Annotated in this window: 56 protein-coding genes, 2 tRNA genes and 2 pseudogenes (1 of these 60 cut by a window edge); 16 read left to right on the top strand and 44 right to left on the bottom strand. The window is 57.8% G+C overall.

The features are described from left to right. The 3 genes from IE061_RS14360 to IE061_RS14350 form a co-directional block, all read left to right on the top strand. A protein-coding gene (locus IE061_RS14360) for a methionine ABC transporter permease (RefSeq protein WP_026001709.1) crosses the window boundary here: on the top strand, positions 1-600 show its 3' portion. 54 nt of this gene lie to the left of the window's left edge; the window shows 600 of its 654 coding nt (coding positions 55-654); its start codon lies off the left edge, out of view; it ends in the stop codon at positions 598-600. A gap of 136 nt (positions 601-736) precedes the next feature. Then, a complete protein-coding gene (locus IE061_RS14355) occupies positions 737-1,531 on the top strand; it encodes a MetQ/NlpA family ABC transporter substrate-binding protein (protein WP_096922882.1) in 795 nt (264 codons plus the stop codon). Positions 1,532-1,626: 95 nt separating this feature from the next. Then, positions 1,627-2,094 (top strand): GAF domain-containing protein, encoded by a 468-nt coding sequence (locus IE061_RS14350; protein WP_193461897.1) that lies wholly within the window; start codon positions 1,627-1,629, stop codon positions 2,092-2,094. Positions 2,095-2,136: 42 nt separating this feature from the next. Here IE061_RS14350 and IE061_RS14345 read toward each other — a convergent pair. Both IE061_RS14345 and IE061_RS14340 read right to left on the bottom strand, forming a co-directional pair. Continuing rightward, positions 2,137-2,213, bottom strand: a tRNA-Val gene (locus tag IE061_RS14345). Positions 2,214-2,233: 20 nt separating this feature from the next. Continuing rightward, positions 2,234-2,310: transfer RNA gene (locus tag IE061_RS14340), tRNA-Val, on the bottom strand. Positions 2,311-2,491: 181 nt separating this feature from the next. Between IE061_RS14340 and IE061_RS14335 the strand changes: the two genes are divergently transcribed. Next, complete coding sequence (locus tag IE061_RS14335) at positions 2,492-3,562, top strand: endonuclease/exonuclease/phosphatase family protein (protein WP_193461896.1); 1,071 nt, start codon at positions 2,492-2,494, stop codon at positions 3,560-3,562. A gap of 37 nt (positions 3,563-3,599) precedes the next feature. On the opposite strand, the gene IE061_RS14330 is transcribed toward IE061_RS14335, so the two are convergent. After that, positions 3,600-4,976, bottom strand: coding sequence for a class II fumarate hydratase (locus IE061_RS14330; RefSeq protein ID WP_193461895.1), 1,377 nt, complete (start codon positions 4,974-4,976; stop codon positions 3,600-3,602). 353 nt (positions 4,977-5,329) lie between these two features. On the opposite strand from IE061_RS14330, the gene IE061_RS14325 reads away from it, so the two are divergent. Beyond that, positions 5,330-5,704: a phasin family protein gene (locus tag IE061_RS14325; protein ID WP_039182247.1), complete on the top strand. Its 375-nt coding sequence runs from the start codon at positions 5,330-5,332 to the stop codon at positions 5,702-5,704. A gap of 100 nt (positions 5,705-5,804) precedes the next feature. On the opposite strand, the gene hda is transcribed toward IE061_RS14325, so the two are convergent. Together hda and IE061_RS14315 are read right to left on the bottom strand one after the other, a co-directional pair. Next, positions 5,805-6,509: a DnaA regulatory inactivator Hda gene (hda, locus tag IE061_RS14320; RefSeq protein ID WP_039182250.1), complete on the bottom strand. Its 705-nt coding sequence runs from the start codon at positions 6,507-6,509 to the stop codon at positions 5,805-5,807. Beyond that, positions 6,506-7,609 carry an AI-2E family transporter gene (locus IE061_RS14315; RefSeq protein ID WP_039182252.1) on the bottom strand — a complete coding sequence of 368 codons (1,104 nt, stop codon included), beginning with the start codon at positions 7,607-7,609 and terminating at the stop codon, positions 6,506-6,508. Before IE061_RS14315 ends, hda begins: the two co-directional genes overlap by 4 nt. A 192-nt stretch (positions 7,610-7,801) precedes the next feature. Here IE061_RS14315 and purM point away from each other — a divergent pair, with 192 nt between their 5' ends. Continuing rightward, positions 7,802-8,881 carry a phosphoribosylformylglycinamidine cyclo-ligase gene (gene purM / locus IE061_RS14310; protein WP_193461894.1) on the top strand — a complete coding sequence of 360 codons (1,080 nt, stop codon included), beginning with the start codon at positions 7,802-7,804 and terminating at the stop codon, positions 8,879-8,881. Then, positions 8,878-9,621: a phosphoribosylglycinamide formyltransferase gene (purN, locus tag IE061_RS14305; RefSeq protein ID WP_193461893.1), complete on the top strand. Its 744-nt coding sequence runs from the start codon at positions 8,878-8,880 to the stop codon at positions 9,619-9,621. The genes purM and purN overlap by 4 nt, the downstream gene beginning before the upstream one ends. Before the next feature lie 100 nt (positions 9,622-9,721). Here purN and dcd read toward each other — a convergent pair whose 3' ends face one another. The 4 genes from dcd to cobA form a co-directional block, all read right to left on the bottom strand. Continuing rightward, on the bottom strand, positions 9,722-10,288 hold the full coding sequence (gene dcd, locus IE061_RS14300; protein WP_039182260.1) for a dCTP deaminase: 567 nt from the start codon (positions 10,286-10,288) through the stop codon (positions 9,722-9,724). A gap of 11 nt (positions 10,289-10,299) precedes the next feature. After that, the gene (apbC, locus tag IE061_RS14295) at positions 10,300-11,100 is read right to left on the bottom strand and encodes an iron-sulfur cluster carrier protein ApbC (protein WP_052196470.1); all 801 of its coding nucleotides are present in this window, start codon (positions 11,098-11,100) and stop codon (positions 10,300-10,302) included. 153 nt (positions 11,101-11,253) lie between these two features. Beyond that, positions 11,254-12,345: a coiled-coil domain-containing protein gene (locus IE061_RS14290; RefSeq protein ID WP_144983264.1), complete on the bottom strand. Its 1,092-nt coding sequence runs from the start codon at positions 12,343-12,345 to the stop codon at positions 11,254-11,256. A 178-nt stretch (positions 12,346-12,523) separates the two neighbouring features. Next, entirely contained in the window at positions 12,524-13,339 is an 816-nt protein-coding gene (gene cobA, locus IE061_RS14285) for a uroporphyrinogen-III C-methyltransferase (protein WP_039182296.1), read from the bottom strand. Between the two features lie 291 nt (positions 13,340-13,630). Between cobA and IE061_RS14280 the strand changes: the two genes are divergently transcribed. From IE061_RS14280 to IE061_RS14265, 4 genes are all read left to right on the top strand, one after another. Beyond that, positions 13,631-14,542 carry a GGDEF domain-containing protein gene (locus IE061_RS14280; protein WP_144983261.1) on the top strand — a complete coding sequence of 304 codons (912 nt, stop codon included), beginning with the start codon at positions 13,631-13,633 and terminating at the stop codon, positions 14,540-14,542. A 30-nt stretch (positions 14,543-14,572) separates the two neighbouring features. Beyond that, entirely contained in the window at positions 14,573-14,911 is a 339-nt protein-coding gene (locus IE061_RS14275) for a 4a-hydroxytetrahydrobiopterin dehydratase (RefSeq protein WP_096922873.1), read from the top strand. Beyond that, complete coding sequence (locus IE061_RS14270; protein ID WP_039182273.1) at positions 14,912-16,102, top strand: amino acid aminotransferase; 1,191 nt, start codon at positions 14,912-14,914, stop codon at positions 16,100-16,102. Between the two features lie 218 nt (positions 16,103-16,320). Continuing rightward, positions 16,321-17,805, top strand: coding sequence for an NCS2 family permease (locus IE061_RS14265; RefSeq protein WP_193461892.1), 1,485 nt, complete (start codon positions 16,321-16,323; stop codon positions 17,803-17,805). 13 nt (positions 17,806-17,818) lie between these two features. Here the strand turns inward: IE061_RS14265 and IE061_RS14260 are convergent, their stop codons facing one another. The 18 genes and pseudogenes from IE061_RS14260 to leuC all read right to left on the bottom strand — a co-directional run bounded on the left by IE061_RS14260 (position 17,819) and on the right by leuC (position 37,695). Continuing rightward, entirely contained in the window at positions 17,819-19,150 is a 1,332-nt protein-coding gene (locus IE061_RS14260) for an MATE family efflux transporter (protein WP_193461916.1), read from the bottom strand. Positions 19,151-19,259: 109 nt separating this feature from the next. Then, positions 19,260-19,844, bottom strand: coding sequence for a YceI family protein (locus IE061_RS14255; RefSeq protein WP_193461891.1), 585 nt, complete (start codon positions 19,842-19,844; stop codon positions 19,260-19,262). Between the two features lie 70 nt (positions 19,845-19,914). Beyond that, positions 19,915-20,489: pseudogene (locus IE061_RS14250) on the bottom strand (cytochrome b). Between the two features lie 221 nt (positions 20,490-20,710). Continuing rightward, the gene (locus IE061_RS14245; protein ID WP_193461890.1) at positions 20,711-21,910 is read right to left on the bottom strand and encodes an O-succinylhomoserine sulfhydrylase; all 1,200 of its coding nucleotides are present in this window, start codon (positions 21,908-21,910) and stop codon (positions 20,711-20,713) included. A gap of 90 nt (positions 21,911-22,000) precedes the next feature. Further along, positions 22,001-23,521, bottom strand: coding sequence for an amidophosphoribosyltransferase (purF, locus tag IE061_RS14240; RefSeq protein WP_096922868.1), 1,521 nt, complete (start codon positions 23,519-23,521; stop codon positions 22,001-22,003). Between the two features lie 104 nt (positions 23,522-23,625). Beyond that, a complete protein-coding gene (locus IE061_RS14235; protein WP_039179928.1) occupies positions 23,626-24,174 on the bottom strand; it encodes a CvpA family protein in 549 nt (182 codons plus the stop codon). 2 nt (positions 24,175-24,176) lie between these two features. After that, positions 24,177-24,860, bottom strand: coding sequence for an SPOR domain-containing protein (locus IE061_RS14230; protein ID WP_096922867.1), 684 nt, complete (start codon positions 24,858-24,860; stop codon positions 24,177-24,179). A 17-nt stretch (positions 24,861-24,877) separates the two neighbouring features. Beyond that, positions 24,878-26,173: a bifunctional tetrahydrofolate synthase/dihydrofolate synthase gene (gene folC / locus IE061_RS14225; protein ID WP_096922866.1), complete on the bottom strand. Its 1,296-nt coding sequence runs from the start codon at positions 26,171-26,173 to the stop codon at positions 24,878-24,880. Continuing rightward, complete coding sequence (gene accD, locus IE061_RS14220) at positions 26,166-27,167, bottom strand: acetyl-CoA carboxylase, carboxyltransferase subunit beta (protein WP_039179919.1); 1,002 nt, start codon at positions 27,165-27,167, stop codon at positions 26,166-26,168. Before accD ends, folC begins: the two co-directional genes overlap by 8 nt. Positions 27,168-27,262: 95 nt before the next feature. Continuing rightward, a complete protein-coding gene (trpA, locus tag IE061_RS14215) occupies positions 27,263-28,066 on the bottom strand; it encodes a tryptophan synthase subunit alpha (RefSeq protein ID WP_039179916.1) in 804 nt (267 codons plus the stop codon). Positions 28,067-28,074: 8 nt separating this feature from the next. After that, positions 28,075-29,313 carry a tryptophan synthase subunit beta gene (gene trpB / locus IE061_RS14210; RefSeq protein ID WP_039179913.1) on the bottom strand — a complete coding sequence of 413 codons (1,239 nt, stop codon included), beginning with the start codon at positions 29,311-29,313 and terminating at the stop codon, positions 28,075-28,077. A 72-nt stretch (positions 29,314-29,385) separates the two neighbouring features. After that, positions 29,386-30,018: a phosphoribosylanthranilate isomerase gene (locus IE061_RS14205; protein WP_193461889.1), complete on the bottom strand. Its 633-nt coding sequence runs from the start codon at positions 30,016-30,018 to the stop codon at positions 29,386-29,388. Then, positions 30,015-30,953: a tRNA pseudouridine(38-40) synthase TruA gene (gene truA, locus IE061_RS14200; RefSeq protein WP_096922864.1), complete on the bottom strand. Its 939-nt coding sequence runs from the start codon at positions 30,951-30,953 to the stop codon at positions 30,015-30,017. The genes IE061_RS14205 and truA overlap by 4 nt, the downstream gene beginning before the upstream one ends. A 9-nt stretch (positions 30,954-30,962) precedes the next feature. Next, a complete protein-coding gene (locus tag IE061_RS14195) occupies positions 30,963-33,008 on the bottom strand; it encodes a FimV/HubP family polar landmark protein (protein WP_193461888.1) in 2,046 nt (681 codons plus the stop codon). A 195-nt stretch (positions 33,009-33,203) separates the two neighbouring features. Then, positions 33,204-34,316: an aspartate-semialdehyde dehydrogenase gene (gene asd / locus IE061_RS14190; protein ID WP_039179900.1), complete on the bottom strand. Its 1,113-nt coding sequence runs from the start codon at positions 34,314-34,316 to the stop codon at positions 33,204-33,206. A gap of 160 nt (positions 34,317-34,476) precedes the next feature. Continuing rightward, on the bottom strand, positions 34,477-35,562 hold the full coding sequence (gene leuB / locus IE061_RS14185) for a 3-isopropylmalate dehydrogenase (protein ID WP_039179899.1): 1,086 nt from the start codon (positions 35,560-35,562) through the stop codon (positions 34,477-34,479). Between the two features lie 30 nt (positions 35,563-35,592). Continuing rightward, positions 35,593-36,240 carry a 3-isopropylmalate dehydratase small subunit gene (gene leuD / locus IE061_RS14180; RefSeq protein WP_096922861.1) on the bottom strand — a complete coding sequence of 216 codons (648 nt, stop codon included), beginning with the start codon at positions 36,238-36,240 and terminating at the stop codon, positions 35,593-35,595. Positions 36,241-36,243: 3 nt separating this feature from the next. Then, positions 36,244-37,695, bottom strand: coding sequence for a 3-isopropylmalate dehydratase large subunit (gene leuC, locus IE061_RS14175; RefSeq protein WP_096922860.1), 1,452 nt, complete (start codon positions 37,693-37,695; stop codon positions 36,244-36,246). Between the two features lie 169 nt (positions 37,696-37,864). Here leuC and IE061_RS14170 point away from each other — a divergent pair, with 169 nt between their 5' ends. After that, on the top strand, positions 37,865-38,749 hold the full coding sequence (locus IE061_RS14170) for a LysR family transcriptional regulator (protein ID WP_096922859.1): 885 nt from the start codon (positions 37,865-37,867) through the stop codon (positions 38,747-38,749). Positions 38,750-38,847: 98 nt separating this feature from the next. On the opposite strand, the gene IE061_RS14165 is transcribed toward IE061_RS14170, so the two are convergent. Then, positions 38,848-39,708: an SDR family oxidoreductase gene (locus IE061_RS14165; RefSeq protein ID WP_193461887.1), complete on the bottom strand. Its 861-nt coding sequence runs from the start codon at positions 39,706-39,708 to the stop codon at positions 38,848-38,850. Positions 39,709-39,799: 91 nt separating this feature from the next. On the opposite strand from IE061_RS14165, the gene IE061_RS14160 reads away from it, so the two are divergent. After that, positions 39,800-40,210, top strand: a complete 411-nt coding sequence (locus tag IE061_RS14160) for a winged helix-turn-helix transcriptional regulator (RefSeq protein WP_144983219.1) — start codon at positions 39,800-39,802, stop codon at positions 40,208-40,210. Here IE061_RS14160 and IE061_RS14155 read toward each other — a convergent pair. After that, positions 40,207-40,890: an NAD(P)H-binding protein gene (locus IE061_RS14155; RefSeq protein ID WP_193461886.1), complete on the bottom strand. Its 684-nt coding sequence runs from the start codon at positions 40,888-40,890 to the stop codon at positions 40,207-40,209. The two genes, IE061_RS14160 and IE061_RS14155, sit on opposite strands and share 4 nt — an antisense overlap. A 107-nt stretch (positions 40,891-40,997) precedes the next feature. Here IE061_RS14155 and IE061_RS14150 point away from each other — a divergent pair, with 107 nt between their 5' ends. Then, the gene (locus IE061_RS14150; protein WP_016914058.1) at positions 40,998-41,219 is read left to right on the top strand and encodes a TA system antitoxin ParD family protein; all 222 of its coding nucleotides are present in this window, start codon (positions 40,998-41,000) and stop codon (positions 41,217-41,219) included. After that, positions 41,212-41,499 carry a type II toxin-antitoxin system RelE/ParE family toxin gene (locus IE061_RS14145; RefSeq protein WP_193461915.1) on the top strand — a complete coding sequence of 96 codons (288 nt, stop codon included), beginning with the start codon at positions 41,212-41,214 and terminating at the stop codon, positions 41,497-41,499. Before IE061_RS14150 ends, IE061_RS14145 begins: the two co-directional genes overlap by 8 nt. 109 nt (positions 41,500-41,608) lie before the next feature. Here the strand turns inward: IE061_RS14145 and IE061_RS14140 are convergent, their stop codons facing one another. From IE061_RS14140 to IE061_RS14130, 3 genes are all read right to left on the bottom strand, one after another. Next, positions 41,609-42,019 (bottom strand): thiol-disulfide oxidoreductase DCC family protein, encoded by a 411-nt coding sequence (locus tag IE061_RS14140; protein WP_193461885.1) that lies wholly within the window; start codon positions 42,017-42,019, stop codon positions 41,609-41,611. A 51-nt stretch (positions 42,020-42,070) separates the two neighbouring features. After that, a complete protein-coding gene (locus tag IE061_RS14135; RefSeq protein WP_193461884.1) occupies positions 42,071-42,592 on the bottom strand; it encodes a GNAT family N-acetyltransferase in 522 nt (173 codons plus the stop codon). Between the two features lie 78 nt (positions 42,593-42,670). After that, positions 42,671-43,192: a DMT family transporter gene (locus IE061_RS14130; RefSeq protein WP_039179868.1), complete on the bottom strand. Its 522-nt coding sequence runs from the start codon at positions 43,190-43,192 to the stop codon at positions 42,671-42,673. 95 nt (positions 43,193-43,287) lie between these two features. On the opposite strand from IE061_RS14130, the gene IE061_RS14125 reads away from it, so the two are divergent. Then, the gene (locus tag IE061_RS14125; protein ID WP_193461883.1) at positions 43,288-44,199 is read left to right on the top strand and encodes a LysR family transcriptional regulator; all 912 of its coding nucleotides are present in this window, start codon (positions 43,288-43,290) and stop codon (positions 44,197-44,199) included. A 159-nt stretch (positions 44,200-44,358) separates the two neighbouring features. Here IE061_RS14125 and IE061_RS14120 read toward each other — a convergent pair whose 3' ends face one another. The 12 genes and pseudogenes from IE061_RS14120 to IE061_RS18125 all read right to left on the bottom strand — a co-directional run bounded on the left by IE061_RS14120 (position 44,359) and on the right by IE061_RS18125 (position 55,915). Further along, complete coding sequence (locus IE061_RS14120; protein WP_230478477.1) at positions 44,359-44,919, bottom strand: GNAT family N-acetyltransferase; 561 nt, start codon at positions 44,917-44,919, stop codon at positions 44,359-44,361. A gap of 175 nt (positions 44,920-45,094) precedes the next feature. Next, positions 45,095-45,868, bottom strand: coding sequence for an aminoglycoside adenylyltransferase family protein (locus tag IE061_RS14115; protein WP_096922851.1), 774 nt, complete (start codon positions 45,866-45,868; stop codon positions 45,095-45,097). Positions 45,869-45,908: 40 nt separating this feature from the next. Next, on the bottom strand, positions 45,909-46,379 hold the full coding sequence (locus tag IE061_RS14110) for a GNAT family N-acetyltransferase (RefSeq protein WP_096922850.1): 471 nt from the start codon (positions 46,377-46,379) through the stop codon (positions 45,909-45,911). Positions 46,380-46,415: 36 nt separating this feature from the next. Beyond that, entirely contained in the window at positions 46,416-47,036 is a 621-nt protein-coding gene (locus IE061_RS14105) for a LysE family translocator (RefSeq protein ID WP_144983204.1), read from the bottom strand. 30 nt (positions 47,037-47,066) lie between these two features. Next, a complete protein-coding gene (locus tag IE061_RS14100) occupies positions 47,067-48,032 on the bottom strand; it encodes a 5'-nucleotidase (RefSeq protein WP_144983201.1) in 966 nt (321 codons plus the stop codon). A gap of 43 nt (positions 48,033-48,075) precedes the next feature. Further along, positions 48,076-48,261 (bottom strand): annotated as a pseudogene (locus IE061_RS18345) (IS1182 family transposase); the annotation flags it as partial. Between the two features lie 220 nt (positions 48,262-48,481). Then, on the bottom strand, positions 48,482-49,531 hold the full coding sequence (locus tag IE061_RS14095; protein ID WP_193461882.1) for a bacteriophage abortive infection AbiH family protein: 1,050 nt from the start codon (positions 49,529-49,531) through the stop codon (positions 48,482-48,484). A gap of 32 nt (positions 49,532-49,563) precedes the next feature. Then, positions 49,564-50,220: an HNH endonuclease gene (locus tag IE061_RS14090; protein ID WP_193461881.1), complete on the bottom strand. Its 657-nt coding sequence runs from the start codon at positions 50,218-50,220 to the stop codon at positions 49,564-49,566. A gap of 120 nt (positions 50,221-50,340) precedes the next feature. Further along, on the bottom strand, positions 50,341-53,607 hold the full coding sequence (locus IE061_RS14085; protein WP_193461880.1) for a hypothetical protein: 3,267 nt from the start codon (positions 53,605-53,607) through the stop codon (positions 50,341-50,343). Positions 53,608-53,737: 130 nt separating this feature from the next. Beyond that, a complete protein-coding gene (locus IE061_RS14080; protein WP_193461879.1) occupies positions 53,738-54,616 on the bottom strand; it encodes a hypothetical protein in 879 nt (292 codons plus the stop codon). Between the two features lie 122 nt (positions 54,617-54,738). Further along, complete coding sequence (locus IE061_RS14075; RefSeq protein WP_193461878.1) at positions 54,739-55,233, bottom strand: gamma-glutamylcyclotransferase family protein; 495 nt, start codon at positions 55,231-55,233, stop codon at positions 54,739-54,741. Between the two features lie 442 nt (positions 55,234-55,675). Further along, positions 55,676-55,915 carry a hypothetical protein gene (locus IE061_RS18125; RefSeq protein ID WP_230478476.1) on the bottom strand — a complete coding sequence of 80 codons (240 nt, stop codon included), beginning with the start codon at positions 55,913-55,915 and terminating at the stop codon, positions 55,676-55,678. Between the last annotated feature and the right edge of the window lie 117 nt (positions 55,916-56,032).

Raw genomic sequence — 56,032 nt, 5'->3', positions numbered from 1 at the left:
ATGGTGGCCGTGTCCGGCGTCATCGCCACACTGCTGGGCCTGCCGCTGGGGGTGCTGCTGTACGTCACGCGGCCCCGGCAGATTCTGGCCATGCCGGTACTCAACCAGGCACTGGGCATCATCACCAACGTAGGCCGTTCGATTCCGTTCATCATTCTGATGGTCGCCATCATTCCTTTCACGCGAATGCTGGTCGGCACCTCCATCGGCATCAATGCCGCCTCGGTTCCTTTGACCATCGCGGCCATCCCCTTCGTCGCCCGTCTGATCGAAGGCGCGCTCAACGAAATTTCGCCCGGCCTGATCGAGTCCGCCCAGTCGATGGGCGCCACGCCCTGGCAAATCATCACCAAGGTGCTGATCCCTGAAGCACGCGGCGGCATCATCACCGGCCTCACCATTACCGTGGTGACCCTGGTGAGCTACTCGGCCATGGCAGGCGCCGTTGGCGGTGGCGGCCTTGGCGATTTGGGCATTCGCTATGGCTACAACCGTTTCAACCCGACCATCATGCTGATCACCGTGGTGATCCTGGTGGTCATGGTGCAAGGCTTCCAAAGCCTGGGCGACTATCTGGTACGCAAAAGCGATCGCAAGTAAGCCACCGACGGCTCAGCGAAATGACATAGCTTTTAGCTTTGATCAGCATAGCCACATATAGCGAAAACGAATTAGACTTGCGTTTCTTATTACCGCATCATTGCAACACGATTCACCACAACACTGGAGCAACGCCATGCAAAAACTCGTTATTGGCAGCCTGACCGCCCTGGCACTGGCCATCAACGTCGCCAACGCCGACACGCGCACCATCAAGATGGGCACGGTCGCTGGCCCGGAAACCGAAGTCATGGAAGTCGCGGCGCGCATTGCCAAGGAAGAGTTCGACCTGAACGTCGAAATCATCGAGTTTACCGATTACGTGACGCCCAACGCGGCACTGGCCGATGGCAGCCTGGATGCCAACGCCTACCAGCACGAGCCCTACATGCAAGCCATGATCAACGACCGTGGCTACGACTTTGCCATCGCCGGCTACACCTTCGTGTACCCCATTGGCGCCTACTCTGAAAAATACAGCAGCATCGATGAGCTGCCGGACGGCGCTCAGATCGCCCTGCCGAACGACCCTTCCAATGAAGGTCGCGCTCTGATCCTGATGCACAACGAAGGTCTGATCACGCTGAACGATCCGACGTTCCTGGAAGCCACCCCCATCGACATCGCTGAAAACCCGCGCGGCTTCCGCTTCCGTGAAATCGAAGCAGCGCAGTTGCCTCGCGTACTGCCCGACGTGGACATGGCCTTCATCAACAACACCTTTGCTCAGCCAGCAGGCCTCAGCCTGGATGACGCACTGATCAAGGAAGGCCCCGAGTCTCCCTACGTCAACCTGATTGCCGTACGTGGCGGTGACGAAGAGCGTGAAGAGATTCGCCAACTGGTCGAAGCCTACCAGCGCGACGAAGTCATCGAGAAAGCCACCGAGCTGTTCAAAGGTGCCGCCGTACCTGGCTGGATCGAAGACTAATCCGCCGAGCAGCACACACGCTTTGCCATCAGGCCAGCCGCGAGGCTGGCCTGATGCGTTTTTATCCGAGACATTGATCCGAACCGGGAAACAACATGACCCCCATCGATTATGACCTGCTCAATCGTCAGCTCGCTGCCCTGCTGGACACACGCGACTGGCTGACCAACAGCGCCCAGACCAGCGCGTTCATCCAGCAATCGCTGGAACAGCTCAACTGGGTAGGCTTTTACCTGCAACGCCAGCCGGAAATATTGACCCTGGGCCCCTTCCAGGGCAAGCCCGCCTGCAACCCGATTCCGTTCAGCAAGGGAGTATGCGGCGCAGCGGCGCGCAGTCGCACCACCCAGCGAGTCGACGATGTACACGCCGTAGCCGACCATATTGCCTGCGATGCGGCCTCCCAGTCCGAACTGGTCGTCCCCATCGTTCAGGATGGCTGGCTATGGGGCGTTCTGGATATCGACAGCCCCCAGCTGGCCCGCTTCAGCGCCCAGGACCAGGCCGGCATCGAGGCGCTGGTCGATACCTTCATTCGCCAGACCGATCTGCCCCGCCCATAACGCAAAAAGCCCCGAGCAGTGCTCGGGGCTTTTTGGAGAATCTGGTAGGACCAGGCGGATTTGAACCGCCGACCTCCACGATGTCAACGTGGCGCTCTAACCAACTGAGCTATGGTCCTGAAACGTGGCTGCACATGATTGGTAGGACCAGGCGGATTTGAACCGCCGACCTCCACGATGTCAACGTGGCGCTCTAACCAACTGAGCTATGGTCCTGCTGTGCAACGGATGCGTATTCTACGGCTTTATAGCTGAATTGCAAGTCATTTTTACGTCTTCTTCTCTGCAAGGCTCTGACAACCGCCTGAGCTGGAAGAATTATATCGACACTTGATAAACGTAACCACTAAGCTGCATCTTCGTTAAATCGCCATATCATGATGCCAGGAGGTATCGCTTGCTCGGTCCATTACTGGGTTGTACCGCTCTGACACTCCTGTTCGCCACGCTGCTGGCCAGAGTCCGCCTACGCTGGTGGTGGATTCGCAGCGTCGAATTTCCACGTTTGCAGCTGGCGACAGCAGCGGCGCTCTGTGCGCTGCTGAGCGGGCTGATACTGCCTGCTGGCAATTGGCAGAACATTGCTCTGGCGGCTTCCCTGGTGAGCCTGCTGCTTCAACTGCGCTACATCATCCCCTGGACCCGCTGCTGGCCAGTCCAGGTCAAGGCCACCCACGCCGACAGCCAGGCCCCGACGCTGACGCTGCTGATCGCCAACGTGCTCACGCCCAACCGCCAGTCAGCGAAACTGCTGGCCATGATCGAGCGCCACCAGCCAGACGTGGTGCTCACTCTCGAATCCGACCAGTGGTGGCAAGAGCAGCTCGATAGCGTTCTCCATGAACGGTGGCCCCACAGCGTCAAGGTGCCGCTGGACAACCTCTATGGCATGCATCTCTATTCGCGCCTGCCGCTGAGCAACCCACAGGTAAAGTGGCTCATTCAGGACGACATCCCTTCCATCCACACGCGCGTCACCCTGGACAACGGCGAACAGATTCGCTTCTACGCCCTGCACCCCAGACCGCCCGCCCCCAGCGAGAGCGAAAAGTCGCTGTGGCGCGACGCCGAGTTGCTATGGGTAGGCCAGGAAGTCCACGAAGAGCCTTTCCCCACCGTCGTGGCGGGCGATCTAAACGATGTGGCCTGGTCGCGCACCACGCGGCTGTTCTGCAGGGTCAGTGGCATGCTCGACCCCCGGCGCGGCCGCGGGCTCTTCAGCACCTTTCACGCCCACTACCCTGTGCTGCGCTGGCCGCTGGATCATGTGTTCGTCAGTGAGGAGTTTACGCTGACCCACATGGAGCGCCTGGAAGCCTTCGGGTCGGATCACTTCCCCATCCTGGCGACGCTCAGCTACCAGCCGGCGCGCCAGGATGAGCACGACACCCCTTCCGCCAGTTCGGAAGAGCGTCAGGAAGCCAGTGCCACCATTGCGCAAGGCAAGAGCGAAGAACAGCAGACCTGACGCCAAACTGGCCTGAACCAGGCCAGAACGCGGCTGTTTACTGAGGAATCCCCCCACGCGTGAGCACCGCCGGGTCCAGCAAGCGCTCCAGGGTCGCGCGGTCCAGGTCGGTTTCTTCCTCGGCCACATCGATGATGGGCCGACCCGCCTGATACGCCTTCTTGGCAATGGCCGCGGCAGCGTTATAGCCAATGACACTGTTCAGCGCCGTGACCAGAATCGGGTTGCGCGCCAGCGGCCCCTGCAAATTGTCCTCGCGCACCTTGAAAGTGGCGATGGCCCGCTCGGCCAGCAGCGTGGCAGTGTTGCTCATCAGCGTAATGGAGGTCAGCAGATTGGCCGCCACCAGCGGTAGCATCACGTTCAGCTGAAAGTTACCGCTCTGCCCGGCCACGGTCACCGCCGTATCCAGACCGATCACCTGAGCCGCCGCCTGTGCCGCGGACTCGGGAATCACCGGATTGACCTTGCCAGGCATGATGGAACTCCCCGGCTGCAGCGCCTCCAGCTCGATCTCACCCAGCCCTGCCAGCGGTCCAGAGTTCATCCAGCGCAGGTCATTGGCAATTTTCATCACCACACAGGCAAAGCCGCGCAGCTGCCCGGACAGCTCGACGGCAGCATCTTGAGAGCCCAGGCTGGCGAAGAAGCTGTCGTTGGGCACCAGAGAAAGCCCTGTTTGTCGACTCAGGTCCTCGGCCACCCGCTCGGCAAACCCTTCAGGCGTATTGATACCCGTGCCCACTGCCGTACCGCCTTGCGCCAATCGGCAAAGCCGCTGCTGAGCGCTGTCAAAACGTTCGATGGCCTGCCCCACCTGGCTGGACCAACCACCCAGTTCCTGGTCCATGCGCAGCGGCATGGCGTCCATCAAATGCGTGCGCCCGGTCTTCACCACGTGGGAAAGCGCTTCGGCACGACGGTCGATGGTCTCTTTCAGCTGCACCAGGGCAGGTCGGAGCTGTTCATGTACCGCAATCGCCGCGGACAGATGAATGGCGGTCGGGATGACATCGTTACTGGACTGCCCCATGTTGACGTGATCATTGGGCGTGACCTCGACCCCTTCACGACTGGCCAGGGTCGCCAGCACCTCATTGACGTTCATGTTGGTGGAGGTGCCCGACCCCGTCTGGAACACATCCACTGGGAAGTGCTCATCGTACTGCCCGTCGATCACCGCCATGGCCGCCTTTTCGATGGCCGCGGCGCGCTGCTCATCCAGCAGCCCCAGCGCCTGATTGCTGCGCGCGGCAGCCAGCTTGATGCGCGCCACGGCGTGAATGAACGCCGCGGGCAGCGGGGTGCCCGACACCGGGAAGTTGTTCACCGCCCGCTGTGTCTGGGCACCGTAAAGGGCTTCTGCGGGCACTTCCAGCTCGCCCATGCTGTCTCGTTCAATCCGCGTGCTCATGGTGCTCTCCTTTTCCAATTGGCTCATCGAGTTCAGTTCGCTCGTCAATGGCTGGCATAGCCAGCACCGACGAGAAAATGATAATGATTATCCATAACTTAAAGTGTAGCGATGTTCCGTGGATCGGTAAACAGCGTCCCCACAGCATGGAGGGCAAGAGGCGATTGCGCCATGTTGCACTGCACAAAAACAGCTGTTATGCTGCAAAGCAAGATGAGGTCAGCAGTTGCAGTAGCGATTTCAGGAACGCGGTTGCTGAGCCTTGAATATTGGATTGCCCTACTCGATCAGCAATCCGTTTGCCTAAGACTTTGCCCAAGACTTTGCCCAAAACAAGGCCAGGAGACATCACCATGCGTACCTTCAACACCAACGAAATGACTCAGCAGTTCGACAACCTGTTCATGGCACCTGCCCGTGCTTACATGACCCTGAGCATCGACTACTCTGAAAAACTGCTGAATGCCCAGCTGGACGCGAACAAAGCGTACGTGGACACCGGCATCGCTCAGGTGCGTCAGCTGATGAGCGTCAAGGATGCCGATGGCCTGCGCAGCTACATGGAAAGCCAGCAAAAAGTGGCCAAGGACCTGGCCGAGCGCGTCAAGGGCGACGCTGACAAGGTGGTATCGCTGCAGCAGGATTTCCTGCAGAAAAGCCAGAAGCTGACCGAAGAAAATGTCAAGCAGGCTCAGGCAGCCGCCAGCAAAATGAGCAAGAGCGCCTGATCAAACGCCAGGCTGGTGGCACGTGAGTGAGGCCAGCCCAACGTAAAAAGCCCCGAGCACGCTGTGCTCGGGGCTTTTTCATGGTACCTGCCAATGATGTCTACCAGTTGAGTGCGCCTTTCACGAAAGGGATGGTCAGCTTGCGCTTGGCCGACAGCGACGCCTGATCCAGGGTCTCCAACGCCCGACACAGCTCGCCAAGCTCTCGGGGGCCGCGATGCAGGATATACCGCCCCACATCGTCGGGTAACTCCATTCCCCTGACCCGAGCCCGCAGCTTCAAGGCGGCCAGGCGCTCCTGGTCATCCAGCGGGTGAAGATGAAACGTCACCCCCCAGGTCAACCGTGAGGCCAGGTCCGGTAGCACGACGTCCAGCCGCCTGGGCGGCGCATTGGCGGCGATCAAGAGCGCTTTGCCAGCATCTCGCAAGCGATTGAACGCATGGAACAGCGCCTCTTCCCAACGCTTGCGCCCAATGACGTATTCGAGGTCGTCGATGGCCACCAGGTCAAGACGCTCGATATCCTCCAGCATCAGCGGTGGGAAATGGCCAAGGTCGGCCAACGGCAGGTAAAGGGCACGCTTGTCCTGATCCGACGCCGCATGGCAGGCCGCCTGCAACAGATGACTACGGCCGCTGCCCGGCGCGCCCCAAAGATAGATGAACGGCTCGGCGTCTGGCGACAGCTGTTGCGTCAGATGCTGCACCAGAGCTGCATTACCGCTCGAGGGATAGTAATTGTTCAGCGTTGCGTCATCACGCAACCCCACCCCGAGCGGTAACTGTGCCGGCAATCGGCTCATGAAGACTCCCTTTTGTCCTGGAGACCCAGTTCGTGCGGCGGTGACGTCGGCTCCAGCGTCTCATCATACAAGGCACTGTTCTGGTAACGCTCTTTGACTTCCTTGAGCAGCACCATGATGACCGAAGCCGCTGGCAAGGCCAGAAGCACCCCGGTCAGGCCAAACAGATTGCCCCCCGCGAGTACCGCAAAAATGACCGCCACCGGGTGCAAGCCAATCTTGTCACCCAGCAATTTGGGCTGCAGCACGACACTTTCGATGACCTGCCCCAGGCTGAATACCCCCAGCACTCCCAACAGCGCCCACCAGCTGTCGAACTGGAACAATGCCACCACCAAGGCACTGCTGAGCCCAACGATGAACCCCAGAAAGGGGACGATGCTCACCAGGCCAGAAATGACACCGATCAACAGGCCAAAATTCAGCCCCATCAGGGTCAGACCCACCGCATAGATAATGCCCAGGCACAGCATGACCAGCAACTGCCCGCGCAGGAAAGCCGCCAACACCTCGTCGCAGCGCTTGGCCAGCCGAGTGGCGTCATCGACCCAGTGACGCGGAATCAAGTCGATCAGATTGTTCAGCAACCGGTTCCAGTCGAGCAACAGGTAAAAGGTGACCACCGGGATCAACGCCACGTAGGTCACCCACGTGGCAAACGCCATGCCCGAACGGCCGATCTGACCAAGCGCCTGGGCCAGGTAGCTACCGGCATCGCGCCAATTTTCAGCCAGGGTCTCCTGAACATTGTCCAGCTCGGAACGCAGGTCATACCCCGTCCACTCCTGCACCTGCGGGGCCAGGTAGTTTTCCACCCAGTCGAACACCCCCGGCACCATCTCCCCAAGCTGCTTGATCTGCTGGATGACCAGCGGAATCAGAATCAACAGACTGATGGCCAGCACCAGCAGTAAAATGAGGAATACGCTACTGACCGCCCACACTCGCTTGAGGCCCAGCCGCTGAAAATAGTTGGTCAACGGGTCTGCCAGGTACGCCAGAATCAGTCCGGCAATGAAGGGCATCAAGACGGCATCCAGCAAATATACAACGCCAACCAGGGCCACCAAAAACAGGATGCCCCACCACGAATGTCGCATTTCACTCTCTCCTTCCTGGATAAACGGTCAGCGTCAGGCAATGAATAGTAACAAAACCTGGCCAGCACGCATCTGATAACGTGTCCATCGGTGCGACTTACGTCGCGCAGTGATACAATCGCAGGCCGTTATCGCTCCGGCACTGGCAATTTGCCAGCACAATCGCTTTGCATAGGCTTCACAGGACCCGTCATGACCGAGACCTCCTCTTCCCAGTCGACTCCCTCTCTCAGCTACAAGGACGCAGGCGTCGATATTGATGCAGGCAATGCCTTGGTGGACCGCATCAAGCATGTGGCCAAGCGCACGTCACGCCCGGAGGTCATGGGCGGCCTCGGCGGTTTCGGCGCCCTGTGCGAGCTGCCTGCGGGTTACCGTCAACCCGTACTGGTCTCTGGTACCGACGGCGTAGGCACCAAGCTGCGTCTGGCCATGGACCTGGGCAAGCATGACACTATTGGGATCGACCTGGTAGCCATGTGCGTCAACGACTTGATCGTGGCCGGTGCCGAGCCGCTGCTGTTTCTCGACTACTATGCCACGGGCAAGCTAGACGTGGATATCGCCGTCGACGTGGTCACCGGCATTGGTGCAGGCTGCGAACTGGCCGGCTGTGCCCTGGTGGGCGGCGAAACCGCCGAGATGCCCGGCATGTACGAAGGCAACGACTACGACCTGGCCGGCTTCTGCGTTGGCGTCGTGGAGAAAGAGGAGATCCTGGACGGCAGCAAGGTTGCCGAAGGCGACGTACTGCTGGGCCTCGCCTCTTCCGGCCCTCACTCCAACGGCTACTCCCTGATTCGCAAGATCCTCGAAGTCAGCCAGGCGTCGCTGGAAGAGCAGGTGGACGGCAAGCCGCTGAGCGAGGCACTGATGGCCCCCACGCGCATCTATGTGAAATCGCTGCTCTCGATGATGCGTGAAACGGAGCTGGCGGTACATGCGCTGTCGCACATCACCGGCGGCGGCCTGTTGGAAAACATTCCCCGCGTGCTGCCCGACCACCTGGCGGCAAAGATCGACCTGACCACCTGGCAGCGCCCGGAAGTATTCAACTGGCTGCAAGCCAAGGGCAACGTCAACGAAACCGAAATGCACCGCGTGCTGAACTGCGGCATCGGCATGGTGGTGGTAGTGCCTGCGAGCCAGGCGGAAGCCGCCAAGGCTCACTTGCAGGCTCAAGGTGAAACCGTGTACCAGATTGGTCACATCGTGGCACGCGAGGACGAGGCCGTGGTGCTGAACAACCTCAAGGCAGGCCCGCAGGCATGAGCAGTACCGAGTACAGCACGGATACCATCAACGACCTGACCCCGGAACCCGTGGGAGCGCGTCGTGTGGTGGTGTTGATCTCCGGCAGCGGCAGCAACCTGCAGGCCTTGATCGATGCCCAGCAGCACGACCGTCTGGGCGGCGAGATCGTCGCGGTCATCTCCAACGAGCCGGACGCTTACGGTCTGAAGCGCGCCCACGAAGCGGGTATCGAAGCGGTGGCTTTGCCCCACCGTGAATACGATAGTCGCGACGCCTACGACGGCGCGCTGATCAAGGTGATCGAACGCCATGAGCCGGATCTCATCGTTCTGGCGGGCTTCATGCGGATTCTGACGCCACGTTTCGTACAGCGCTTCCTGGGCAGAATGCTCAACATTCACCCGTCGCTGCTGCCTGCCTACCAGGGCCTCAACACCCACGCCAGAGCCTTGGCCGATGGCGTTGCCCAGCATGGTTGCAGCGTGCATTTCGTCACCGAAGAGCTGGACGGAGGGCCAGTGGTCTTGCAAGCCGAGCTCGCCGTCACCGCCGAAGACAGCGTCGAGACCCTCAAGGAGAAAGTCCACGCCCGTGAACACCTGATCTTCCCGATTGCCGTTCACTGGTTCCTTGAAGGACGCTTGCAGTACACCGCCGAAGGCGCACGCATGGACGGCCACCTGTTACCGCCCTATGGCATGCGTCTTTCCCATGCGGATGCCGCCGAAGAGCTGGACGAAGAAGCCAACGACGCCTGACCCATCGTTGCGCCCAACCCAAAACGCCCTGATGCATCACTGCATCAGGGCGTTTTTTATCCTGCCATCTGACGATGACTGATCGCTAAGTCCTTCCCCATCACGTTCTGGGCAAGGTCACCCCACGCTGTCCCATGTACTTGCCGCCACGATCCTTGTACGAGGTTTCGCAGACCTCGTCGGATTCGAGGAACAGCATCTGGGCAACGCCTTCATGGGCATAGATCTTGGCAGGCAGGTTGGTCGTGTTGGAAAACTCCAGCGTCACGTGGCCTTCCCACTCCGGCTCCAGTGGCGTCACGTTGACGATGATGCCGCAGCGCGCGTAGGTCGATTTGCCCAGACAAATGGTCAGCACGTTACGCGGAATACGAAAGTACTCCACCGTGCGTGCCAGCGCGAACGAGTTGGGGGGAATGATGCACACGTCCCCTTTCACATCGACGAAGCTCTTGTCATCGAACGACTTGGGATCGACAATCGCCGAGTGGATATTGGTAAACACCTTGAACTCATCGGCACAGCGCACATCGTATCCGTAGCTGGACGTGCCGTAGGAGATCACCCGCTGATCGTTGACGTAGCGCACCTGCTCGGCTTCGAAGGGCTCGATCATGGCATCGCTCTGCGCCATACGGCGGATCCACTTGTCTGATTTAATGCTCATCGGTTACTTCATCACTCGCTAAAGGAAATCGTCGGGCCACCGGATTGATGGGCGTTGACGGACTGCGCCACCTGACGGGCAATCTCGGCAAACGTTTGGCTCACGGAACTCTCCGGCTCGGCAACCACGCTGGGGCGCCCGGAGTCGGCCAATTCACGAATCGACAGGGTCAGCGGCAGCCGACCCAACACCGCCGTATCATACTCTTCGGCAATGCGGTCACCGCCACCGGTGCCAAAGATCGCCGCTTCATGGCCGCACTGCTCACAGTGGTAAAGGCTCATGTTCTCGACTACCCCCAGCACAGGCACATTGACCTTGCGGAACATTTCGATGCCCTTGCGAGCATCCAGCAGCGCGATGTCTTGAGGTGTCGTCACGATCACCGCACCCGACACGGCCACTTTCTGCGCCAGGGTCAACTGAATGTCGCCGGTACCGGGCGGCATGTCGATCAGCAGGAAGTCCAGGTTGTCCCACTGGGTCTGGGTGAGCATCTGCTGGAACGCCCCCACCACCATAGGGCCACGCCATACCATGGCATCACGGGTATTGACCATGAACGCCATCGACATGGCCTGGATGCCGTGTGCTTCCAGGGGCAAAAATGTATTGTTCTCCCCGGCTTGAGGACGCATGCCCTCCTTGACGCCCAGCATCTGGGCCTGGCTGGGTCCATAGATATCGGCGTCCAGCACGCCCACACGGTAGCCCTGAGCCGACAATGCCAGCGCCAGATTCACGGTCACGGTCGACTTGCCGACACCACCCTTGCCCGAGGCCACGGCCACGATATGTTTCACACCATCCATCAATGGCTCTCCCGTTGTTGAATACCTGCATGGTCTGGCGGGAATGATACTCCTCCACCGCCCATTTCTAAACCGACAAAAACAAAAGCGGGCATGGGAAGCCCCGTGCCCGCTCTTGGAAGAACACGATGGCCTCAGCCATCGGAACTCCGTTTACTGCGCTTGCGTATCGTCAGCGTCAGCGTCGTCGCCATCGCTCTCTTGATCACCTGACAGGTCAGGCACCTCATCGTTGGCAGCATCATCCACGTGCAGGCGGTCGCCTAGCGCGGCCAGCTCTTCACGCCACTCGCGCAGTTGGCTCTCCAAGCGTTCCAGCTGCTCTTCGCGAGTCTCGATATCGCTCTCGACATTGGCGACTTCCTCACGGCCAATGTCCAACGCCACCATCAGGTCATCCATTTCACCGCGCACCTGGCTCAGGCTCTCTTCTTCCTCCTCGCGCAGCTGGGTCATGGACTCGATCTCGGACTGCATCGCATCGCGCTCGCTGGTCACGCTATCGCGCTCTTCCTGCAGCGACTCCAGCTCGCTCTGCTGGCTGGCAATCTGCTCTTCCAGCTCGGCCAGGCGCTCATTGGCCTCGTTGACCTGGGATTCCAGCTCACTGAGCTCGTCTTCGGCAGCCGTCTGCTCTTCTACCGCCTGCTGGCGCTGCTCTTCGGCTTCCTGACGAGCCGCTTCAGCCTCCTGACGCGCCTGCTCCGCGCTTTCACGGGCATCTTCGATCTGTTGCAGGCTAGACTCGGCCTCATCACGCTCACTGACGATCTGGTCGCGCGCTTCGCGCAGGCTTTCCATCTCGCTCTCGGCGCCCGCCAGACGCTCTTCCAGTGACGTCACTTCCTGCTCAAGGGCATCCCGCTGCGCTTCCAACTCCTCCAGACGCGACTGCACGGTGCCTACCTCGCCCTGAGCAGACGCCAGCGTTTCAGAAGCTTCTTCCTGCTGCTGCGCCAACAAGGCAATTTCTTCACGCATGGCGGTCAGGTCGGCTTCGGCTTCTTCGACCTCGGCCAGGCGCTGGCTCAACTGGGCATTCTCCTGCTCGACACTGTTGAGCTGGCCTTCCAGCCGCTCGACGCGATCACGATGGGTGCCTGCATTGGACTGCGCCATGATGGCCCATATCACCGCAATGGCCGCGATACCGGCAATCCCCTTGACGCGGTTATCCTGAAACAGCGTCTTCATATCAGGCTTGCCAGCAGGTGTGTGCGGCTCTGGGTGGTTTGCTTCTGACATGCTGCATCCCTCTCTTCGCTTGGCTGCTGGTAATAGCAACGTGAGTGACAAATCGCTCGCTATCGTCAACGATCGTTTCTAAAAGTAGTCCTTACCAGCATACACAGCCACCCGCATATCGCCAGCGCTCAGCAAGATACGGCTTCGAAACCTGCCTCTCTCGAGTGGACAGATGCCATCACGGGCGACGCACTTTGCAAAGATGGCTCTCTTCACCGAAGCCCTGAGCGGCTCCCTGTTCCACCTCGAACCACGAAAGGCGCGCATGCAATGTCACTACGCTTCCCACGATCAACAGCGTAGGCGGCTGGATGGCACCTTGCAGAAAAGCCGTCGGCAGTTGCCGCAGGGTGCCCGTATGGGTCTGCTGCTGGCGCGTGGTTCCCTGCTCGATCAGTGCCAGGGGCGTTTCCGGTGGCAAACCATGGGCCATCAGCCCCTCACAAATGGCCGTCAAATTACTCAGCCCCATGTAAAACACCAGGGTCTGGCCAGGCTGCGCCAGAGTAGGCCAATCGAGGGTAAACTCGCCCTGCTGCAAATGCCCGGTCACGAAACGCACGGATTGCGCATGATCGCGATGGGTCAGCGGTATGCCAGCATAAGCCGCACACCCCGAGGCAGCGGTAATGCCGGGCACGACGTCTACCTCGATACCGGCAGCCACCAAGGTTTCCAGCTCTTCTCCCCCACGCCCAAAAATGAACGGGTCGCCACCTTTCAGACGCACCACCTGCTTGCCCTGCCGAGCCCACTCCACCAATGCCTGATTGATCCCCTCCTGAGGCACACTGTGGGACGAACGCGCCTTGCCGACATAGTAGCGCGCGGCTTCCTGTGGCAGCAGCGCGATGATTTCATCACTCACCAGACGGTCATAAAGCACCACCTCGGCACTTTTGAGCCGACGAAAGGCTTTCAGGGTCAGTAACTCCGGGTCGCCTGGCCCTGCGCCTACCAAACTGACACGGCCAACGCCTGTCTGTGCGCTCATGGTTGCCATTATGGACGTATCCACCTCGTGTGATTGCTGTGCAGCCAAACCCGCCACCAAAGTAATAAGAATAATAATTCATATGCCGAAAAGTAATTTTAAACCGATTGGTGCGCTCTGCACAGGCCATCTCCGCCAAAAACGAGCCATATAGAATTTAAAATCTGCTTTTAATTCCAAAAAATTATTAATAAAAGACAATTTGTCAGCAATGGCTTACATCCCATTTACCTATTTAGGGCTAATCTTCACAGCTAACTTATAATAGGCCTATCGTCTGGAGATTCACGCATGTCCGTGAATGAGGCATCCGTTACTTCCAAGCCTGCCGCCCCGGGCACGGAAGAGTTGATCAGCAGCATCCCAGGGGTCATTTTTCAGTTTTACCGCACGCACGCTGGCCACATGCATTTTCCCTATCTGGAAGGGGGTGGCATGGCACTTGCCTATATCGACAAACACCAGCTCGCCGAAGATGCCCAGCCGCTGCTGGAGCAACTCACTGGCAGCGACTACCCAAAGATCATGTCGGCCATCGAACGCTCAGCACGCTGGATGCTGCCGCTGACCACCCGCTTCCGATTCCCCTTTCCAGAAGAAAACCCTCGCTGGATCGCGGTCAGCGCCAACCCCGAACCTTTCACCAATGGCGTGCGCTGGAGCGGTATCATGATGGACATCACCGACCAGGTGCTGGAAGAGCAGCGCCTGCGTCGGCTTTGCGACACCGACCCGCTGACCGGCCTGGCCAACCGGCGCAAGTTGATGCTGCAACTGACGCATTTGAGCTCCCTGAGCACGCGCCATGGCTCACCACTGTCGGTCATGATGATCGACATCGACCACTTCAAGCAGCTCAATGACGCCTGGGGACATCTGCAGGGCGACAAGGTACTCAAACAGCTCGCCACGTTGACCTGCTCGCTGCTGCGCTGTGAAGACGTGGTTGCCCGCCTGGGAGGTGAAGAGTTCATGGTACTGTTGCCGCTCACCTCGCTGCAGCAATGCCATGCGCTTGCCGACCGCCTGCGCAAAACCATCGCCGAGCACGATTTCGGCATTGGCCAGAGCAGCGTCACGCTGAGCATCGGGGTTGCGGAGTACCGCTGTGGCGAACCCCTGACCAGCCTGATGGAGCGTGCGGATCAGGCGCTCTATCGCGCCAAGGAGGTTGGCCGGGACTGCGTGCGTCTTCTACCCTGACGCTAGTAACGTCGCCTTCGGAGACCCACCATGCAAAGCCTCGCTCGCACTGCCTTCCAGCCCGTGTCGTCAGATGCCATGCCGCTCGCTCATGAGGCATGCCAACCCCATCTGGCCGCACTTCCAGAGTGGCAGATTATCGAACACGATGGCATCATGAAGTTGACGAGACGCTTTGCGTTTCGTGATTTCGCGGATGCGTTGGCATTTACCCAGCGTGTCGGTGAGGTCGCCGAGCAGGCTGGGCATCACCCGGTCATCGTGACCGAGTGGGGGCACACCACCGTGACCTGGTGGACGCATACCCTGCGCGGCCTGCATCTCAATGATTTCATTCTTGCCGCCAGAACCGACGAGGTAGTCGAATAAATGTTTGAGCAAATTGAGCGAGTCCCTGGAGACGCCATTCTCGGGTTGATCGAAGCTTTCAAGAAAGACACCAATCCGCAGAAGGTGGACCTTGGTGTCGGTGTATATCGTGACGCAGCGGGCAATACCCCGGTCATGCGTGCGGTCAAGGAAGCAGAAGCTCGCCTGCTCAAGAATGAAACCACCAAGACCTACATCGGCTCCCATGGCGCGCCTGCTTATGGCGATGCCGTGCTGCCCATGGTACTGGGTGCCGACTCAGCGGTATTGAAAGCCAACCGTGCCAGCGCCACGCAGTCACCGGGCGGCACGGGCGCTCTGCGTCTGGCGGCCGATTTCATTGCCAGCCAGTTGCCCGGCAAAGGCATCTGGGTCAGCGACCCCACTTGGCCCAACCACCACGGCATCTTCACCGCGGCGGGCATTGCGCTGCACAAATACCCCTACGTTGATGCCGAGAACCGTCTGGATTTCGCGGGCATGCTGGCAGCACTCAAGCAGATCCCCGAAGGCGACGTGGTCGTGCTGCATGCCTGCTGCCACAACCCCACCGGCTTCGATCTTTCTCAAGCCCAGTGGCAGGAAGTCATGGCCGTTCTGCAAGAGCGCAAGCTGCTGCCGCTGATCGACTTCGCCTACCAGGGCTTCGGCGAAGGGCTGGAAGAAGATGCCTACGGCGTTCGTCTGCTGGCTGAAAACCTGGATGAGGTGATCATCACTAGCTCCTGCTCCAAGAACTTCGGTATCTACTGCGAGCGCACTGGCTGCCTGATTCTGGTGGCCAAGGACGCCGAGCAGATGGAAAACGTACGCTCTCAGGCGGCCATCGTTGCTCGGGAAAACTACTCCAATCCGCCCGCCCACGGCGGCGCCATCGTCAGTGAAATCCTCCACGATGCCGAGCTGTCCGCCCTGTGGCGTGAAGAGCTGACGGAGATGCGCGACCGTATCAATACCCTGCGTCGCGATTTCGTCGAGGCACTCAAGCCTTACGGTCTGGCGGAAAAGTACGCCTGCGTAGCCGAGCAGCGCGGCATGTTCTCCTACACGGGCCTGACCCCGGAACAGGTAGACCGCCTGCGCGACGATTTCGGCATCTACATGGTGCGCTCGGGCCGGGCCAACGTGGCAGGCTTCTCCCACGAGAACCTTCCCTACCTGGCCAAGGCCATCGCGGCAGTCAACGACTGATCTCGCGCAACGACGTATCACGCCCAGGCTTTGGCCTGGGCGTTTTTGTTTAGAAAGATCAACCTCTTGGGCAATGATGTGTACAATTGCGCCTTCGCCGCCAGAGCCTGGGGCGCCCGCGCGGCGTCCGTGACAACGCAACGCTTGACCGATTAGTCAAATATTCGGCACACTCAGCGTAGCCTTGTATACAACACACCATAACCGAGAGGCACAACATGGCGGCTGCCAGCACTCCCTACCCCTGGTACAAAAAAGAAGATACCGACGCTTTCTTTGCGCTGTTCCAGAACAACATCGCCAATTTCGTCATTATCGCCATTACCATGCTGGGCATGGGTTTCCCTGCTTCCATCGTGTATGGGCAGGTGCTGCCAGGGGCGGCGGTCGCCGTCATGGTGGGCAATTTCTACTACGCCTGGAGCGCCGCTCGCTTGGCGCGCAAGGAGAACCGCAGCGACGTCACGGCGCTCTCCTACGGTATTTCCACGCCGGTGATGTTCGTCTTCCTGTTCGGGGTGCTGCTGCCCGCCAAACAGCTGACCGGCGATGCCGAACTCGCCTGGAAAGTCGCCGTGGCCGCCTGCTTCATCAGCGGTGCCATCGAAGCCCTGATCAGCGTCGGGGGCCGCTGGGTACAGTATCACCTGCCCCGAGCCGCCATGCTGGGTGCCGTGGCAGGCGTTGCGCTGACCTTCATCGCCGGTGAAATGCTGTTCAAGACGCTGGAAATGCCGGTGATTGGCCTGCTGGTGCTGGGGATCATCATCGTGGGCCTGGTCGCCAGGGTCAGCATGCCGTTCAAGCTCCCCACCTCGCTGTTTGCCATCGTCATCGGGACGACCATGGCCTACCTGATTGGCGATGCAGGCACCGAGCGCTTCAGCGATGCCTTCACCCACCTGGGGTTCTACCCCTTGCTGCCCAATCTCGCCTGGTTCGAAGGGTTGGGCCTGCTGTTCACCGGCATGCTGGCCGTCCTGACCGTGGTGCTGCCCATTACCCTGTACAACGCCATCGAAACCATGAACAACGTCGAGGCCATGGAAGCCGCAGGCGACAAGTACGATGTACGGGAGTGCCAGGCCGTGGATGGCGCGGGCACCATGATCGGGGCGCTGTTTGGCGGCGTGTTCCCGACGACGGTTTACATTGCCACGGTGGGTGCCAAATGGATGGGCGCCGGGCGCGGTTACAGCCTGCTGAACGGCGCCGTCTATGCGCTGGCCACCATGTTCGGCCTGATTGCTGCCCTGGCGGCCATCATTCCGGTCTCCGTCGTGGCGCCTATTCTGGTGTTCGTGGGAATGTCCATGATCGCCACTGCGTTCCAGGCCAACGATACCCGTTACTACCCGGCCATCGCCCTGGCGATGCTGCCCTACTTCGCCAATTACGTCATGACGCGCTTCAACCGGGGAGCCGGTGAGGTGGTCAGCGACATCTCCAGCGCCATCGTCGTGCTGGGGCAAGGTGCCATGTTCATGGCCATCCTGCTGGGCGCCATGACCGTGTCGGTGATCGACCATCAGTTCCGCAGGGCAGCGGCCTTTGCCGCCATCGCGGCGGGCTTTTCATTCGTTGGCCTGATGCATGCGCCCCAGCTGGCCTTCAATGCGGCCCCCGACTTCGTCATGGGCTATCTCGCCATGGCGCTGCTGTTCCTGTATTTCTCGTTTCAGGAATCACGCCGCCAGCACTGAACCTGTCGTCGGGTCATGACACTCCCGCCCGCCGATGCGGGCGGGAGAGAATCTGCCGCAGCGCTCCCCAAGCCATCAGGCCTGCCAGCACATTCCCCACCGCGGCACCCGCAGCCAGCCCCGTCCAGCCAAACAGCTGCGCCCCCACCCAAAGGCACGGCAGGTAGCACACGAACAGCCGCGCACTGGAGAGCAGCATGGCCCGCAGCGGCCAGCCCAGCGCATTGCCCGCCGAGACCACCAGCATGCATACACCCAGCGCCGCATAGCTGGGCAGCAGAAAACGTATCAGCAGCGCCAGTTCGCTCTGTACTTCCGGATTACCGGCCAGCGCCATGGCCACCCAGGGTGACGCCAGCGCCAACAACACGCCCAACGCCAACTGCCAAGCCACGGCCACGGTCAGCGCCAGGCGCATGAGACGATGAATCTGCTCCCAGTCTCCAGCCCCATAGCAGCGCCCCAACCAGGGGGGCAGCGACATGGTCATGGCAAGAATCACCATTAGCGAAAGGGTTTCCAATCGGCTGGCCAACCCCCAGGCCGCGACTTGGGTATCCCCCAGCCCCGCCACCGCCGCAATCGCCAGCATGGCGGCCAGCGGCGGCATCAGCTGGCTGACCATGGCTGGCGCGGCAATGCCGGTGAAAGGCCGCCAGGAGCGTTTGATCTCTGGCCACAGCGCCACCGAGGTCGCCCAGTCACGCCGATAGAGCTTGCGGCAGGTAAACCACAAGCCCACGGCAAAGGCGATGGCCGTGGCCCAGGCAGCACCCGGTAACCCCCATCCCTCCCAGGGGCCTAGGCCAAAAATGAACAGCGGGTCCAGCACCAGGTTCACCAGGCTGCTGACCACCATCATCTTGCCAGGTAACCGAGTATCGCCGTGGGCGCGAAACACGCTGTAGATGAAGTAAAGCAAGGCGCCCAACCAGGCGGCGAACAGCTGCGGCGCCCAGTAGGCTCGAATGTGCCCTAGCGCACGCTGGTCGGCCCCCAGCAGGCTGAACAAGGGCTCCTGCAACGCCCAAAGCACGACGGCCAGCACACCGATGACCGCACCACCCGCCAACAGCACCAGGCTGCTCAAGCGCCTGGCTCTGGCTTGCTCACCGGCCCCCAAGGCTCGGGAGATGAGCGCCGCAATGGCGATGCCCATCCCCACCTGAATACCAATGATCAAAAACGACAGCGGAAAAGTGAACGACTGCGCGGCCAGCGGGGCCGTGCCCAGCCGCGCGATGAAGGCGCTGTCGACCAGTTGAAACCCGAGCAGCGCCAGAACACCAATGGCCATGGGCCAGGTTTGACGCCACAGGGTGATAGCCAACTCACGTTGTTGCATAGCGGCTGCCAACGGCGGCCTCCTTGGTGTATTGCTCGATTTACGGGGGCTTTAAAACGCAAAAAACGCCACCACCCGTGAAGGTGGCAGCGTTCTGATCAGTCATCGCTTACTGGCGGATGCCTTCGAAGGTGACGTACAGCTCCAGCTCGTGCATGGCTTCCGGGAAGTCGCTCATGTCGATGCCGAAATCACTCAGCGTCAGCATGGTGCTGCCTTCGAAACCAGCGCGGTAGTTACCCCAGGGATCTTCACCTTCGCCCATCAGGGTCACCGGCATTTCGATTTCCTGAGTTTCGCCGTGCAGCGTCAGCTCGCCGGTCACCACGCCTTCGTTGTCACCCGTGGCTTCGAAACCAGTGGACGTGAAGGTCGCCGTGGGGAATTCGCTGGCGTTGAGGAAGTCAGCGCTCAGAATATGACGGTCACGCTCGGCATGGTTGGTGGTCAGGCTGTTGACCTGCACTTCCATGGAGACGGAAGACGCATCCAGGTCGTCGGCATCGTAGTGGAACTGGCCATCGAAGGTCTCGAAGCTGCCCAGAATGTAAGAGAAGCCCAGATGGTTGATCTTGAACTGCACGAATGCGTGCTGGCCTTCGATATCGATCTGATAATCAGCCGCCTGAGCCTGGCTCAAGGGAATCAGAGCCGCTGCGGCCAGTGCCGTGGCAATCGCTGTCTTCTTCAACATTGCTATCTCCTCGCTTTCCTTGGTCAAAACTGCGGATCCATCATGAGTCCGCGGTGAGTAGAACAGGGGTTCAAATCTTTGGCTGGGCATGGGGCTTTGGCTGCGCATGGCGCGGGTTGACCATGCGGCGCAGCGTGTCGTGCCGCCAGCGCCAATGATGCACCAATGCCGCCAACGCATGCCCACCTGCCAATACCATGAGCGCCAACGCGCTGTACCAGTGTATGTCGCCCGCCACGCTGGCCTGATTGGGCAGGCCATGCAGGATGGCAGGGGCATCGAACCAGCCAAACACACTGATGGAACGCCCGTTGGCGGTCGAAATCAGGTAGCCACTGAACAGTACCGTCAGCATCAAAACGTAAAGTGCGATGTGGCCAAGGTGAGCCGCCAGACGCTCGAATCGCCCTCCCTCGGCCGCGGGGGTCGGCTGCATGAAACGCCAAGCCAATCGGCCAAAGGTGACCAGCAGCAGTAGCACGCCCACCGAGCGATGAATCCAGGGAGCCTGATTGTACCAAGGGTCGTAATAACCCAACCCGGTCATCCACCAGCCTAACGCGAACAACCCAATGATGGTCAAAGCGCTCAGCCAGTGAAACGCGATACTGATCACCCCCAGCCACTGCGTGTATTACGCCACATCCTTGATTCCCCATTGACGGCTGCACGCTGCCCCACAGCATGCTTCACTTGTTATGAAAATCATAACCTTTCGTATGACAAAACACTGCTGAAAAAAGCAGAACGCACCGTTCGGAAAAACCGTTTCATCGTGCCCGTACCGTGTCACTTTATGAAACGTTGGCGTGTATCGCCAATAAAAAACCGGCCTCTCGGCCGGTCAGTCGTCACAATATCGTACTTCAACGAGCCGCCAGCGCATCCAGGCCACGGGCCAGGTCACGCTGGATATCCGCCTGACTTTCAAGCCCGACGGCTACCCGAATCAGCCCCGGCGCAATCCCTGCGGCGGCCTTTTGCTCATCGGAAAGGCGCCCGTGGGTCGTGGTGGCCGGGTGAGTGATGGTGGTTTTGACATCGCCCAGATTGCCGGTAATCGACAGCATGCGCGTGGCGTCGATCACCTGCCAGGCGCCCTCTTGACCACCCTGCACCTCGAACCCCAGCACGGCACCAAAGCCCTGCTGCTGGCGCTTGGCCAACGCATGCTGCGGGTGCGCTTCCAGGCCGCTGTAATACACCCGATTGACGGCGGGGTGCTGGTCGAGCCAGCGGGCCAGGCTCAAGGCGTTCTCGCAGTGGGCCTTCATGCGCAGCGACAGGGTCTCGAGCCCCTTGGTGAAGATCCACGCGTTGAACGGACTCAGGCAAGGGCCGCAGGTCCGCACGACGCCAAACACCTCTTCCAGCAGGTCATGACGCCCCACCACCGCTCCGCCCACGGCGCGCCCCTGGCCATCCAGGTATTTGGTGGCCGAGTGAATCACTAGGTCGGCCCCCAGTGCCAGCGGCTGTTGCAGAGCAGGCGTAAGGAAACAGTTATCGATGGCCAGCAAGGCCCCGCTGCGCTTCGCCAACGCTGCCAGGGCCGGAATATCGGCCACTTCGGAAAGCGGATTGGACGGCGTTTCGGCGAACATCAGCCGAGTTGCGGGCGTCACCGCGGCTTCCCAGGCTGCCAGATTGGAAAGCTCCACATAGCGCGTGGTAATGCCAAATTTGCCCAGATACTTGTCGAACAGGCTGACCGTAGAGCCAAACAACGAACGCGAGGCCACGATCTCATCCCCCGCCGACAGCAGTGCCAGGGCAGTGGAAAGAATGGCAGCCATGCCAGAGCTGGTGGCGACGCAGCGCTCACCGCCTTCGAGGGCCGCCAGTCGGCGTTCGAAGGTATGTACCGTCGGATTGGTGAAGCGCGAGTAGACGTTACCCGGCTCTTGACCACCGAACTTGCGGGCAGCTTCGGCAGCACTCTCGTAAACAAAGCTCGAGGTGGGAAAAATCGGCTCGGCATGCTCCTGCTCAAACGTGCGGTGGTGCCCCGCGCGAATGGCGAGCGTTTCGAGCGACCACTCCTCCTGGTGATGATCATCGTGCATGGCAGCGCCCTCTTTTCCAAAACGTCCAGCTTCCAAAACGTCCATTCCCCCGGCAACTCCCCCTAGGGAAAGTTGCCAGCGCATGCGCGTTCAGTCGTCCAGGTCATCGTCCTGATTGTGCATGTCAACCAGCGCATGGTCACCCGCGCTGTTGTCCTTGGCCGCATCGTTACGGCTAGCTTCCAGTACCGCCAGGTAGGCCTCGTCGATATCGCCGGTGACGTAGTTGCCATCGAACACCGAGCAATCGAAGGCTTCCATCTCGGGGTTGACCTCGCGACAGGCGCTCTTCAGGTCTTCGAGGTCCTGATAGAAAATGCGGTCGGCGCCGATCAGCTGACCCACTTCATCTTCCGTGCGGCCATGGGCAATCAGCTCGGTGGCCGCGGGCATGTCGATGCCATAAACGTTGGGGTAACGCACCGGGGGCGCCGCCGAGGCGAAATAGACCTTGCGGGCACCGGCATCCCGGGCCATCTGGATGATCTGCTTGCAGGTGGTGCCGCGCACGATGGAGTCATCCACCAGCAGTACGTTCTTGCCCTTGAACTCGACATCGATGGCATTCAGCTTCTGACGCACCGATTTCTTGCGCTGGGTCTGCCCGGGCATGATGAAGGTACGGCCAATGTAGCGGTTCTTCATGAAGCCTTCGCGGTAGGTGACGCCAAGATGCTGGGCCATCTCCAGTGCCGAAGTACGTGAGGTGTCCGGGATCGGGATGACCACATCGATATCGTGGTCGGGCCACTCGTTCATGATGCGGTCGCCCAGCTTGCGACCCATCTGCATGCGCGTGCCGTAGACATAAGCGCCATCGAGGATGGAGTCGGGGCGCGCCAGATAGACGTGCTCGAAGATACACGGACGCAGCTCGGGGCGGTCGGCACATACCTGGGTGTGAATCTGACCCTGCATGTCGACGAAGATGGCCTCGCCCGGCGCCAGGTCACGCGCCAGCTCGAAACCACCCACGTCCAGCGCCACCGACTCGGAAGCGATCATCACTTCCTGGCCGTTGGGGTCCTGACGCGTGCCGAACACCACCGGACGAATGCCGTGGGGGTCACGGAAAGCGACCATACCGAACCCGTTGATGATCGCCACGGCCGCATAGCCACCCTTGCAGCGACGATGCACGCGACGCACCGCATCGAAGATGTCCTCGGCTTCCAGGTGAAGCCCTTGCTTGCCCAGCTCGTGGGCGAAGACGTTGAGCAGCACTTCCGAGTCGGAGCTGGTATTGATATGGCGCAGGTCCGTGGAGAACAGCTCCTGCTTCAACTGCTCTGAGTTGGTCAGGTTGCCGTTGTGGGCCAGCGCGATGCCGTAGGGGGAGTTGACGTAGAACGGCTGAGACTCGGCCTCACTGGAGGAGCCTGCCGTGGGGTAGCGCACGTGACCAATGCCCAGGTTGCCTTTCAGGCGCGCCATGTGGCGAGTATGGAAAACGTCACGGACCAGGCCGTTACTCTTGCGCAGTAGGAAGCGTCCCTCGCTCCAGGTCATCATGCCGGCAGCGTCCTGGCCCCGATGCTGAAGTACGGTCAGGGCATCGTAGATTCCCTGATTTACCGCCTGCTTGGCCAGAAGGCCCACTATACCGCACATTCCAGTTACCTCGCTTTAAAACCACGGCTTGCTGGTGCAAACCCGTATGATCATCAAACTTACTCGTGCCGCTGCCAGACAGCGGCACGACATCCACCGCTCGGCTATTGCTGAACGGGTACGCGCAATTCGGGGAGCGAGACATCGCGCAGCGACGCCGGTGGCGTCGGCAGCTCACGCTCCCACTGGTCCAGTTGGCTCACGGCCCAGTCCCGCAACTCGATGAAGGTGGGGCGCAGCGAGGCTTCCTGCCATGCCTGAAGGTCTGCCAAGGGTGTCAAGGTGATCAGCACGGTCACCACCAGCAGGATGACCGCGCCACGGGCAAGCCCGAACGCAGCGCCCGCAAAGCGGTTCAACAGCCCCATGCCCACCCACTCCACGGCGGCGTGAACGATGCGTATCACGATGCCGCACAGCAGAATCACCGCAAAGATGACCAGCGCAAAGGCCAGCACCAGGCGAGCATCGAAACTCTCGATGAAGCCGGCCATCAGCTCGGCCACCGGCTCGGCCAGCACCCGCGCCACCATCAGCGCGACGACCCAGGCAGCCAGCCCCAGCGATTCACGCACGAAGCCCCGTACGAACCCTGCCAGCATCGATAGCGCCAGCACGGCCAGAAAAACGGCATCAATCCATGTCAGCGCCATGATCAGTCTCTTACCCGCACCAGCAGGCCTTGAACATTGGCGCGCTCTTTCACCAGCGCCAACGCCGCCTCGCCATCTTCCGAAGAGCCGTACGGGCCCACCAGCACGGTGGTGAGGTTGTTGTCACGCGGGCGCTGGAAAACGCGAAAACCTTGATTGGTAAGTTGGTCGCTGATTCGCTGGGCATTGGCGGCATCGCCAAAACTGCCTACCTGAACGGCCCATTCGCCCTGCTGCTGAGCCTGGGGAGCAGAACCATTGCTGCTGCCGCTGCTACTGCTGCCACGGTTCTGGTTAGCGGCCACCAGCTCGGCAATCGGGTCATTGGCGGGAGCGGGCGTCGGTTCGCTGCGCGGCGCTTCGGCGGGTGCCGCTGGCGGAGGCGTCTCAGCGGGCGCACTGGCAACGGCCCCGGTCTGCGGTTCCAGCGGCACGACCTCGATGGGCTCGTCCACTACCTCGGCATTTTCCAGCGGCTCGAGGGGAGACGGCGCGTTGATGGAAGCAGGCATCTCGGGCACAGGAACGTCCTGACGCACCACGTTCACCGGCTGTTCGATCACGAAGGTGGGCTGCGGACGCTCCTCCCGGGGAGCCGGGTCACTCATCAACCACGGCACGATGATCGCCAGCACGGCCAGCAGAATCACGAGACCGCTAATGCGTTCCGTTTTACCGTATTTCATATCCCTCTCCCTCCAGCTTAACGTGCCTGCGGCGATGCTTGAGGCAGTGACATCGCCAGTAGCGCTGCCACGGTAAAGAATGACCCCGTTGCCAATACCCGATCCTCTGGCGTCAGCCGTCGAGCCAGCCACTCTGCCCCGGCCTGCGGAGAATCGGCGCAATGATACACGCGCCCACCCAGCGACGTAATACGCTCGGCAAGCTCGCTGGCCAAGCGGCCACGTTCGCCTTCCAGGCTGACGCAGACCCAGTCACGGATACGCGGCAACAATGCCTCGATCACACCGTCGGCATCCTTGTCATTGAGCATGCCAAGCAGCCCCCACTGGCGACCACCGGCAGGCGGCGCGGGAAGCCTGCGCGCCAGATAGCTGGCCGCATGCGGATTATGCCCCACGTCCAGGCACCACTGCCCGCTCCACTGCATGCGCCCCGGCAGCGTCACCGTGGCCAGCGCTTCACTGACCGGCCGCACCTTCAACGGCACGCCTGCCAGCGCCAGCGCCTGCAGCGCCGTCGCCGCGTTGTCGATGGGCAAGCCTGGGTCGGGCAGCGCGTCAAGGGAAAGAGTATCCCCTTCACGGTTGAGCCCATGCCAGCACCAAGGAGTTCCTGGCGGCTCGTCACCCGCGCTATGGCTGAAACCCACGCCCAGCACGTAGCTGGGCGCAGCCACGGCAATGGCCGTGTCCAGCACGCTCGTGGGCAGCGTCAAGCTTCCCAGCACGGCGGGTTTCAGGGGGCGAAAGATACCTGCTTTTTCGCGGCCGATCTGAGCCAGATCGGTCCCCAGGAAATTGGCATGATCCAGCGCGATGGTGGTCACGATGGCCACATCGGCATCGATGATGTTGACGGCATCCAGCCGCCCGCCCAGCCCTACCTCCAATACCGCCAGATCCAGCTCGGCATTGGCCAGACACCAGAGCGCACACAGAGTGCCCGCCTCGAAGTAGGTCAGGCTGATGGCGGGCGCTTCCAGGCGAGCATCCTCCACCTGAATGAAGCCTTCGACCAGGGTTTGGTCACTGGCTTCGCGCCCTTCCAGTGTGACACGCTCGTTATAGCGCAGCAGATGAGGAGACGTGTAGGTACCGGTGCGCAGGCCATGCGCCCGCGCCACCGCATCGATCATGGCAAGGGTCGAGCCCTTGCCATTGGTGCCTGCCACGGTAATCACCTGGCGGGCCAGGGGGCGGTCCAGCAGCCCCATGCGCCGGGCCACCTGCGACACCCGCTCCAGGCCCATGTCGATGCCTACCGGATGCAGCGTCTCAAGATGATTCAGCCATTCGGCTAACGTGCTAGGCATTGCGCGACGCGTCATCGCTCGCAGGCTTGGCAGGCTCTGCCTGAGCGCTGCTTTCTGCGGCATCGGCCAGCGCTGCTTCATCCACCACTGGCTCCGCGATCTCGGCATCGACTTCCGGCTCACCGCTGACGTGCAGTGGGTTCTGATGGGTCAGTTTGCGCAGCACACCACCGACACGCGCACGCATGTCATGACGATGTACGATCATGTCGACCGTGCCGTGTTCGAGCAGAAACTCGCTGCGCTGGAAACCTTCCGGCAGCGTTTCGCGCACGGTCTGTTCGATGACACGAGGGCCTGCAAAACCGATCAGTGCGTTGGGTTCGGCAATGTTCAGGTCACCCAGCATGGCCAGCGACGCGGAAACGCCACCAAACACCGGGTCGGTCAGCACGGAAATATAGGGGACGCCCGCCTGCTTGAGCTTCTCCAGTGCTGCCGAGGTCTTGGCCATCTGCATCAGCGAGAACAGCGCTTCCTGCATCCGCGCGCCACCCGAGGCAGCAAAGCAGATCAGCGGAATACCCTCGTCCAGCGCAATGGTGGCCGCGCGCACGAACTTTTCGCCGACCACGGCACCCATGGAGCCGCCCATGAAGGTGAACTCGAAGGCCACGGCCACGACCGGCAGGCCATCCAGCTCGCCACGCATGGCAACCAGCGCGTCTTTTTCACCGGTCTCTTTCTGGGCAGCCGTCAGGCGGTCCTTGTACTTCTTGGAGTCGCGGAACTTGAGGCGGTCATTGGGCTCGATCTCGGCCCCCACCTCTTCGCGCCCCTGCTTGTCCAGGAACCAGTCAAGGCGCTTGCGGGCGGTCAGACGCAAGTGATGGTCACACTTGGGACAGACGCTGTGGTGCTTTTCCAGCTCCGGCAGGTACAGCACCGCCTCGCATTTGGGACATTTACGCCAGAGGCCATCGGGCACGCTGGCACGACGGTCCTTCCGCTGGATACGCCCCATGGAGGGCACGATCTTGTCTAACCAGCTCATATCAAAAAGGCTTCCGTATACGTCAACGCTTGGCCAAGCCAAGCTTGATGAGTGTCGTCAATTCAAGATTCAGTGTAGACGATGAGAGGATGCACTCAGGCATCCATGGCGGTCCGCATTTCAGCCAACACGCTCTTCAACTGTCCGGCGATGGTTTCAGGGGCATCCACGCTGTCCGCAATGCGGTTGACCAGCGCGCTGCCGACGATCACGCCATCGGCGACTTTCGCCACCTCGGCGGCCGTCACCCCATCGCGAATGCCGAACCCAACGCACAGCGGCAAATCGGTCATGTCACGCAGCGGCGCCAGGTGTTCAGCGACATCGGCTGCGTTCAATGTGGCCGCCCCGGTCACGCCTTTGAGCGACACATAGTAAAGATACCCCTCACCGTGGGCGCATATTGTAGCGGCACGGGCATGGGAAGTGGTAGGCGCAACCAGGAAAATCGCTGCCAGGCCGCGCGCTTTGAGCAGCGGGCCGAACTCGTCCGCCTCTTCCGGCGGCATGTCCACCACCAGCACGCCGTCCACACCGACGCTGGCGGCTTTATCGGCAAAGGCCGTATAACCGATGCGTTCGATAGGATTCAGGTAGCCCATCAGCACGATGGGGGTCTGGGTATCGGTCTGGCGAAACTCGGCCACCATGTCCAGCAGGTCCACCAGCCGGGTGCCCTGCTTCAGAGCCCGCTCGCAGGCCTTCTGAATGACCGGGCCATCCGCCATCGGGTCGGAGAACGGCACGCCAAGCTCGATCACATCGGCCCCGGCATCCACCAGGGCGTGCATGAAGCCTACCGTGTACTGGGGCGCAGGGTCCCCGGCGGTGATGTAAGGGATCAGAGCCTTGCGGCCCTGCTGCTTCAATTCGGAAAAACGCTGGTCGATTCGATTCATGCTAGCCCTTAAAACTCGATGCCGTCGATGTTAGCCACGGTCATGATGTCCTTGTCACCACGCCCTGAAAGGTTCACCACGATATGCTGATCAGGCCGCATGGTGGGCGCCAGCACTTTGGCATGGGCCAAGGCATGGGCAGACTCCAGCGCAGGCATGATGCCCTCCATGCGGGTCAGCTCGCGGAACGCTTCCAGCACCTGCTGGTCGTTGGCGGCCACGTACTGCACGCGACCGGCGTCTTTCCACAGCGCGTGCTCGGGGCCAACGCCAGGATAATCGAGGCCTGCCGAGATGGAGTGAGTGTCCATCACCTGGCCCGCTTCGTCGGACATCAGGTAGGTGCGGTTGCCGTGCAGTACGCCACGCGGTGCATTGGAAGACAGCGGCGCGGCGTGGCGGCCGGTTTCCACCCCGTCGCCCCCTGCCTCGACACCGTACATGGCCACGGCGTCATCTTCGACGAACGGGTAGAACAGGCCAATGGCATTGGAGCCACCGCCCACGCACGCTACCAGCGCATCCGGCAAGCGGCCGATCTGCTCCAGCGACTGGCGGCGCGCCTCGCGCCCCACCACCGCATTGAAATCGCGCACCAGCAGCGGGTACGGGTGCGGCCCGGCCACGGTACCGATGATGTAGAAGGTGTTGTCCACGTTGGTGACCCAGTCACGCAACGCCTCGTTCATGGCGTCCTTGAGCGTGCGGGTGCCGGACTCCACCGGAATGACCCGCGCGCCCAGCAGCCGCATGCGGTACACGTTCAGCTTCTGGCGCTGGACATCGGCGGCGCCCATGTAGACATCGCACTCCAGCCCCAGTCGCGCGGCAACCGTGGCCGTGGCCACACCGTGCTGACCCGCGCCGGTTTCAGCGATGACCCGAGGCTTGCCGGTCTTCTTGGCCAGCAGCGCCTGACCGATGGTGTTGTTCACCTTGTGGGCGCCGGTATGGTTGAGGTCTTCGCGCTTCAACCAGATTTGTGCGCCACCCAGTGAGTTGGACCAGCGCTCGGCGTGATACAGCGGCGAGGGGCGCCCCACATAGTGCGCCAGGTCGCGGTCGAACTCCGCCTGAAAGGCCGGGTCGTCGCGCAGGCTGAAGTAGGTCTGCTCCAGCTCTTCAAGAGCGTAACTCAGGGTTTCCGACACGAACCGGCCGCCATAGGGGCCAAAGTGACCACGGGCATCCGGCATTCGGGTCAGGTCGCTGAACTTGGTTTCAGTTGCTGAGACTGTCACAGGCATACCTCACAGGATCGCCAGAAAGGCAAAGATGAATGAATACATAAAGGCGGAAGAAGGGTTTCACGCCCCTCGTCAGCGCTGATCGGCCCGCCCGACCTGAGCCACGAAGTCGGCCATTCGCCGAGCATCCTTTTGGCCTGGGGCGGCTTCGATTCCCCCTGATACATCAACCGCATAGGGAGCCACCTGCGCCACCGCGGTGGCAATGTTCTCGACCGTCAGCCCACCCGCCAGAATAACAGGTTTTTGCAGGGCTGCGGGGATTCTAGACCAGTCGAAGGTTTCTCCGGTTCCGCCAGGCACGCCCGGTCGGTAGGCGTCCAGCAGCAGTGCCTGGGCAGCCGCGTACTGCTGCGCTGCCTGATGCAGGTCGAGGTCGTCACGCATGCGCAGCGCCTTGATCCAGGGGCGATCGAACTGGGCGCAAAAATCAGCGGGCTCGTCACCGTGGAACTGGATCAGATCCAGGTGCGGCAAACACGCCTCCACCAGCGCCACGTCAGGGTTGACGAACAGCCCCACCCGCGTCACGAAAGCCGGTACCGGTGTTGCCAGCGCCGCCAACGCATCAGGGTCGATACCCCGCGCGCTCTTGGGCCACATGACGAACCCCAGCGCATCGACTCCCAGCGCCACGGCCTGGGCCACGTCTTCGTGGCGAGTAAAGCCACAAAACTTGATACGCGTGCGACCAGGTGCGGTCATGAGGCGCTCTCCTGCTGTTCAGGGCTGGCTTGCTGGGTAAAGGTGAGCTGGCGCCGGGCGGCCACTCTGGGCGTCTCCGGCAGCACTCGCTCGCCAGTCCACTCGCCGGTGAAGGCCAGCAGATTGGGCCCCAGCGGCTCCTTGGGGATCTCGAAACGTTCGTCGTAGAGGGAGTCGACGAAATGCAGACCGCAGGCAGGCGCCGTGACATCGCCCTTCTGGCGATTCTTCATCGCCAGCAGGCGGGCGATATGCCCTTCGTCCTGCGCCCCCCGGCCAACGCTGGCCAGCGCTCCGGCAATGTTACGGATCATGTGATGCAGGAAGGCATTGCCTTGGATATCGATCACCACCAGCGGGCCGTAACGCTTCACTTCGACGAAGTGCATCTGGCGCCAGGGGGATTTCGACTGGCAGCCCGCCGCGCGGAAGCTGCTGAAATCGTGCTCGCCCACCAGCACCTGGGCCGCACGATGCATGGCATCGGCATCCAGCGGGTCGCGACACCAGGTGACGTTGTGGCGCTCCATGACCGGGCGGCTGATCTGATTCAGAAAGATGTAGCGGTAACGGCGTGCCAGCGCGCCAAGGCGCGAATGAAAATCGTCGGATACCGGCTTCACCCAACGCACCGCCACGTCTCGGGGCAGATTGGTATTGGAGCCGAAGATCCACGCTTTTTCAGTGCGCTGTACCGGCGGGTCGAAGTGAATCACTTGGCGCGTGGCGTGCACACCGGAATCGGTGCGGCCGCTGGCGTAGATATGCACGGGCGCCCCCGCCACCTTGCCCAGCGCATCTTCGATGGCCTGTTGCACGGAGGCGGCATGCTTCAGGCGCTGAAAGCCACAAAAACGTGTGCCGTCATATTCGACGCCCATGGCCAGTCGGCCAGCCAGCGGTTGTGTTTCATCAAAGTGGTAGAACAGCGTCATCAAGCCACGTCATTTGGAGGATTTGGAAGAGTCACTATTATCCCGACGTCGCGGCTCGAATGCCACCTCTTCGATTTCCCACTCCTCTTCAGGGGTATAGCGGGTGCGCAGCGGCGCAGCGTCCGCGTTTCCTGACAAGGAGGTCTCGGCCTCGTCTGGCTCGTTGGCCTGCAACGAGGGCGGATGATAATCGATATAGTGCGCCCGATGATCGTCCGGCACCGGTTGCGCAGGCGCCTGGGGCGTCGACGGCTCCGCAGCATCCTCCTCCCGTTCCGGCGAAGCGTCGGGCGCGGTCTGATTCACTCCGGCGGGCGTCGGCTCGACGAGCGCTGGCTCTTCCAGCGCCAGCGGCGGCCGCGGCGCTGGCTCTTCGACGGGCTCGGGGGTGTCCAGGAAAGCCGCTTCCAGGGCGGCTTCGTCTTCATCGACAGTGGATTCGACTTCTTCTTCGCTTGAACTCCACTCTGGGGAACTGGCTTGCGAAGATGGCTCCTCCAAGGAGCTATGTTCACCAGGCCCTTGAGCAACAGGCTCTTGAGCAACAGGCTCTTGGACAGCAAGCTCGTCGGTCACCGGCTCGTCAGCTGCAGACACCTGCTCATAGCGCTCGGCTACCTGTGGCGGCGCTTTCGGGATATCGAAAGGCGGCGGCTCGGCAAGGGGCGGCTCCGCCAGAGGCGCGCCAGCGGTGCCGGTGCTTTCCATGACTGGCTCGGCGCGCCGTGGGGGCGTTTCCACGGCAGCGGCGGGCGCTGGCACGTCCTCCCACTGGCGCTCGCGGCGTTTGCGTGACCACACCAGCGCCCCCAGCAACAGCGCCAGGGCGGCACTGGCCAGCGGCCATTGATAGGCCTCCAGCCGTGCGATCACCCCCGGCCCGGACGCTCGCGCACCAGCCGCCTGACCCGCGCTGGCCGCCATGGCTTCTGCCGCGGCCAGGGCACGCTGGGTTTCCTGTTGAGATGCCTGTAGCGCCTCCGTCAACGAGGCCACCTCCTGACGCAGCGCGGCCATTTCCGCCCGCATCAGATCACGCTCTTCGAGGACGGTTTGCAGCATGGCCTGGCTTTCGCGCAGCTGTTCTGCCAGGTCGTTGAGGGTCAGCCCTGCCAGCTCGCTCTCTATCTCGCCCTCTGTCTCGCCCTCTGTATCGCCCTCGGCATTACCCTCGGCCAATGGGCCTTCTGGCGCGCCCTGTGGCAACTGCTCGCTCGCGGCCAGCGCCTCGTCGGCCAGCACCGGCTCCTCGCCTGACGATGGCGCCGCCGCCGTTTGGCGCATGGCCTGCACCGCCTGGGATGCCTGGCTGGGGCTACGTGCCATGATTTGCTCGCGACCTGGCACCACCAGGGTTTGCCCAGCGCGAAGTTCATCCGGGTTGCCGGAAGGAAACGCCGACGGGTTGGCTTCGACCAGGGCCAGCATCATCTGCTGGACGCTGACCTCGGCGGGCTTGACCCGCGCCGCCACGCCCCACAATGAATCGCCGCTGGCCACATAGGCCGTTCCGCCAGGCGCCTGGGCCGCACTGGCCACGGATGCGGACGATGGCGATGGCGATGGCGATGGTGAAGAAGAGACTGACTGTGGCAGGGCTTGTGCAGCCGTCGCGGACGGGCTGACATTGCTGACCGGTGTCGCCACCGGCGCACTGGCGGCGCTCTCCGGCAGATCGAACAGTAGCGTGAACGCCTCGGCGCTACGCCCCTCGGGGCCGCTGATGGTCAACAGCAGATCCAGCCAGGGTTCCAGCACCTCCTGCTCGGTGCGCAGCACCACCCGAGCACCGCCGGGCAGGCGCTCGATCTCGGCGCGCACGCTGGCCGCCAGCGGGGTCCACTCCAGCCCCTGGGCGGTAAAGGCCGCTTCGTCAGCGACCTCCACCCGTAACTCGCCCAGCGCAGCCTCGGAGACATCCACGATGGGTGCGGAGGCATTCAGCGGTGCCTGCAGCGGTGAGTTGACCGTCACCTGCCCCAGCCCCACGGCCAGCGCCAACGGGCTTACCGCACCTAGCGGCAGCCATGACAACCATGCCAGCTTGTTTTTCATTACGGCCCCTACTGCCTGCGATTCCCTGCGTTACATTGTGCCGAGACGTTCACCCATCACAATGACTTAATTCGTTTTTATCATAACGTATTTAACATGCCGCTTGGGCCAATGCACCCTCGACACGCCTGACGGGCAAAAAAATGGGAAGCTGCGAACAGCTTCCCACTGGTTTACCTGACGACCGGCGCTGGATTACTGCTCGCGCAGGATCTTCAGCATGCGCTTGAGCGGCTCGGCGGCCCCCCACAGCAGCTGGTCACCCACGCTGAAGGCCGAGAGGTATTCACCGCCCATGTTCAGCTTGCGCAGCCGACCTACCGGCACTTGCAGCGTACCCGTGGCTGCTGCCGGGGTCAGGCCTGCCACGGTGGCTTCCTTGTCGTTGGGAATCAGGCGAACCCACTCGTTGTGCTTGGCAATGCGCTCTTCGATCTCGTCCAGCGGCACATCCTGCTTCAGCTTGATGGTGAACGCTTGGCTGTGGGAGCGCATGGCACCGATACGCACGCAAAGCCCATCGATGGGAATCGGGTTGTTCTGCAGACCCAGAATCTTGTTGGTCTCGACGCTGCCCTTCCACTCTTCGCGGCTCTGGCCGCTCTCCAGCTTGGTGTCGATCCACGGCAGCAGGCTGCCCGCCAGCGGCGCAGTGAAGTTTTCCGTGGGGAAGTCGCCGCCACGCATGGCCGCAGTGACCTTGCGGTCGATATCCAGAATGGCGCTGGCCGGGTCGGCCAATTCGCTGGCCACGCTATCACGCAGGTGACCCATCTGGTTGAGCAGCTCGCGCATGTGCTTGGCACCGGAGCCGGACGCCGCCTGATAGGTCATGGAGGTCATCCACTCGACCATATCGGCCTCGAACAGGCCGCCCAGGCCCATCAGCATCAGGCTGACGGTGCAGTTGCCGCCCACGAAGGTTTTGGCACCTTTCGCCAGTTGCGCATCGATGACCTTGCGGTTCACCGGGTCGAGGATGATGGTGGCTTCGTCTTCCATCCGCAGGGTGCTGGCGGCATCGATCCAGTAGCCTTGCCAACCGCCGCTGCGCAGGTCGCCGTAGACCTTCTTGGTGTAGTCACCGCCCTGACAGGTAATGATCACGTCCAGCGCTTTCAGGTCATCCAGTGCAAACGCATCTTTCAGCGGAGGCACGTCCACGCCGATGTCGGGGCCGGGCTGGCCAACTTGAGAAGTGGTGAAAAAGATCGGCTCGATACCGTTGAAATCACCATCTTCCTGCATGCGCTGCATCAGCACAGAGCCCACCATGCCACGCCATCCCACGAAACCGACTTTCAACATGTGAAGTCCTCCAACCAAGAATGAGATAAGTATTATACACAAATATCCGACACGACGTCGGCCACCCCTTGGGGCAGCCGACGTTGGTTGCTTTGCGATGAGTCGAAGCGAATCAACCCATTAGCAGGCTTTCTTTTTGCCCATGCTCTTTTTGCAAGCCTTAGGCTGAGCGTTGTGCAAAGGCCGCCAGCACCGCATCGCCCATCTCCACCGTGGAGACCCGACGGGTACCTTCGGAAGCGATATCCGCCGTGCGCAGGCCGTCGTCCAGCACGCTGCCCACTGCCGCTTCGATGCGCTCGGCCATGGCGGGCTCATTGAGCGAGTAGCGCAGCATCATGGCCACCGAGAGCATCATGGCTAGCGGGTTGGCGACGTTCTGGCCTGCGATGTCCGGCGCGCTGCCGTGGCAAGGCTCGTACATGCCCTGCCCGCTCTCGTTGAGCGATGCAGAAGGCAGCATGCCGATGGAGCCGGTCAGCATGGCGGCGGCATCGGAGAGAATGTCGCCAAACATGTTGCCGGTGACCACCACATCGAACTGCTTCGGTGCACGCACCAGCTGCATGGCGGCGTTGTCCACGTACATGTGCGACAGCTCTACATCCGGGTATTCCGGTGCCAGCCGCTCCATGACCTCACGCCACAGAATCGTCACTTCCAGCACGTTGGCCTTGTCCACCGAGCAAAGCTTCTTGCCGCGCTTCTGGGCCATCTCGAAGGCGACACGACCAATGCGCTCGATTTCGCTTTCAGAGTAGATATAGGTATTGAAGCCGACCCGCTCGCCGTCGCGCACTTCGATACCCCGGGGCTGGCCGAAGTAGATGCCGCCGGTGAGTTCACGCACGATCATGATATCCAGCCCGGCCACCAGCTCGGGCTTCAAGCTGGAAGCGCTGGCCAGCTGCGGATAGAGCATGGCCGGGCGCAGATTGCCAAACAGGCCCAAGTTCTTGCGCAGGCCCAGCAAGCCCTTCTCAGGACGCTTGGAGAGGTCTTCGATCTTGTCCCATTTGGGGCCGCCCACGGCACCCAGCAGAATCGCGCTGGCAGCCTTGGCTTTTTCCAACGTTTCGGCGGGCAGCGGCTCGCCGTGTACGTCGTAGGCCGAGCCGCCCACCAGGCCCTCTTCCACGTCGATGTCCAGGCCAGCATCCTGGCAGGCTTTCAACAAACGCGCCGCCTGGGCGGCAATTTCCGGGCCGATACCATCACCGGGCAGCAGTAACACCTTATGAGTCATGCTCAATCCTTAGCACAAAAAATGGAAGACTTACGCGGGCTGACGGAACAGCCACGGGCGCTGCTGACGATGCTGCGCTTCGAAGCTGCGAATGGCCTCTTCGTCTTGCAGGGTAATGCCGATATCGTCCAGGCCGTTCAGCAGGCAGTGCTTGCGGAATTCATCGACCTCGAATTCCAGAATCTCGCCGCTGGGCGTGATCACGCGCTGGTGCTCCAGGTCGACGTCCAGCTGGTAGCCTTCGTTGGCCTCCACCTCGGCAAACAGGCGATCCACCTGCTCTTCGGCCAGCGTCACCAGCAGGATGCCGTTCTTGAACGCGTTGTTGTAGAAGATATCGGCAAAGCTGGGGGCAATCACTACCTTGAAGCCAAAATCTTCCAGCGCCCAGGGCGCGTGCTCGCGGGAGCTGCCGCAGCCAAAGTTACGCCGTGCCAGCAGCACCTCGGCGCCTTTGAAGCGCGGCTGGTTCAACACGAAATCCGGATTCAGCGGGCGCTGGGAGCAGTCCTGACCGGGTTGGCCTTCGTCCAGGTAGCGCAGCTCATCGAACAGGTTCACGCCAAAGCCGGTCCGCTTGATGGACTTCAGGAACTGCTTCGGAATGATCAAATCGGTATCGACATTGGCACGGTCCAGTGGCGCGACGATGCCTTCAAAACGTTCGAACTTTTTCATGGCTCAGGCCTCCTGGGCGTGGGTGGCATCGTTGGCAGGCAAGGTACGGACATCGACGAAGTGGCCAGCAATGGCGGCCGCAGCGGCCATGGCCGGGCTCACCAGGTGCGTACGCCCGCCGTACCCCTGACGACCTTCGAAGTTACGGTTGGAGGTCGAGGCGCAGTGCTCGCCAGCGCCCAGCTTGTCGGCATTCATGGCCAGACACATGGAGCAACCCGGCTCGCGCCACTCGAAGCCCGCTTCGATGAAGATCTTGTCGAGGCCTTCGGCTTCCGCCTGGCGCTTCACCAGGCCAGAACCCGGCACCACCATGGCCAGCTTGATGGTATCGGCTACCTTGTTGCCCTTGGCCACCTTGGCGGCTTCACGCAGGTCTTCGATACGCGAGTTGGTGCAGGAGCCGATGAACACCTTGTCCAGCTTGATATCGGTAATTTTCTGGTTGGCCTGCAGGCCCATGTACTCCAGCGCGCGGGAGTGGCTGCGCTGGACGGTTTCGTCATCGGCGGCCTGGGGGTCGGGCACCTGACCGGAAATACCGGTGACCATTTCGGGGCTGGTGCCCCAGCTTACCTGAGGCTCGATCTCTTCGGCCTTCAGGGTGACCACTTTATCGAAGTGGGCATCGGCATCAGAGACCAGCAGACGCCAGTCGGCCACGGCGGCTTCCCACTGCTCGGCGGTGGGCGCAAAGGGGCGCTCGGCGAGGTAATCGATGGTGGTGTCGTCGACCGCAATCAGCCCCACTCGGGCACCCGCTTCGATGGCCATGTTGCACACGGTCATGCGGCCTTCCATGGAGAGCGATTCGATGGCGCTTCCAGCAAACTCGATGGCATAGCCGGTGCCGCCGGCGGTACCAATCTTGCCGATGATGGCCAGCACCACGTCCTTGGCGGTCACGCCCAGACCCAGCTCGCCTTCCACGCGCACCTGCATGTTCTTCATCTTCTGCGCCAGCAAACACTGGGTAGCCAGCACGTGTTCCACTTCCGAAGTGCCAATACCATGGGCCAGCGCGGCAAAGGCGCCGTGGGTGGCGGTATGCGAGTCGCCGCACACCACGGTCATGCCGGGCAGTGTGGCACCCTGCTCGGGGCCCACCACGTGCACGATGCCCTGGCGGGGGTCGTTGATCTTGAATTCTTCGATACCGAAGGCCTGGCAGTTGTCGTCCAGGGTCTGCACCTGAATCAACGAGACCGGGTCCTTGATGCCGCTGTTGCCCTCGGCACGCTCTTTCACAGTGGTAGGCACGTTGTGATCGGGGGTGGCCAGGTTGGCATCCAGACGCCAGGGCTTGCGGTTGGCCAGACGCAGGCCTTCAAACGCCTGGGGCGAGGTCACTTCGTGGAGCAGTTGGCGGTCGATGTAGATCAGCGCTGTGCCGTCATCGCGCTGCTTGACCAAGTGCTGGTTCCAGAGTTTGTCGTAAAGGGTTTGACCTGACATGTGGCTCTCCTGGGTAGTGCCCTGCTAGTCGTGTTGGCGGCTTCTACGGGCCGCTCTTGTCGCGGGCGTCATGGACGATGACCCGAGTGTTACCCGACTCGCACATAAAAGCAATTCATGTTATTCATACTTTAGATTCCAAACAGGAATAGATGACCAGGGAGCCGCCGTGGACACCCAAAGCCTGCAAGCCTTTCTTGCCGTGGCGCAAACCCAAAGCTTCTCCCGCGCCGCCGAGCAGCTTCACCTCACGCAGCCAGCGGTGAGTAAGCGCATTGCCACGCTGGAAGAGCTGCTGGGCACGCGGCTTTTCGACCGTATCGGGCGAAAAATCACCCTCACCGAGGCGGGCAACCTGCTGCTGCCCCGCGCCCAGCGTATCCTGTTCACCGTGGACGACAGCCGCCGCGCACTGGCCAACCTTTCCGGCCAGGTGGGCGGCAAGCTCACCCTGGCCACCAGCCACCACATCGGCCTGCACCGGCTGCCGCCGCTGCTCAAGCTCTACACCCAGCGCCATCCGGAAGTGGCCCTCGACCTGCACTTCCTGGACTCCGAGCTTGCCTATCAGGGCGTGGTGGATGGCACCCTGGAAATGGCCATCGTCACCCTGGCGCCCCACCCGGTGGAGCAGCTGCAGGTGGTCGAACTCTGGCGCGACCGGCTCTGCTTCGTCTGCGCCAAAGACCACCCGCTGGCCCAGCGCAGCCGCACCCAGGCCACGCTGAGCCTGGCCGAACTGTGCGAGGTGAACTGCGTGATGCCTGGAGCCAAGACCTTCACTCACACCCTGATCGGCCAGCGCTTCCAGGCCGCCGGCCTGACCCTGCCGGTCAGCATGTCCACCAACTACCTGGAAACCCTGAAGATGATGTGCAGCGTCGGGCTAGGCTGGAGCCTGCTGCCGGAAAGCATGCTCGACAGCGAACTGGTCGAGCTACCGGTGGATACCGCCCCCATCCACCGCCCGTTGGGTTATCTGGTGCACCACAACCGCACGCTCTCCAACGCAGCGCGCAGGATGATCGAAGCGCTGGAGAATGCCCGCGAGTGATGGCCTGGTAGCGGGGGCAACGTCAGAAACGAAACTGGCCCACGCCTCTACAAGCGTGGGCCAGCGCCACAGAAGCCCTGCCTCAATACAGGCATGTATTACCGTGATGACGACAGCGCCTGTTTGACAGCCTCCTCCAGCGTCAGCGTGGGCCTACCCAGCAACTGGCTCAACTGACGGCCCTCATCCAACAGGGCCCCTTTGGCCACTCCCCTATCGGCGTCTGCCAATAAGCTAGCGAACTCCTTCGGCAGCCCCGCCTGCTGCAAAGCACTTACGTAGTCGGCCTCACTCACGTTGATGTAATCGACGCGCTGCCCGCTTTGCCGCGCGATAACGGCTGCCAGCTCGCCCAGCGTATACGCGCTGTCACCAGCCAACTCATACACGGGCTCCCTGTGCTGATCGCTGGCAAGCACGATGGCCGCTGCTTCGGCGTAATCAGCCCGCCCAGCCGAGGCAATCCGCCCCTCGTCGGCACAGCCAAACAAGGCACCCTGGGCGACCGCCCCAGGAGCTCCCTGCGTATAATTTTCGGTGTACCAGCCGTTGCGCAGCAGCACATAAGGAACACCAGAGGCATGAATCAGTGCCTCGGTCTCACGGTGCTCCTGCGCTAGACCAAGCGGCGACGAATCGGCATGCAGTAGGCTGGTATACGCCAATAGTGCCACGCCCTGACGCTTCGCAGCCTCGATGACCGCCCGATGCTGATTGACACGCTGGCCAATCTCGCTAGACGAGATCAGCAGCACCTTTTCGGCTCCTTGCAAAGCCGCTTGCCAGCTATCGGGGTCATCGTAATTGGCTTGACGTACGTGTACGCCTAGCTCGGCCAGCGGCTGGGCTTTTTCCACATTCCGCACGGCGGCCACAATGTGCTCGGCAGGCACGCGCTTCAATAGCGCATCAATCACCAAGCGGCCTAGCTGTCCGGTAGCACCCGTTACTACGATCATGTTTTCACCCTCATTCATCTGCAATGGTTGGTGAAACGAAGCGTACCCTTTAAACTAACTTTTAGTAAGTACGCACAAAAAGGTAAGTACCATGACCCGTCACCCAACGCCCCCTTCTCAAAGCGCCAGCCATGGAGCACTCGCCAATGCCATGCGCCGTGGCGAAGTACTCGCAAAAGCCTGCCCATCGCGGCAGATTTTGAAACACGTGACCAGCCAGTGGGGGGTTTTAGTGCTGCTGGTGTTGATGAAAGGCACCCACCGCTTCAGCGAACTGCGTCGCAAGATCGAGGGAGTCAGTGAGAAAATGCTGGCACAAACGCTTCAGCAACTGGAAGAAGATGGCCTGGTCGCACGCTATGCGCGTCCCGTTGTGCCGCCGCATGTGGAGTATTCATTAACGTCGCCAGGCAAAGAGCTGGGGCAGCACATCGAAGCGCTAACCGATTGGATCGAACACAACCTGCCTACACTGCTTGCTGCAAGCCGAAAGCCTGACTAGCTACCCATGCTCAAGCGATGCAGGGCCGCATTACTTTGCACGATGGAGGGCGTGACCTCCTCCAGCGCCACCTTGACCATGCCCGCTGCCACGGCCTCTACCGAAATAGGCCTCAGGGTAAGCGGTAGCCACCGCACTGCGGGTGCCAGCACCGCGCTCGCCCACGTCTCTGCCAAGCGTCCATCCTGCGGCCGCCCCAACAACAGCGAGGGCCGAGCAAAGAACACACAGGGCAACCCCAGCGCCTGAATATCCCGCTCCACTTCGCCTTTCACGCGGTTATAAAATATCGACGAGCGAGCATTGGCACCGTGCGTCGTCACCACGGCCAACCGGCTCACCCCCGCCGCTTTGCAGGCACGGGCAAACGCCAGCACCAACCCATGATCCACGCGACGAAACGCCGCTTTACTCCCTGCCTGCTTTTTCGTGGTGCCCAGCGCTACAAACGCCATGGCCCCAGCGGGCACCAGCTCGGCAACCTCAGCTTCCAACCGTTCGAAATCCAGCAGCACAGGCTTAAGCCTGGAAGCGTTCGCGTGGGGAAATTCACGGGCAATATCCAGCTCGCGGCGGGTCAAGACAATGACGCTCTCCACCTCATCGCGCTGAGAAAGCTGAGTCACGAGGTGCTGGCCAATGGCGCCAGTGGCACCAAGAACGATGGCGGTGGTGGGCATGATTGACCTCTTGAAAATGTGAACGTCTGGTCAAGCCAGTACGCAGCAGTTTGCTACTGGTGTAGCGTCACGCTACAATTTTTTAAGTCCAACGACAGGAGTGACTGATGTCTACTGCAAGCATACGCTTAGATAAAGAACTGGTGGATAAAGCGGCCATCATGGCAAGGGCTTTACACCGTACAACACCCAAGCAAATAGAACACTGGGCAAAAATCGGCGAGATGATGGAAGACAACCCCGATTTGCCCTACGACTTTGTCCGCCAAGCCATCATCGCACAGGCAGAACGTGATGCTGGAAAGCTGGAGGCCTACGATTTTGATTAGCGCTACCAGCGTATTACAAACGCCTTCCTTCAAGAAAGCGGTCAAAAAACTCAAGCCAAATCAAAAAAAAGACCTGGACTCCGTCATCAGGCAGTTAATGGCCGACCCCTATATGGGAGAAGAGAAGAAAGGCGACCTGGCTTTACTGCGAGTACACAAGTTCAAAATGAACAAGCAACTGCCCCTCCTGGGTTATAGCTTCCATGAGGGTGTTCTTGTGCTTGAGCTGATGGCACTGGGCTCACACGAAAACTTCTACCGCGATATCAAACGACAGTAGCGCGTGGTAACGAGCGATTAGCGAGGCACCCGCGAGGCCGCGCCACCGAGAGAAAAGGTAAGCAACCCACGCCTCACCATCACCTGACTGAATACACCCGCCTCACGAATCAGGTATCAACCCCCACAAACCGCGACTTCACCTCTGCTGACGGCACCATACAGGCATCTTTCTTACCAAAGAGCCGATAGCGATGCCGCGCGAACAATTTATAAGCCGCGTCCCTGATCGGCCTGGTCACTCTCTTGAGCGCATAACACAGCCGCCAAGGCCCTTTCAGATCTTTGGCGATCTCAAGGGCGGCATCCGAGAGCACATAACACTCACCCTCCTTGATCAGCACCAGGGTGTCCGTGCCCACATCGGGGACGTTGAAGCGCTCCGTCAGCTCCTGGGCCAACTCACTCTGCATCGGGGTGAAGGCAAAGACACCCTCTGGATCTCGCTGGATGATGAAATTCACCGCGCCGTTGCAGAAGTTGCACACACCATCGAATATCACGATATGCCGATTATCCATAGGCTCCTGAAAAAAGAAGGCGTTCGTTCGACATGGGTAGGTTGCCTGACACTACGGGCAACGGCGCACCATTACAATCCGCTGCATCGGGTCGGGAAGCGCTGCCCGCTGTTCTCGCAAGATAGCGCAGAGCTCTGCACCGCACTCTTCTTCCGGGTGCTTCACAAAACCATGCTTCTCGTAGAAGGGCTTATTCCATGGCAAATGCGCATAGGTGGTAAGCCAGAGGGGCCGATGATCGCTCCATGAAATAGCGTGATGAACCAGCATGCTACCTATCCCTTGCTGCATATGGCCCGTGCGTACGGAAAGTTGATCCAGATAAGGCTCTCCATCAACGTCACCGAGGATCATGAAACCGACAGGCCTATTGCCAGTGTCAGCGGCCACCAGGGCAAGCCCGCGTTCAATGGCAAGAGCCCACCGCTGCTGTTCGGATACCACAAAAGGATGCCCCTGCTCGATATCGATGTCGAGCCCAGCACGAACGAACAGCTGGCCCGCATCATCGTCGATGGCTACCAGCGCCCCCAACTCATGATCGTGAGCTGTACGCAGCGTTACTCCGTTCATGATGCCGCTCCTTGACTGTTCGAGCGCTATTGGGTGGACCTATTGGATGGATAAGGTTAACCAAAATGCCTAGCCGCTTCATGAGGAAACGTTGCCCGTCACCACCTGTCCAGCACTTTGTCGAGGTGGCGTCGTGGTCGGTGAGAACCACAGCACCGTCACCATGCCCGCCAATACCAGCGCCACTCCCAACACACGCCCCATGCTGAGCTCTCTGACAGGCAAGTTCATCCAGCCGTGGTAATCCAGCAGCTGCGATGCGATCAACTGCCCTGCAATCACACACACCATGAAGCTGGTGGCTCCCACTCGCGGCACCAGTATCAGCGCCGACGTCACATAGATAGCGCCTGCCACGCCGCCCAGCCATGCCCAAGCGGGAAGGTGCCTGGTAGCCCCGAGAACAGGAGGCGCTGCCTGCATCGCCAGCGCAATGGGGATAACGACCAGAATACTCACCATCAGAGAGACCAGTGTCGCCCAAAGAGGATGGCCCAGCGCTCGGCCCAATTCGGCGTTGCTACCTGCTTGAAACGGCACCAAAGCGCCCGCGATAACCGCCACTGCCGCCAGTGCCACTACGCTGAAAAATGAGTTCATGCCAAGACTCCTGATACATCTGTAAGGTGCCTTTTATCTTGTATAATTCATTTCAAGAATTGAAATTCCTTTTTTTATTTTCAACTATTCGAGCTATGAATAATTTAAGACGCATCGATCTCAACCTGCTGGTTACCCTACACGCGCTACTGGTGGAAAAGCATGTCTCGCGAGCAGCACGCCGCTTACATAAAAGCCAACCTGCCGTGAGCCATGCACTCGCCCACCTGCGTGCCATCTTTGACGACCCGCTGCTGGTGCGACGAACAGGCAAACTGGAGCTCACTTCTCGCGCCAGCGAGCTGCTACCGGCATTGACGGAAGCGCTGCATCAGCTCGGCGCACTGCTCGACCAGCCCGCCTTCGACCCCGCCCAGGCAAAGCGGGTGTTTCGGCTGACCATGTCGGACTATGGCTCTCGGGTAATTCTGCCGGGCTTGGTACAGCGCTTGCGCTCCGACGCCCCGGGGGTCGAGCTTCAAGTCGCGCAAGGCAGCCGAGCCTCGATGCTGGCAGGGGTCCATGATGGAGAGATCGACATGGCGTTTGGCGTGTTCCCGTCGCCCCTTTCCGATGAATTGCGCACCCATACGCTCTTCATCGAACACTTCGTTTGTGCGGCGGATAAAAACACACTGCCCAGCACAGGCAGCCTGGATAAAACGGCGTGGCTTTCGAGGCCCCACGTGCTGGTGGCCATGCACAGCAGTGAAAGCAACGAGATAGAGAACGCGCTGCATCGCGAAGGCGTCACCCGCCGGGTCGCCATCACTTTGCCCCACTGGGGCGCCGCCAGCCGTGTGGTGGCCAACACCGACCTGATCGTGACAACCGCCCAGCGCAGCTTCGATCTATTTCTGGAAGACTCACCGCTGCAGCTCTTCGCGCCCCCTTACCCCATCGACCCGTTTGCATACGACATGGTCTGGCACTCACGGCGAGAAAGCGATCCCGGGCACAACTGGCTAAGGCAAACGATCATTGAAATACTGCGAGAAAGCGCGTGATATGAGCGCATCGCCTCACGACGATGCTACCCGCTACCCAAGGTAATACACCCGTAGCGCGTGGTAACGAGCGATCAGCGAGGCACCCGCGAGGCAGCGCCACCAATAGAAAAGTAGGCAGCCATCCAGGCTCCACCAGCGGGCGGACACCGCCATCCGCTATGTGGGAAGATCACTGACCAAGCGCCCATACATTGCCGAGTCAGAGACAACGCCATTGACTTCCCAGCGCTGCCTTAGCAGCCCCTCTTGAGAAAACCCGAGCTTACCTAGTGCTTTCGCTGACGCCTGGTTCTCTGGGTCAATCTCTGCTTCAATCCGCCGGAGCCCCAATGAGTTGAAGCCGTACTGAATCAACGCCTCGCCAGCCTCATGAATATACCCCTGCCCCCAGCATGAACGGCCCAACCCAAACCCGATTTCAGCCCGTTTGGATGCTTGATCGTAGCTGAACAGCATGCACTTGCCAGCCAACTCACCTGTCGACTTCACATACACGCCGAGCACCAGCGACACTTCACGGCGCATCGACTCATGACTTCCATTAATGAAATCAATGGCGTCCTGAATCGTTGCCCAAGGTGCAGTGTTCCAATACCGCATGACCTCATGATCAGAAAAGATTTCCAGCAGGCTATCCGAGTCATTGATGGCCAAGGGTTTAAGTATCAACCGCGCGGTTTCAATCACGGGGAAAAATAATCCATTCAATATCAGCACTCCATTTCCATAACTAGCACTGGCTGGCTACCATCTCCAAGTCAGTCAATTTAATCCCCTGGCATCGTGCCCGAACAAAGCCGCACACGGCGCGCCACCAAGAGCAGCCCGTGGCTCGGCTAATAGGGCCAACACTGCGTGATGATTCGCGGTTACTACACCGTTACCAAGCTTTTTACGATAAAGACAAGGTTATAGCGCGCTCCATATAGCCTACCAGTGCATCAAACTCTTCTTGCCTGTCTAGCCATTGATCATCGACGATTCCCAGGTAGCCTTCCCGCGCATACTTCAATTGCGCTGCGTACCTTGAAGGAGCCCGCTTCTCCGCCCACTCTGCAGCCACATCTTTAGGCTCGATAGTGCCGGTAGAGGCTGTGAGCCACATGCGAGCCAGGGTCAAAATCACGTTACGTTCATCCCCTTGCGATTCTGCCAACAAAGTGGGCAAGGCATGTTGAATGGCCACTCGGATATCAGCCATAGGTATCGAGGGGATAACCTCTGCAGCGTTGGGGCCATGAAGCGCCAGGCCATGCTCCCTCACTTTTTTCAAGACGATGACCAGGTCAGGGTCACGGGCAGGGGCTGGTACACTGCCCGCCTCGAACTGCTCGCGCATCCATTCCCCATATACAAACTCCGCTTGCGGAGGAAATGGCCAGGGAGCCTCCCCTGAAACCGTTATCACGGTCAGCTCCAATGGCCTGATGCCATGTATATTGCCGATCGCACCGGACACACTCATCAATTGGGCCGCCAATGCCTTCCTCTGTTCGCGGCACAGCGGCTGGGCAACGCTAATAAGGATATCGACGTCGCTATCAGGTTTTAAGCCGCCTACTACCGCAGAACCAAAGAGGTAAATACCAACAATCGACTCACCTAGCACCTTTTTCGCTACTTGCTGGGCCTGCTGCGCTTCACTGGGTATCGTTGGAATAGCCATCAAAAGGGTGGAATCCTCACGGGTAATGCGACCATTGCCGCTAGTTCTTTAAATCCAATCCCAGAAAATGCGTTCCAGGCACGGGGTTATGCGTGACGGGTGGATGCTCCACAAACCCATATGACTTGTATAGCTTCAAAGCTGCCGTAAATTCGGGCAGTACATCCAGGCAGATTTTCTTGTAGCCACTCTCATTCGCCGCCTGCAGCACTCTATCCATTAGCATGGCCCCCCACTGGTTGCCGCGGGCACCAGGTCGGATATAGACCCGTTTCATTTCACACGTGTGGGCGTCCAGCTTCCGAAAAGCGGCGCAACCCACCGGCACACCCTCTTTTTTCAGCAGAAATATCTGTGACTCTTCAGAGGAGTACTTTTCAGCTAGCTGGCTGAACTCCTGATCATTTCCTTGAAAAGAAAGGTCCACCGACGTGCTGTCGATATACTCTTGATAGAGAGCCAGCACAGCGTGTAGATCATCAGGAAATACCGCTCTCGACACTTCAGGCATGTTTCTCCCCCCAATCGGCAGTCATTTCGATCCCCTTCACTCACGGCGGGCCAACAGCAGCCCTGCTCCCGCACTTCCCAATAACCCGGCACACACTCGATTGAACAGGCGCCGCATGGAGGGGCGCGAGAACCAGTGGCGCAATGCCTTGCCGAAGAACGCGTAACCGGCGATGGCGACCCACTCCAGCATCAGAAACAGCGTCCCGAGTATCAGGAACTGAAGCCCTACGGAACCCGCAGGGTCGACAAACTGGGGCAGGAACGCGGTAAAGATCAGGATGGCTTTGGGGTTGCCCGCTGCCAGCAGGAACTCCTGCCTCGCCAGTTGAAGCAGATTCTTGCCGCCCAGCGCCTCGCTATCGCCTTCTGCTGGGTCTGCGTTCCAGAGCTGATACGCCAGCCAGAGGAGGTACAGCACACCGGCGATTTTGACGGAGAGAAACACCTTTTCGGAGGTATGCAGCACGGTGGCCAACCCGGTAGCGGCCAATGTAATCATGCCCACAAAGGCCACCAACCGACCCATCCCCGCATAGCAGGCCACCCGTATGCCGTATCGCTTGGCATTCGCCATGGAGAGCAGGTTGTTGGGGCCGGGGGCCATGTTCAGGGCAAAACATGCAGGTATGAATAACAGGAGCGTCATCAGGGTCATGTCGGTTCCCACCATCTAAAGTGAAAAGGGTCAGCTACCGGCATCAGGCTCGTCTGCCTTCGCCCTGGGCTGGTTGGTGACACCAAACGGAATATGAACAGAAGGCACCACCGCACTGGCGGACTGCAAATGACCAGACTGATCATCGAAGAAGATGTGCGGCTTCAACACACCCAGCACCCTGCCCTTCTCGATGCCGCCCAGGAAGAACGCATCGTTGGCCATGACACCCCAGCTTTTCAGCGTTTTCAAGGCGCGTTCGTGGGAAGGCGCATTGCGGGCGGTAACAATCGAAACGCGTATACGGTTTTCATACTCCGGGTGGCGCTGTTTGTACGCTTCTTCCGCCGACTGGATTCTTGAAATGCGTACCAGGAACTCTTTCAGTGGCCCAGGATGGTGGGGCTGCATCACGTTCTTGACTTCATGATCATGGAAAGCCGTGAGACCTGATGCCTGCATGACCGACTCGGATTCGTCGCCCGCCAGCACGCCATCAAAGTCAAAAGCGATGCGCAGTGTCTGGTCGTCTTCATCGTCGTCAAACATGGAATCCAGCACCTGCCCCGCCGGGTGCCCGCTGCCAATGGCGGCCTCCACGTCTGGCTTGTGGCCAGACAAAAATAGCGCAATGTTCAACGCGGGAATGTACTCATAGGGCGAACGCCCCTGCATGAAGATCGCCCGGGTAATGCCCAGCCCGTAGTGCTCGATGGTTTTCATGACGCGCAAGCCGGTATCCGGGTCGTTGCGTGACAGCAGCACCACCTCCACCAGCGGGTCTTCCGGGCTGGGGCTCAAGTCGTTCAACGCCAGCAGCCGCTTGATAAACGGAAACGCGATGCCCTTGGGGAGCGGAACCTCAAGATTCTTTTCCTGATATTCGCGGTACTGCTCCTCCCCCTCGCGGCGAAAGACGGCATCGGATTCGCTCAGATCAAAGACCGCACTGGAGGCAACGCCAATGACCAGACGGTTATCGAGTTCGTAGGGCATGCGCTTCCTTTGTGGGTGGTGGGCTGGTGGGGCTTAGTCCTTAGGTGATGCCTTTTGAATAGGCAGACAAGATGATCTTCAACAAGATGGCGGATCATAGGCCAACCGACCTGTCGTTGTGATATCCCGGATTGAAAACCGACAAGTCGAGTTTATTCTCGATCAAGTAATGTAATGCGTATTCAAAATTACCTCACTGGAGCTGATCTTGGTAGTTTAACACTACCATGGCGTTCTAATCGTAGCTGTAAACCTTGAAGCGCGGGATGCTGACTAATCCTCACTTGTTTTTTCCGATCCTTCCAAAGCCTAGCTGTCAAAGGGGTTTTCTACAGCCTCAATGCCTAGCTTAGACGTCGTCGAAAGTGCCACGCAGTTGCGACAGCAATATAAGCGACGCTTTTATGGTCGATTACATCTACTTTTTATACGTTTTCATTTACCTTTACCTATATTAAATCATAGAGTTTAAATTGTCTTATTTTATCACTCTCAACACCTAGCCCAGTCAAAGTTCTTTTATGCCTTTCTTTTTCATTATTCCCGTAATAAGAAACAGACCAGATCACACTTGACGTTAAATTCACAGATATTTTTTTCATATAAGGAAGGTCAATTTTTGAAAGTGAATGACCTAAAATAATTATCTCTCGAATGTGGGTCAAGCTGTCGAATAAACTTGCATTTAATTCAATTATTTCTTTTGTATTCTTATAAGAGCGTAAAAAATACTGAAAAAGCGCATCCTTTCCCAACTCAAAAGAATGATCATAGCTATCAGCCATCTGCTCTATCCATATTTCAGACTCTTCACCACTTAAACCTTCTGGCTGTTTAAGCCCTTCCGAGTTGAAATTATTTGGATCTACACCATGACCAAGAATTAAATTTTCATTTAATTCATTAGCTTTGCCATGAATATATAGAATATTATCTCTTGAGATGCCGTAATATCGCTCTAACGTATCGGTATAATTAAAGTTTATATAGATGGCGTTTTTGTCAAGATTAAGCTTTAGGTCATGATAGAGAGAAGGGAAATCAATATCCCTAATAAACTCTGAAAAGGCTTTAAATAGGACTAAGGTTAGATTGTTAACTACACTCTCAATATCAATAGCAAAGGCTCCCCAATCTCTATCGCGAAAACCAGGTGAGCCAAGATTTGCAATGGAATTACTATGAGCATCTAATACAACTTCTTGATCTAAAAGGGATAAACTCCCTTCGAAGTCAGCCCACAATGTATAGTTATATTCACATTCTCCTTTGTCATCCAAATCGGGTAGGCCAAAATATTCTACGAGCTGCCCATAAATATCAGTGTAATTTTCCTTCAAATAGACACCAAAAGTGCTATATCTGGTATTTAGATTGTGATAAAGATCAAATCCATTGCCAATGACGTACAACTTACTCATTTTTATTAATTCCATGCGATCGATAAATTCAACTTGCGCATAACGGCTTGAATAAGCGGTCGCTTGAGGCGTCAGCAAAATGGTTCGCTGGATTCACTTGCTGGACGCTCTCAGATACCCGATTTCTCAGCCTTTCGCAACAGACGTTTTACCTCGTCGAGAGACCTATTTTCGTTGCCATAGTGCACTACTGCATGGCAATTGGGACAAAGTGGCACCAAATCTTTTGCAGGATCGACTTTGTACCTTGAACCAACTTTGGAAACAGGGGTTTTATGATGCACGTGGATAAAGCCTTGGAATTGCGTTCCGTATTTTTTTCCAAAATCGAATTCACAAATAGCACAACTAGAGCCGTTTGCCTCAATGCAGGCCGCCCTGGCATTAGCGTTACGCTCATAAATATTTACTGATATGGTGCGCTTTCCACCTTCCCACATTGATGCTGGCACTTCCTCAGGCAAAGCGGCTGTTTCATCTGTTACCTTTAAGGCTACTACTTTGAAACCTAGACTATCTAGCTTCGGAACAACTGAAGCCTGACCACCCGAAAAATCCGTATTGAGTAACGGCCGACCAAACTGGTGTTGATATGCTGCCCCGACAATCGCTTTTGAATCGTACTGGCGCCCATTGTAAATGAGCATAAAACTGAGCGCCTTGCCATAGCCATATTTTTCTAGGAATTCAATGCGACCAAGTGTGTCGAATTCTTCGATAGCTTTTAGTACCGCAAGACGGTCAGATAAATCTCTATAATTTGCCATTTCCCCTCACTTTGGCATGACGCCTAACGCCTCAAACACTGGCTTGGTAGAGATGGCGGATTTTTTGAAAAAAAGATGACAGCTTTGCCAAGTCCTCGTGCTTTGACTTGTTATAGGGCTTCACTGACCAAACTTCCTTTTTAGAGACTCAATTACAGGAGCATTACCTACCCCGTCTGGAATTAGAGGGTCATCATTTGAATGAATGGCCATCACTTCTATATCATTTGGCCCTATCTTCCATGCTTCTAAAACATTAATATCAAACTTTCGGATGAATTTTTTCTTCTCTAATGAGTTCTCTACAACCCGTTCATTCTTAACTACTGCATAGCTCAAAATATAGCTTTTTCGCTCGTCAAATGCAGATAGAAACCTATCAAGATTTTCAGATGTAGAAGGGGTCATTGTGTTATTTCTGGCAACCATCTGAACAGTTTTGTTTGAGTCAAAAGTGATGTTTTCACTAATGCAAATTCTGTAATGCGCAGGATTTTTTCGGTCAATATTTCTAATAATTGATATTCTTAATCGATCTCCTTTGTCTTCACTACCAATTTCATTTTCTAAATCTGAAAAAATAGCTTCTGCGGCCTGTTCATCTTCAAAAAGCAAAGTTAATTCAATGTCTCCATTGGGATAAAGTGCATATCCAGTTCCACGCCATACAGTTCTATCCCACAACCTTATTTTGATAAGATACTGTACCTTAATATCTTTATGGGACAAACTTTCACCATCAATCAACCCTTCGGGTGGCTTTCCCTTGCCAGGCTTAAAATCGGTCAATGGTTTGCTCGCCGGTTTAGACTTTGGAAAGCTAGAATCCCATGGCAAAGAACGGAGCATGTCGTATTTTTTGTATTCAGATTCACGCAGAAGAGACTTAATACGACTAACTGCATCATTACCCATTATGTTTTGTAAACCAACAAAGCATGACCCAAATGGTACGGAACGCTCTAGAGCCCTGTCTTCGACAAGCATCGATTCCAAAGTCTTCTCTGTATTTTTGGGCCTAACCATGCGTGAGAATACGTCAATAACAAAATCATGAAGCCATTCTTGAATAATTTTTTGCCCAGAAATGTTCAACATATCAGGGGTAAATGATGAACACAGAACATTCATTTTCAGAGTGCCACTTGCATCATCTATTTCATGTGATATCTCAATTTCGTCATCGTCATTGGCTGTAATTTCAATTTCAAGGCGAGACTCGTATACAAATACTTGATCAACCATTCCTGTTGATAAAAAACCTTCCATGACAGAAAGTAGTGTTTCCGCTAGTTCCACCAAAGGACTTCTAAAAGGAAAACAAACTCCAATTTCACAACCCAGAACGTAACTTTTCAAGTGACCATATCTTTCTTCACAATCAATTAGCTCTGGTACAGCCGCACCTAAATCTGCATCTCTAACCATTACTAGATAATCTATATACTCGTTGTCTATATTCAATTCATACTCATTTTCTACAAGTTCTTCATGACCTAGTGAATATAACAACATGGATCTACTAACGAATAGTTGCGTCTTATCCAAAAGATCGGGTAAGCGTTGAATAGAACTTAGTCCATCGAAAGGGGTATTGAGTATGCATTGAGACAAATATGCATCAAAAGAAAGGTGTTCAGTTTCTGATATGGTTTCTTCTTCAACCTGAGACGAGACAACAGATGCCAGCTCCCACCATGCGAGAGCATAATTTAAGCGGCCTAACTGAAGTTCAACTTTAGCAAGCCGTATATATGCGTATACTTGGGCAGATAGAATGTCACCGCTACGCCAAAATTCGTCTGTAACTATTGATGCAGCGAGCAATAAATTCGCACGCGATGCCCAAAGCAAACCAACTTCCGTGTAAGCTGCTGAAAGAATATTTAATGCGGCATAAAGGTCTTTCTTGGACTCCTTTTTGTATAGCGCTGCAAGAGATTTACCAATTAACTTTATTGATTGATATGGTTCGTTAGATTCTAGGCGCCTTGCGCCCCTTTTTAGCCAGAGAACAGCGCCCCTAACTTCGCCCTCACGACGTGAGGTATACTCTGTGATATAGTCAAGTAAATTTTCATAACTTTCTAATTCGCCAAAAAAACTATCTAACTCGGTAACCAAGTCGGATACTTCATTAAATGAAAAACCTACTAAACTCTCACCTTCTTTCATAATTTCGTGCATTGATGAAAATATGGCTGAAGCTTGGGCTATATTCTTGATGGAATGCAAATTTAGCAATTCAATATAGACCCGAGACATCAGAGAATTACTAGGTCGTTCATCCTTTATTGCAAGCTTATTTAGTTCACCTTTTGCCTCTGACAGAAGTGATTCGATATCCAAATCACTTTCACCTTCACTACCTCGATAGTAGCTCGAATAGAGACCAAGAAGCGATACTGTATCTCCCCATTGGCCCGATTGTTCAATTCCTTTCGCTAACTGCAAACATAACAATAGTTGCTCACCAAATATAGCCATGTCTTCAAACCACCAATAGGCAGCCCAAGCATACTGATAATGAGCATTAAATCGATGAAAAATTGTGCCAAAGTTTTCAGCTGCTCTAATAGCTCTTAGAAAAAGACCTTGCGTTTCAATTGAGGGCTTTTCGAGCTCTTTTGACAATACCGCGATTTCTAATAACCAATCCAATTGGTGAGGGAGAACTTTACTAGTTTCTATTTCATTTTTTATTGCTACTTCGAGCTCATTTAGCCTTACATTTCTAGCGTAGTCATTAACTCCGATTTCTATTTCTCGGCGCCAGTCTATATCAATCGACAAGCAATCAATTGCTAATTGTTCGTAGCCATTGGTGAATATTTGATCCAGTATCCAAGAGATATCAAGAATTCTTACATCAATTCCAGTTTCTTTATTTAACGAATCTTCCAGCTCACTGCGCTGATTAGCTTTTGCATACATATTTGTTACATAAAATGCTTTTGTGTAATCTCGTCCAGTGGCCTTTATTTTTCGAACATCTTTCTTGCACTTGGCTTTCCAATCTTCTTGTGTGCTTACTGCAAAAGCCCATCGTTCGTTATTGGAATTTCCTTCAACTCCTATATACCAAAGAACTTTAGATTGTTCTGATACAGGAAAGGTTTGTGTATCTACTTTTCCATCACCACCAGCAACCGGACCTGTTTGTTCCAGCAAATTTGGGCAAATTACTTTCTCACAGAGTTTTTTAGCGAAATCTTCAAATGCCAACTCCATATTTCTTCTGTTAAGCGTAGACAGCTGAAATTCCAAAACAGAACGATCTAGTTTACCTACATCCTTAGTTATTGAATCCGAAAAACGCTCTGGCCTTCTAGCTTTTAGAAATGCCTTTGGTGAAATACTTGAAGTACTTGCTATCTCTGCTTCCATTTTTTCACCCATTTTCTTGTGAATATTTAAAGCTATTCTTTTAAAGGCTAAACGTTTAGTAGGGCTTTAACCTATCAAGCAGCCCTATAACGCCTAAAGCACCGGCGCAGTCTTATCGCGTCCGGTGCCTTTATTTGTTAGGCTCTGATATGTACGAAACAATTACTGGTTGCCTTTCGACTTTCGCTTTAGCCTGCATCTCTATTGGAGAGAAGTCATGCCAGTAAAGTTTATTCGATGATGGATCAAATACCCATGGATGATCTAAAGCCTCATATTTTCCTAACTCACGGCCACGAAGATAGATTTTCTGCTCATCGTGTGGCAATTCAGGAGGCCAGTAAACACCAATGTGCTGCTGATTCATGTTCTGGTATATTTTGGTTAACTGTGGTGCACCACCTATTTCTCGAAAGCGTTTTGATGAAAGAACTTTAACAAAAGCTTCTGACGGGATCATATCAAGCTTAAATCCAGTTTTTGTGTTCTTTTTTTCGCCTTCAGAAACAATACGAGAGATTGCACTAACAGGTTTTTTATCACCTATTACAGCTAATAACTCACCATTTATTTCTTTTGATGGCTTGAGCTCAAACTTCTTTCTCTTGGAGTTAAAAACAACTTTATTTATCATAAATTCTTTCTTACGCGCTGAATACCCTGCAAAAATAAATGTGCAGTCTGGCACTTCTAAAGATGGGTCAGCGGCATCGGAAACAAAATTAAGTGATTCATTAAGCATTCGAATTATTTTTTTTCGTGCATCAATAAAATCTACGGCCCGCTCTCTTAAGTTAATGAATGATTCTACGTAAGACGTAACTTGTGCAATTAACGGGTAGCTCCACGCTGTATCACCTGCAAATGCAACTACAGCATCACTTCGACCCATCCCAAATATCTTTGGCCCATAATCCCAACACTTTCCACCACTAAGCCGACTATCAGACATCACCCAGAGTTCACGGCCAGTATTCGTTTTTCTAGTCCAAGAAACGACAACCGTCATACTTTTCCTTTGATACGTTTAGTTGGCACAAACACCGCCTATTAGCCAAACGCCGCCAGCACGCGCGGCTTTGTAGCGTAGGCGCAGCCGCAACGAAAAAGCCGTCGCCGTGCCTGGCCTTGTTAACTGTGTATGGCACGCTGCTTTGCATCTCTTTCTCTATCACTATCCTCGACTGCGTCAATCGAGTTGATTTTAGCTTCGATATAATCCGATGGAAGCGATGCTTCGGCTGCTCCTACTAAGACGTGATTTACATACCAAGAATACGGTTTTAATTTCTCGTCTATCTTCGTAGCAATGTAGGTTGTCGCCACTATTGGAGAGTCGTCATGAGCTTTGACTGTCACTTTCTTTTCAGCGTACCCATACCCAAGCCCCTCCGCCTTGTCTAAAGCAGATTTCTCGTTTGGATCAATTTTGAACAAGACGCCATATATCATATCCCCGGAATCCGAGGTGAAATAAGCGTCACACTTTCCTGAACCATCCTTGCTCGACTTGTGAAACCTCAAGTCGTGCTCGGCGAGTGCGAAACAACCAACAGGTTCCGCACTTGGAACTCGTTCTCTTAATCGAGAAAGTGACATATTCGACCCGTACGCGAAGTAATGCATGATTCTCCTGAACAGTTAACAGTGGTTATATAGCCCGCTACATAACCCCAATAACTGGGCGATCACAGCCATTGATGTTGTGCAGCCCCAAATAAACACCTAAGTCATTGATTTTAAAAACCACAACCTTAGGCTAGGCTACATATCCTCTATTATCGTGCCCGCTCGTTTTGCCTGTTTAATCATACTCTATTCATAAAATCTGCTTAGGTCACCTATCTGGCGAAAATTTTTTCGTGACTTGGGTGCCTGCATCGGCACCGCGTTGCAGTGCTTCGCGGGTGCTTCACTTCGTTCGTTACGCCGCGCTACGGGGTTGGCTGGCTAGGTGGGTTGATCTTTGCGGCTGAAGTGGACTCTTGCTTTGTGATTGGCTTGGGTGGCTGGATCGGCACCGCGTTACGGTGCTTCGCGGGTGCCTCGCTTTGCTCGTTACGCCGCGCTACGGGGTTGGTGGCGTTGTCGTTGTTGGTGGCGTTATCGTTTTTGGAGGCATTATCGTTGGGTTGGTGGCTTGATCGTCGCGCGCTGAAGCGCCCTCCCACGTCACACATCCTACACCCCTCATTTCCCTCATTTCCCTCATTTCCCTCATTTCCCTCATTTCCCTCATTTCCCTCATTTCCCTCATTTCCCTCATTTCCCTCATTTCCCTCATTTCCCTCATTTCCCTCATTTCCATCGCATCTCCTTTTGTAGTGGTTCAATAAAACCGGGCACCAACGTAGGTGGTAATATTGCCACCAGAAGCGAGGTGTCTGATGACCAAGAAACGACGTACTTTTTCTCCTGAATTCAA

It is taken from the genome of Vreelandella hamiltonii (assembly GCF_014651795.1).
Classification (GTDB): Bacteria; Pseudomonadota; Gammaproteobacteria; order Pseudomonadales; family Halomonadaceae; genus Vreelandella; species Vreelandella hamiltonii.
This window is presented reverse-complemented; position numbering and strand designations above follow the sequence as displayed.

What these genes read in the sequence shown, in the direction of transcription:
- IE061_RS14355 (WP_096922882.1), top strand. Translation starts at nt 737, where the DNA reads ATGCAAAAACTCGTTATTGGCAGCCTGACCGCCCTGGCACTGGCCATC.
- IE061_RS14350 (WP_193461897.1), top strand. Translation starts at nt 1,627, where the DNA reads ATGACCCCCATCGATTATGACCTGCTCAATCGTCAGCTCGCTGCCCTG.
- IE061_RS14330 (WP_193461895.1), bottom strand. Translation starts at nt 4,976, where the DNA reads ATGAGCACGCGGATTGAACGAGACAGCATGGGCGAGCTGGAAGTGCCC.
- IE061_RS14325 (WP_039182247.1), top strand. Translation starts at nt 5,330, where the DNA reads ATGCGTACCTTCAACACCAACGAAATGACTCAGCAGTTCGACAACCTG.
- hda (WP_039182250.1), bottom strand. Translation starts at nt 6,509, where the DNA reads ATGAGCCGATTGCCGGCACAGTTACCGCTCGGGGTGGGGTTGCGTGAT.
- IE061_RS14315 (WP_039182252.1), bottom strand. Translation starts at nt 7,609, where the DNA reads ATGCGACATTCGTGGTGGGGCATCCTGTTTTTGGTGGCCCTGGTTGGC.
- purM (WP_193461894.1), top strand. Translation starts at nt 7,802, where the DNA reads ATGACCGAGACCTCCTCTTCCCAGTCGACTCCCTCTCTCAGCTACAAG.
- purN (WP_193461893.1), top strand. Translation starts at nt 8,878, where the DNA reads ATGAGCAGTACCGAGTACAGCACGGATACCATCAACGACCTGACCCCG.
- dcd (WP_039182260.1), bottom strand. Translation starts at nt 10,288, where the DNA reads ATGAGCATTAAATCAGACAAGTGGATCCGCCGTATGGCGCAGAGCGAT.
- apbC (WP_052196470.1), bottom strand. Translation starts at nt 11,100, where the DNA reads ATGGATGGTGTGAAACATATCGTGGCCGTGGCCTCGGGCAAGGGTGGT.
- IE061_RS14290 (WP_144983264.1), bottom strand. Translation starts at nt 12,345, where the DNA reads ATGTCAGAAGCAAACCACCCAGAGCCGCACACACCTGCTGGCAAGCCT.
- cobA (WP_039182296.1), bottom strand. Translation starts at nt 13,339, where the DNA reads ATGAGCGCACAGACAGGCGTTGGCCGTGTCAGTTTGGTAGGCGCAGGG.
- IE061_RS14280 (WP_144983261.1), top strand. Translation starts at nt 13,631, where the DNA reads ATGTCCGTGAATGAGGCATCCGTTACTTCCAAGCCTGCCGCCCCGGGC.
- IE061_RS14275 (WP_096922873.1), top strand. Translation starts at nt 14,573, where the DNA reads ATGCAAAGCCTCGCTCGCACTGCCTTCCAGCCCGTGTCGTCAGATGCC.
- IE061_RS14270 (WP_039182273.1), top strand. Translation starts at nt 14,912, where the DNA reads ATGTTTGAGCAAATTGAGCGAGTCCCTGGAGACGCCATTCTCGGGTTG.
- IE061_RS14265 (WP_193461892.1), top strand. Translation starts at nt 16,321, where the DNA reads ATGGCGGCTGCCAGCACTCCCTACCCCTGGTACAAAAAAGAAGATACC.
- IE061_RS14260 (WP_193461916.1), bottom strand. Translation starts at nt 19,150, where the DNA reads ATGCAACAACGTGAGTTGGCTATCACCCTGTGGCGTCAAACCTGGCCC.
- IE061_RS14255 (WP_193461891.1), bottom strand. Translation starts at nt 19,844, where the DNA reads ATGTTGAAGAAGACAGCGATTGCCACGGCACTGGCCGCAGCGGCTCTG.
- IE061_RS14245 (WP_193461890.1), bottom strand. Translation starts at nt 21,910, where the DNA reads ATGCACGATGATCATCACCAGGAGGAGTGGTCGCTCGAAACGCTCGCC.
- purF (WP_096922868.1), bottom strand. Translation starts at nt 23,521, where the DNA reads ATGTGCGGTATAGTGGGCCTTCTGGCCAAGCAGGCGGTAAATCAGGGA.
- IE061_RS14235 (WP_039179928.1), bottom strand. Translation starts at nt 24,174, where the DNA reads ATGGCGCTGACATGGATTGATGCCGTTTTTCTGGCCGTGCTGGCGCTA.
- IE061_RS14230 (WP_096922867.1), bottom strand. Translation starts at nt 24,860, where the DNA reads ATGAAATACGGTAAAACGGAACGCATTAGCGGTCTCGTGATTCTGCTG.
- folC (WP_096922866.1), bottom strand. Translation starts at nt 26,173, where the DNA reads ATGCCTAGCACGTTAGCCGAATGGCTGAATCATCTTGAGACGCTGCAT.
- accD (WP_039179919.1), bottom strand. Translation starts at nt 27,167, where the DNA reads ATGAGCTGGTTAGACAAGATCGTGCCCTCCATGGGGCGTATCCAGCGG.
- trpA (WP_039179916.1), bottom strand. Translation starts at nt 28,066, where the DNA reads ATGAATCGAATCGACCAGCGTTTTTCCGAATTGAAGCAGCAGGGCCGC.
- trpB (WP_039179913.1), bottom strand. Translation starts at nt 29,313, where the DNA reads ATGCCTGTGACAGTCTCAGCAACTGAAACCAAGTTCAGCGACCTGACC.
- IE061_RS14205 (WP_193461889.1), bottom strand. Translation starts at nt 30,018, where the DNA reads ATGACCGCACCTGGTCGCACGCGTATCAAGTTTTGTGGCTTTACTCGC.
- truA (WP_096922864.1), bottom strand. Translation starts at nt 30,953, where the DNA reads ATGACGCTGTTCTACCACTTTGATGAAACACAACCGCTGGCTGGCCGA.
- IE061_RS14195 (WP_193461888.1), bottom strand. Translation starts at nt 33,008, where the DNA reads ATGAAAAACAAGCTGGCATGGTTGTCATGGCTGCCGCTAGGTGCGGTA.
- asd (WP_039179900.1), bottom strand. Translation starts at nt 34,316, where the DNA reads ATGTTGAAAGTCGGTTTCGTGGGATGGCGTGGCATGGTGGGCTCTGTG.
- leuB (WP_039179899.1), bottom strand. Translation starts at nt 35,562, where the DNA reads ATGACTCATAAGGTGTTACTGCTGCCCGGTGATGGTATCGGCCCGGAA.
- leuD (WP_096922861.1), bottom strand. Translation starts at nt 36,240, where the DNA reads ATGAAAAAGTTCGAACGTTTTGAAGGCATCGTCGCGCCACTGGACCGT.
- leuC (WP_096922860.1), bottom strand. Translation starts at nt 37,695, where the DNA reads ATGTCAGGTCAAACCCTTTACGACAAACTCTGGAACCAGCACTTGGTC.
- IE061_RS14165 (WP_193461887.1), bottom strand. Translation starts at nt 39,708, where the DNA reads ATGATCGTAGTAACGGGTGCTACCGGACAGCTAGGCCGCTTGGTGATT.
- IE061_RS14160 (WP_144983219.1), top strand. Translation starts at nt 39,800, where the DNA reads ATGACCCGTCACCCAACGCCCCCTTCTCAAAGCGCCAGCCATGGAGCA.
- IE061_RS14155 (WP_193461886.1), bottom strand. Translation starts at nt 40,890, where the DNA reads ATGCCCACCACCGCCATCGTTCTTGGTGCCACTGGCGCCATTGGCCAG.
- IE061_RS14150 (WP_016914058.1), top strand. Translation starts at nt 40,998, where the DNA reads ATGTCTACTGCAAGCATACGCTTAGATAAAGAACTGGTGGATAAAGCG.
- IE061_RS14140 (WP_193461885.1), bottom strand. Translation starts at nt 42,019, where the DNA reads ATGGATAATCGGCATATCGTGATATTCGATGGTGTGTGCAACTTCTGC.
- IE061_RS14135 (WP_193461884.1), bottom strand. Translation starts at nt 42,592, where the DNA reads ATGAACGGAGTAACGCTGCGTACAGCTCACGATCATGAGTTGGGGGCG.
- IE061_RS14130 (WP_039179868.1), bottom strand. Translation starts at nt 43,192, where the DNA reads ATGAACTCATTTTTCAGCGTAGTGGCACTGGCGGCAGTGGCGGTTATC.
- IE061_RS14125 (WP_193461883.1), top strand. Translation starts at nt 43,288, where the DNA reads ATGAATAATTTAAGACGCATCGATCTCAACCTGCTGGTTACCCTACAC.
- IE061_RS14115 (WP_096922851.1), bottom strand. Translation starts at nt 45,868, where the DNA reads ATGGCTATTCCAACGATACCCAGTGAAGCGCAGCAGGCCCAGCAAGTA.
- IE061_RS14110 (WP_096922850.1), bottom strand. Translation starts at nt 46,379, where the DNA reads ATGCCTGAAGTGTCGAGAGCGGTATTTCCTGATGATCTACACGCTGTG.
- IE061_RS14105 (WP_144983204.1), bottom strand. Translation starts at nt 47,036, where the DNA reads ATGACCCTGATGACGCTCCTGTTATTCATACCTGCATGTTTTGCCCTG.
- IE061_RS14100 (WP_144983201.1), bottom strand. Translation starts at nt 48,032, where the DNA reads ATGCCCTACGAACTCGATAACCGTCTGGTCATTGGCGTTGCCTCCAGT.
- IE061_RS14090 (WP_193461881.1), bottom strand. Translation starts at nt 50,220, where the DNA reads ATGGCAAATTATAGAGATTTATCTGACCGTCTTGCGGTACTAAAAGCT.
- IE061_RS14085 (WP_193461880.1), bottom strand. Translation starts at nt 53,607, where the DNA reads ATGGAAGCAGAGATAGCAAGTACTTCAAGTATTTCACCAAAGGCATTT.
- IE061_RS14080 (WP_193461879.1), bottom strand. Translation starts at nt 54,616, where the DNA reads ATGACGGTTGTCGTTTCTTGGACTAGAAAAACGAATACTGGCCGTGAA.
- IE061_RS14075 (WP_193461878.1), bottom strand. Translation starts at nt 55,233, where the DNA reads ATGCATTACTTCGCGTACGGGTCGAATATGTCACTTTCTCGATTAAGA.
- IE061_RS18125 (WP_230478476.1), bottom strand. Translation starts at nt 55,915, where the DNA reads ATGGAAATGAGGGAAATGAGGGAAATGAGGGAAATGAGGGAAATGAGG.